This window comes from Acinetobacter sp. AYS6, assembly GCF_025630795.1.
Taxonomy (GTDB): domain Bacteria; phylum Pseudomonadota; class Gammaproteobacteria; order Pseudomonadales; family Moraxellaceae; genus Acinetobacter.
In genome coordinates this window covers 115,343-157,110 of the sequence record NZ_JAOTNV010000012.1, presented here as the reverse complement: position 1 = coordinate 157,110, position 41,768 = coordinate 115,343, and the positions used below count along the sequence as shown (strand labels likewise).

38 protein-coding genes and 1 pseudogene (1 of these 39 cut by a window edge) are annotated in these 41,768 nt (G+C 39.7%); 13 read left to right on the top strand and 26 right to left on the bottom strand.

The annotated features are described in order from the left end of the window. From OD757_RS18270 to OD757_RS18235, 8 genes and pseudogenes are all read right to left on the bottom strand, one after another. A pseudogene (locus OD757_RS18270) lies at positions 1-97 on the bottom strand (hypothetical protein); the annotation flags it as partial. Between the two features lie 81 nt (positions 98-178). Further along, complete coding sequence (locus OD757_RS18265; RefSeq protein WP_263032778.1) at positions 179-1,111, bottom strand: alpha/beta fold hydrolase; 933 nt, start codon at positions 1,109-1,111, stop codon at positions 179-181. 59 nt (positions 1,112-1,170) lie between these two features. Beyond that, on the bottom strand, positions 1,171-2,082 hold the full coding sequence (locus tag OD757_RS18260) for an alpha/beta fold hydrolase (protein ID WP_263032777.1): 912 nt from the start codon (positions 2,080-2,082) through the stop codon (positions 1,171-1,173). Between the two features lie 9 nt (positions 2,083-2,091). Beyond that, entirely contained in the window at positions 2,092-2,865 is a 774-nt protein-coding gene (locus OD757_RS18255; RefSeq protein ID WP_263032776.1) for a substrate-binding domain-containing protein, read from the bottom strand. A gap of 62 nt (positions 2,866-2,927) precedes the next feature. Then, positions 2,928-3,767, bottom strand: coding sequence for an amidohydrolase family protein (locus OD757_RS18250; protein ID WP_263032775.1), 840 nt, complete (start codon positions 3,765-3,767; stop codon positions 2,928-2,930). Between the two features lie 80 nt (positions 3,768-3,847). Then, a complete protein-coding gene (locus OD757_RS18245; protein WP_263032774.1) occupies positions 3,848-4,666 on the bottom strand; it encodes an SDR family NAD(P)-dependent oxidoreductase in 819 nt (272 codons plus the stop codon). 1 nt (position 4,667) lies between these two features. Further along, on the bottom strand, positions 4,668-5,231 hold the full coding sequence (locus OD757_RS18240; RefSeq protein WP_263032773.1) for a carboxymuconolactone decarboxylase family protein: 564 nt from the start codon (positions 5,229-5,231) through the stop codon (positions 4,668-4,670). Between the two features lie 30 nt (positions 5,232-5,261). Next, complete coding sequence (locus OD757_RS18235) at positions 5,262-6,584, bottom strand: cation:dicarboxylate symporter family transporter (RefSeq protein ID WP_263032772.1); 1,323 nt, start codon at positions 6,582-6,584, stop codon at positions 5,262-5,264. Positions 6,585-7,002: 418 nt separating this feature from the next. Here OD757_RS18235 and OD757_RS18230 point away from each other — a divergent pair, with 418 nt between their 5' ends. Then, positions 7,003-7,914: a LysR family transcriptional regulator gene (locus tag OD757_RS18230; RefSeq protein WP_263032771.1), complete on the top strand. Its 912-nt coding sequence runs from the start codon at positions 7,003-7,005 to the stop codon at positions 7,912-7,914. A 65-nt stretch (positions 7,915-7,979) separates the two neighbouring features. On the opposite strand, the gene OD757_RS18225 is transcribed toward OD757_RS18230, so the two are convergent. From OD757_RS18225 to OD757_RS18210, 4 genes are all read right to left on the bottom strand, one after another. Next, on the bottom strand, positions 7,980-8,861 hold the full coding sequence (locus OD757_RS18225; protein ID WP_263032770.1) for an NAD(P)-dependent oxidoreductase: 882 nt from the start codon (positions 8,859-8,861) through the stop codon (positions 7,980-7,982). Further along, positions 8,861-10,237, bottom strand: coding sequence for an MFS transporter (locus tag OD757_RS18220; RefSeq protein WP_263032769.1), 1,377 nt, complete (start codon positions 10,235-10,237; stop codon positions 8,861-8,863). Before OD757_RS18220 ends, OD757_RS18225 begins: the two co-directional genes overlap by 1 nt. Before the next feature lie 33 nt (positions 10,238-10,270). Then, complete coding sequence (gene denD, locus OD757_RS18215) at positions 10,271-11,242, bottom strand: D-erythronate dehydrogenase (protein WP_263032768.1); 972 nt, start codon at positions 11,240-11,242, stop codon at positions 10,271-10,273. Between the two features lie 214 nt (positions 11,243-11,456). Beyond that, positions 11,457-12,392 (bottom strand): LysR family transcriptional regulator, encoded by a 936-nt coding sequence (locus OD757_RS18210; protein ID WP_263032767.1) that lies wholly within the window; start codon positions 12,390-12,392, stop codon positions 11,457-11,459. Positions 12,393-12,503: 111 nt separating this feature from the next. On the opposite strand from OD757_RS18210, the gene OD757_RS18205 reads away from it, so the two are divergent. The 3 genes from OD757_RS18205 to OD757_RS18195 all read left to right on the top strand — a co-directional run bounded on the left by OD757_RS18205 (position 12,504) and on the right by OD757_RS18195 (position 17,148). Beyond that, positions 12,504-13,679: a fumarylacetoacetate hydrolase family protein gene (locus tag OD757_RS18205; RefSeq protein ID WP_263032766.1), complete on the top strand. Its 1,176-nt coding sequence runs from the start codon at positions 12,504-12,506 to the stop codon at positions 13,677-13,679. Positions 13,680-13,766: 87 nt separating this feature from the next. Next, entirely contained in the window at positions 13,767-15,554 is a 1,788-nt protein-coding gene (locus OD757_RS18200; protein ID WP_263032765.1) for an IlvD/Edd family dehydratase, read from the top strand. 16 nt (positions 15,555-15,570) lie between these two features. Then, entirely contained in the window at positions 15,571-17,148 is a 1,578-nt protein-coding gene (locus tag OD757_RS18195; RefSeq protein WP_263032764.1) for an aldehyde dehydrogenase (NADP(+)), read from the top strand. Positions 17,149-17,221: 73 nt separating this feature from the next. On the opposite strand, the gene OD757_RS18190 is transcribed toward OD757_RS18195, so the two are convergent. Continuing rightward, the gene (locus tag OD757_RS18190; protein WP_263032763.1) at positions 17,222-17,842 is read right to left on the bottom strand and encodes a TetR/AcrR family transcriptional regulator; all 621 of its coding nucleotides are present in this window, start codon (positions 17,840-17,842) and stop codon (positions 17,222-17,224) included. A gap of 166 nt (positions 17,843-18,008) precedes the next feature. Here OD757_RS18190 and OD757_RS18185 point away from each other — a divergent pair, with 166 nt between their 5' ends. Next, positions 18,009-19,586, top strand: a complete 1,578-nt coding sequence (locus OD757_RS18185) for an MFS transporter (RefSeq protein ID WP_263032762.1) — start codon at positions 18,009-18,011, stop codon at positions 19,584-19,586. Further along, positions 19,583-20,671, top strand: a complete 1,089-nt coding sequence (locus tag OD757_RS18180; protein WP_263032761.1) for an HlyD family secretion protein — start codon at positions 19,583-19,585, stop codon at positions 20,669-20,671. The genes OD757_RS18185 and OD757_RS18180 overlap by 4 nt, the downstream gene beginning before the upstream one ends. Positions 20,672-20,752: 81 nt before the next feature. On the opposite strand, the gene OD757_RS18175 is transcribed toward OD757_RS18180, so the two are convergent. From OD757_RS18175 to OD757_RS18155, 5 genes are all read right to left on the bottom strand, one after another. Next, positions 20,753-22,096, bottom strand: coding sequence for an MFS transporter (locus OD757_RS18175; RefSeq protein ID WP_263032760.1), 1,344 nt, complete (start codon positions 22,094-22,096; stop codon positions 20,753-20,755). 111 nt (positions 22,097-22,207) lie between these two features. Next, on the bottom strand, positions 22,208-22,909 hold the full coding sequence (locus OD757_RS18170) for a fumarylacetoacetate hydrolase family protein (protein WP_263032759.1): 702 nt from the start codon (positions 22,907-22,909) through the stop codon (positions 22,208-22,210). Between the two features lie 31 nt (positions 22,910-22,940). Next, positions 22,941-23,579 (bottom strand): maleylacetoacetate isomerase, encoded by a 639-nt coding sequence (gene maiA, locus OD757_RS18165; RefSeq protein WP_263032758.1) that lies wholly within the window; start codon positions 23,577-23,579, stop codon positions 22,941-22,943. Continuing rightward, positions 23,576-24,796 (bottom strand): 3-hydroxybenzoate 6-monooxygenase, encoded by a 1,221-nt coding sequence (locus OD757_RS18160; RefSeq protein WP_263032757.1) that lies wholly within the window; start codon positions 24,794-24,796, stop codon positions 23,576-23,578. The genes maiA and OD757_RS18160 overlap by 4 nt, the downstream gene beginning before the upstream one ends. A 27-nt stretch (positions 24,797-24,823) precedes the next feature. Next, the gene (locus OD757_RS18155) at positions 24,824-25,861 is read right to left on the bottom strand and encodes a cupin domain-containing protein (protein WP_263032756.1); all 1,038 of its coding nucleotides are present in this window, start codon (positions 25,859-25,861) and stop codon (positions 24,824-24,826) included. Between the two features lie 154 nt (positions 25,862-26,015). Between OD757_RS18155 and OD757_RS18150 the strand changes: the two genes are divergently transcribed. After that, positions 26,016-26,909: a LysR family transcriptional regulator gene (locus tag OD757_RS18150; protein WP_263032755.1), complete on the top strand. Its 894-nt coding sequence runs from the start codon at positions 26,016-26,018 to the stop codon at positions 26,907-26,909. A gap of 103 nt (positions 26,910-27,012) precedes the next feature. On the opposite strand, the gene OD757_RS18145 is transcribed toward OD757_RS18150, so the two are convergent. From OD757_RS18145 to OD757_RS18135, 3 genes are all read right to left on the bottom strand, one after another. Continuing rightward, on the bottom strand, positions 27,013-28,404 hold the full coding sequence (locus OD757_RS18145) for an amino acid permease (protein WP_263032754.1): 1,392 nt from the start codon (positions 28,402-28,404) through the stop codon (positions 27,013-27,015). A gap of 103 nt (positions 28,405-28,507) precedes the next feature. Next, entirely contained in the window at positions 28,508-30,076 is a 1,569-nt protein-coding gene (locus OD757_RS18140; protein WP_263032753.1) for a CoA-acylating methylmalonate-semialdehyde dehydrogenase, read from the bottom strand. A gap of 106 nt (positions 30,077-30,182) precedes the next feature. Then, positions 30,183-31,565: an aspartate aminotransferase family protein gene (locus OD757_RS18135; protein WP_263032752.1), complete on the bottom strand. Its 1,383-nt coding sequence runs from the start codon at positions 31,563-31,565 to the stop codon at positions 30,183-30,185. Positions 31,566-31,662: 97 nt separating this feature from the next. Between OD757_RS18135 and OD757_RS18130 the strand changes: the two genes are divergently transcribed. Then, entirely contained in the window at positions 31,663-32,580 is a 918-nt protein-coding gene (locus OD757_RS18130) for a LysR family transcriptional regulator (RefSeq protein ID WP_263032751.1), read from the top strand. Here the strand turns inward: OD757_RS18130 and OD757_RS18125 are convergent. From OD757_RS18125 to OD757_RS18115, 3 genes are all read right to left on the bottom strand, one after another. Beyond that, positions 32,577-32,765, bottom strand: coding sequence for a type II toxin-antitoxin system Phd/YefM family antitoxin (locus tag OD757_RS18125; protein WP_263032750.1), 189 nt, complete (start codon positions 32,763-32,765; stop codon positions 32,577-32,579). The two genes, OD757_RS18130 and OD757_RS18125, sit on opposite strands and share 4 nt — an antisense overlap. A 61-nt stretch (positions 32,766-32,826) precedes the next feature. Beyond that, complete coding sequence (locus OD757_RS18120) at positions 32,827-34,095, bottom strand: DcaP family trimeric outer membrane transporter (protein ID WP_263032749.1); 1,269 nt, start codon at positions 34,093-34,095, stop codon at positions 32,827-32,829. A 156-nt stretch (positions 34,096-34,251) separates the two neighbouring features. Next, positions 34,252-34,929 carry an RraA family protein gene (locus OD757_RS18115; RefSeq protein WP_263032748.1) on the bottom strand — a complete coding sequence of 226 codons (678 nt, stop codon included), beginning with the start codon at positions 34,927-34,929 and terminating at the stop codon, positions 34,252-34,254. Between the two features lie 202 nt (positions 34,930-35,131). Here OD757_RS18115 and OD757_RS18110 point away from each other — a divergent pair, with 202 nt between their 5' ends. Together OD757_RS18110 and OD757_RS18105 are read left to right on the top strand one after the other, a co-directional pair. Then, positions 35,132-36,121 carry a hydroxyacid dehydrogenase gene (locus tag OD757_RS18110; protein ID WP_263032747.1) on the top strand — a complete coding sequence of 330 codons (990 nt, stop codon included), beginning with the start codon at positions 35,132-35,134 and terminating at the stop codon, positions 36,119-36,121. 75 nt (positions 36,122-36,196) lie between these two features. After that, positions 36,197-37,516: an MFS transporter gene (locus tag OD757_RS18105; protein WP_009388494.1), complete on the top strand. Its 1,320-nt coding sequence runs from the start codon at positions 36,197-36,199 to the stop codon at positions 37,514-37,516. A gap of 58 nt (positions 37,517-37,574) precedes the next feature. On the opposite strand, the gene OD757_RS18100 is transcribed toward OD757_RS18105, so the two are convergent. Together OD757_RS18100 and OD757_RS18095 are read right to left on the bottom strand one after the other, a co-directional pair. After that, positions 37,575-38,273 (bottom strand): IclR family transcriptional regulator, encoded by a 699-nt coding sequence (locus OD757_RS18100; protein ID WP_009388506.1) that lies wholly within the window; start codon positions 38,271-38,273, stop codon positions 37,575-37,577. 222 nt (positions 38,274-38,495) lie between these two features. Continuing rightward, positions 38,496-39,227: a GntR family transcriptional regulator gene (locus tag OD757_RS18095; protein WP_263032746.1), complete on the bottom strand. Its 732-nt coding sequence runs from the start codon at positions 39,225-39,227 to the stop codon at positions 38,496-38,498. Between the two features lie 111 nt (positions 39,228-39,338). On the opposite strand from OD757_RS18095, the gene OD757_RS18090 reads away from it, so the two are divergent. The 3 genes in view from OD757_RS18090 to OD757_RS18080 are tightly spaced (at most 9 nt apart) and all read left to right on the top strand, a layout consistent with a single transcriptional unit that may run on beyond the window. Continuing rightward, on the top strand, positions 39,339-40,628 hold the full coding sequence (locus tag OD757_RS18090; RefSeq protein ID WP_263032745.1) for an SLC13 family permease: 1,290 nt from the start codon (positions 39,339-39,341) through the stop codon (positions 40,626-40,628). Between the two features lie 7 nt (positions 40,629-40,635). Continuing rightward, entirely contained in the window at positions 40,636-41,448 is an 813-nt protein-coding gene (locus OD757_RS18085; protein WP_263032744.1) for an amidohydrolase family protein, read from the top strand. 9 nt (positions 41,449-41,457) lie between these two features. Then, positions 41,458-41,768, top strand: the 5' end (the start) of a protein-coding gene (locus OD757_RS18080; protein WP_263032743.1) for an MFS transporter. It continues 1,030 nt past the right edge of the window; 311 of the gene's 1,341 nt are visible here — the first part of the coding sequence; its start codon is at positions 41,458-41,460; its stop codon lies beyond the right edge, outside the window.

Below are 41,768 nucleotides of genomic sequence, written 5' to 3'. Positions count from 1 at the left end.
GTTGTCCTGCGGTACCAAAACCACCAATCAGGATGGTCGCGCCATCTTTAATCTGGGATAGAACCTCGCTTAGTGAGGACTTACTTTTGTCAATCATCTTGAATAGTCTCTTAAAACCGTAATGCACAAAATTGTTTAGAATCGAACGCTCAAGAACGCTCGATTCTTTAAGGAACAACTATGATTTTTTCGCGAATTGTTGTTTAGCAAATTTACCAATGGCATCAGCTAAAGCTTTCGGTTGCTCTGGAACTAAGGCATGACCTGCATTTTTAATTTCAACTATCGTCACTCGATCACCTAAAGCACCTTTTAGAACACCTCTTAAAGGTTTAGGCGCGACTGTGTCATATTCTGGTTGAATATCTAAAATTGGTGCTTTACCAGCTGCAAAATAATCATCTACAGGAGTGTTATTACGCGCATAACCTTGTGCATCGTGAGCTTCGTGGTGCCAACCAGTTAGCCATACGCGCGGATCATTCATTGGCGCAAAAAATGCACGTTTTAAATATTCAATACGCTTAGCTTCTGGAAGTTCTTCATTTCCAGCATTATCAATCGCCTCACGAATTTCAGGACCAATTGGTTTACCTTTATATCCCTCTGGTACTTTACCTGCGGAAGCACCTGCTAACACCACACCTTTAACCAAATCTGGACGTTGTGTTGCGACCATACGGGTTGGGAAATTACCCCATGCATGACCGACTACAATTGCAGGTCCAGCTTTAAAATGTTCGATTACTGCTGCAACGTCATTTCCATAATCTTGAATATGTAGTTTTTCCATTGGACCACGGCTTAAACCAATTCCACGAACTTCCGGTCGAATCACTCTAAAACCTTGCTTGACCAAATCTTGCGCAACTACATCATAGTCACGTACAGAACGCCCTAGTGACGACATAATCACAATGGTTGGCCCCTTACCTTGTACATAAGCTTGAATAGAGACATCACCATACTTCACCATCTCATAAGGCACAGTGCTTACCTTAGAGGCAACAGTCGTATGCGTTGCTGGCGAAATATTTGTTTGTTTTGCTTCCGTAACCGTTGCTGTGGCTAATAATATTGCTGTAGTTAAAATAGCTAAGGTTTTGTTCATCTTAATCAACTCCATGTTTTAGATGATTGTGGTTTTAAAAATTAAATAAATATATTCAATTAGTTAGACAAATAAACTTGTTTTGAAAATTTGGCTATCGCATTTGCCATCGCTTCTGGTTGTTCAGGCACCATCGCATGACCTGCATTTTTAATGACCTGCTCAACAACTCGTTCAGGCAAATACTCTTTCATTACATTTTTGACGACGACTGCATCGTACTCTCCTTGTAAATCAAGGATTGGAACCGTTTTTCCACCCGAAAAATACTCATCAATGGGCGTTACAATTCGTGCATGAGCTTCAGCAGCATGGTTTTTTTCATACCAACCGTTTAACCACACATGTGGATCATTCATAGGTGCGAAGAAAGCTTGTTTTAGATATGTGATACGTTGTTCTTGAGGAAGCTTATAATTCCCTGCGTTATCAATTGCATCTCGTAAACGCCCATACGGTTTTTCAGTTGAATCTTTAGGTAACTTACCTGCTGAAGCAGCGGCCATGACAATACCGCGAACCAGATCTGGTCGATCAGCAGCAAGCATACGTGCAGGCTGACTTCCCCATGCATGTCCAACGACTACCACTGGACCAGTTTTTTCAGCATCTAAAACTAAACCAACGTCAGCAGCAAAATCGTGTAGGGTTAAATTCTCTAAAGGCCCTGTACTGCCATTGATGCCTCTAGGTTCAGGGCGTATGACTTTAAAGCCTGATTTTGCAAGATAATCTGAAACAACATCAAAATCTCTAGCACCACGACTTAACGAAGGAAGTAATACAATGACAGGACCCTTCCCTTGTACATAGAACTCAATTGAGACATCACCTTGTTGGATCTGCTTTTTATGAACAGAGAAATTCGAAATTAAATTTGCTTGATCCATATTAGATTCAACCCTATCAAGACTTGAGCAACCCATGAGGCTCAACGATGTCGATAAAATTGCAGTTAAGTATTTCTTCATGGTGTTGCCTCACTTACCAAGTGGTTCCAAACCACTCTTCGTCAAAATACTTTCTGCTTGTTTAGACTTTAAAAATTGTACAAATTGAGCTGCGATTTCAGGATGTTCAGCTTTTTTAGAAATAACGGATGAAAACTTACTAACGTATTGCAAACTTTCAGGTAAAGGTGCGACAAAGGTAATCCCTTTCGTATGTTTAAGCTCACTAATCTGTTGCATTCCGATATCAGCCTGATGTTCTGCTAATACTTCCCCGACCAGTTTTTTACCTGGTACCTCTAGCCCCTTTGTTTGCATTTCCTGTTCAATATTCAATTTTTTAAATAGTGTCGAACGAATATAGACACCACTTGAACCTTGAGAATAGGCAACTTTTTGAGCTGATAATAAGGCTGCCTTTAGGTCTGATTCATTTTTTAACGGTGGCACTTTAGTGCCTTTACTTACTGCCAAACCAATTTTTGAATTTGCCAATTCAGTACGACTAGATAAGTCAAAATTTTGACTTAATTCATTAGATTTAAGTGCATCATCCAAAATAATAGCCAAGTCCATCTTTTCATTGTTTTTAATTCGCATTGGTAATGATTCAGGAGACTTTCCGGCAGAAGGTCCCCATTCGATATGAACCGTATTTCCAGTTAATTTTTCATATATTGGAATAAGACTATCCATCGCACCATGAAAAGAACCAGATGCAATAACATTTAATTGCGCTGCATGTGCTGGCACGACCATAGCAATTGATAAGCCCATTCCTGAGACTAGTTTTTTTAAACTCATTTTTAACTTCCTTTTAAGTGAAGAAGTATTCAGTCAATGAATACTTCATTGGTTTTAAAACATTAATTTTCTCTGAAATATAAATTTCGTGGATTATCGACAAATACGGCTTGTATTAATTCAGGCGTATCGAGTGCTTTTAATGCAAACTTTAAAAGCTCATCATCATTAGGAACCTCACCTTTTACATTTGGGTGAGGCCAATCTGTTCCCCATACCACTCGATTTGGTGCAAGTTTGATTAACTTCTGAACCCAATTCAGTGAAACATCCCAAGTGCTGGCAGGCTGTCCATTCATTGCACGGTCAATTCCGGAAATTTTTAGCCAACGTTTTGGATTCATCATGACTTGTTGCAGCTTGTTAAAAGTATTTTCTGCATCTTGTGAATCAAGCAAATTAGGTCGGGCCATGTGATCAATCACAATATCGACATCTATGTCTTGCCAAGCTTCAATCGCTGGGAAGATATCCTCAATTTTTCCGTGTATCTGAATATGCAGTCCGAGCTTTGCAACTCGCTCAACCAAACCACGTAATGCTTGTGGATCATGGCTTCCAGGTAAATGCCCCATCATGTTGAAGCGAATACCACAAATGCCGCCGTGCTTTAATTCAATCAGCTGTTCATCTGTAATATCGTGATCTACTAGAGCAATCCCTCGATAATTAAAGTTACTTTGTTCAATTGCATCTAAAATGATGAAGTTATCTGAACCATAGGCAACAGCCTGAACAAAAACTCCGTGTTCAATACCTAAACTTTTATGCAACTCAAGCATTTGCTTAAAGGTCGCAGGTTCAGGGTGATAGGCCGCATCTTCTGGTAACGGAAAGCGATCAAAAGGCCCATATATATGAAAATGGCAATCCCATGAACCTTTTGGCAAATTAAATGACATAGTAATTCCTAAACAAATTTCATTAGGTTCAACAAATATTCCGTGTATTCATCCATGGTGGGAGTGATTGGGAACTCTCCTTAATCACAACGTGCAGTCATTCCACCATCGACCACAATTTCTGTTCCGGTAACAAAACGCGCTTCATCACTTGCAAGAAACAGCGCAGCAAAAGCTGTATCACGGCCATCTCCCATAAAGCCTGCGGGAATTCGCTTTAAACGGCTTTCAAGCAATTGATCAACATCACCGCCTGTGCGTTGCCCTGCTAAACGGACCTCAACCATTGGGGTATGCAATTGACCTGGCAATACAGTATTTACGCGTATTCCTTTAGGGGCATATTCGACAGCGGTCACTTTTGATAATTGAATAATCGCGGCTTTACTTGCGGCATAGGCAACTTGCGGAGCACCTGTAAAACGGATTCCAGAAGTTGAAGCCGTATTTACAATCGAACCACCGCCTTGTTGCTCCATATATGGAATGGCATGTTTACAAGTTAAAAAAACACTTTTTAAATTTAGGTCGAGCTGTTTGTTCCAAGCCTCTTCTGATAACGCGACAGCTCCACCAGCGGCAGAACCACCCACGTTATTCACTAAAATATCGACACGACCATATTTCTCTACACAGGCTTCAACCATGGTTTGAACTGATTTACTGTCAGTCACATCACATGCGAAAGGTGTCACTTCACCTTCAAAATTTTGAATACGATTTAAAGTCTCCTGCATCGCATCAATCGAACGATCGACAGCAAAAATTTTTGCCCCGGCTTTTGCAAAAAGTACTGCCGCTGCACGACCATTTCCCCAACCCGGACCAACACAACCTGCACCTGTAATGATTGCAACTTTATCTTTCAAACGTCCTTGAGGATTAATTTCATCAAACATATTAAATTCCTGATTTTGGGTTTGGTAATTCAGGTGTTACGCCTGTTGGAGGTGGAACTTCGAAAACATTAATCGTCATAGAAATCAGAGTGTAATAACCTGCTATCGCGACTAAATCGATTAAGGTATCTGTCCCAAGTAATTGCTCTATTTCTCTATAGGTCTGTTCAGAAACCCTTTTAGTTTCATGAAGCTCATAAATGAACTGATAAATTAATTGTTCATCTTTATGAATAAATGCGGGTTGCTCACCTGATCGAATTGCTTCAATGACATCTGTACTTAGACCTGCTTCAATTGCATAAGGTTTATGAGCAGCCCATTCATATTCAGCGAGCCAGTGTCTACCCATTAGTAAGATGGCTAACTCACTCAAACGCGGCTCTAAACAGCTATCGTATCGACAATATTGACCAAGACTTTGGGCTAAATTAGCTAACTTCGGATGATGTAACCAGATCGCTAAAGGACCTCTTACACCTTTACGTGGACCGCTTGCAATTGCATCGAATACAACTTGTTGTTCAGCAGTTAAATGTTCTGGGTCTATAGCTTTTAAACGCATGTCTATTCTCGATATAAGAAGTTGAGATAATTAATGAGATTTATCTAAAACTTGACTTGACTGATTTGAATCAGAAGCTAGCGGCGTCGCTACCAAAGAATCTTTAGCCCGTAGCAAACTACGCTTAGGTCTTTTACCTGTTTGTTTTTCAAAGGCATCAGCATCGAAAGCATTTTCCCAACGAGCAACCGCATAGACCGCAAGCGTGTTACCAATAATGTTGGTAATTGCCATGATGGTTGCCATAATTCGGTCAACACCAAACAACAGTCCCAAACCACCAAGCGGTAAAGTTTTTACAGACTGTAAAGTCGCCGCCAACTTAATAAAGGCACCTCCAGCAACAGTAGTTCCTCCTTTCGAGGTAAAGCTTAAAATTGCTAATAGAACCAGTTGATCGATTAAGCTCAAAGGCGTGTCAGTTGCTTGTGCAATAAAGCCCACAGCAATTGCCATATATAAAGCTGTGCCATCTAAGTTAAAGCTATAACCTGTAGGCAATACGAACCCGACAACAGCTTCGTCACAACCAGTTTTCTTGAGTTTTTCAATCAGTTTAGGAAAGGCAACTTCACCAGATGCCGTACCGAATACCAAAAGTATTTCGTCACGAATCACTTTTAAAATGGTGAGGAAAGGTAGACCAATAATCCAAGTCACTGTGCCAAGGGCAAATACAATAAAGAAGAAGCAAGCTGCATAGAAAACACCAATTAATTTCATTAAATAAATAAGTGTTTCACCGCCATAACTACCAATCGCCGCTGCCATTGCACCAAAGGCACCGAGCGGCGCAAGCTTCATAATAAAACCGAGCATCTTAAATAAGATGGTTTGTGCTTCATCAATTCCTTTAACAATCACAGAGTCCGGGCCACAGCATAAATTGATAGCCATACCCGCTAAAATTGAAACGACCAGTACCTGTAATACATTTCCAGTCGCAAAAGCATCTACGATGGTATGGGGAATCATATTTAAGAAGAAATCAACCGCGGAAAGCGTTGCTGAACCCTTTGCTGCATCAGGTTCGGCTAGGTCGGTTGCATGCAGACCTAAACCAGGCTGCAACACATTGACAAATACAAAGCCAATCAGCATTGCTACGGTTGTTAATACTTCAAAATAAATAAGCGACTTAACACCCAAACGGCCCAGTTTTTTCATATCTTTAATATGAGTCAAACCATGAACCAAAGTAAGAAAAATCAAAGGAGCTAAAAGCATTTTTAGTAAAGCAATAAATGCTTGACCTAATGGCTTCATTGCCTTTGCCCATTCAGGGGAGACTAAACCCAAAATAATGGCAGCAATAATTGCAATAATTACCTGCACATGTAGTTTTTTTAACATGTCGAATTCCTATATCGAAACTTTAAAATGCTTGTGCTTGAACACATCCCTGCATTTTTTGGCAAACGAATCCCCTATAAACAACATTCATATGTGCTTAGATTTAAATTTAACGGGGAGTTCAATTGTCTAGAGTGTTTAACTCATCGAAAAGCTAGATTTGAAAAGTAATCTGTCATAGAATCATTCCTTAATCATATTTTTCCAAATAAACCTAATCTACTCTATCTATAAGATTAGTTTTAAAAATCATAAATGATATCAATAACTTTTTACCAAAAAATTGACATCATTTTATAAAACGCCACGTAAATAAGAACTTTATCTATTACTTTCCATATAAGTTACATTCCTTACGTCTGAATTCATTGTTATATAATCACCATCTTTATGGAATAGGATTTAGGCACTATCAGATATGAATGAAATTAATATCGCACAAATCGACTTAAATCTTCTAAAGTGTTTTGAAGTGCTATATGAAGAACAAAATGCTTCACGTGCGGCTGAACGTTTGGGAATTACTCAATCTGCTGTCAGTGCTTCTTTACGACGTCTTAGAGACATTTACCAAGATCCACTTTTCCAACGGACTGGTCGAGGTCTTGCACCCACCACTAAAGCTCATGCTTTAAAACCATTAGTCAGCAATGCCTTAAATATTTTTAGAGAAACACTGCTATCTCTACCTGATAATACCAATACCTTACAGCAGCGAATTATTACTCTTGGTATGTCTGATGATTTTGAAATTGCATTTGCACAAGAGATTATCGAGCAAGTTAGATTAAAATTTCCGCATTATAGAATCGTGATTAAACAGACATACATGCATATTATTGCTGAAATGTTAGTAAAACATAATGTTGATATTGGAGTGACTTCTGGTGGAATCTACTATCATTCTTTGTATCGCGAATTAATGGTTTTAGGCGATTATTCTTGTTTAGTAACTCACCCTGAAGATGCTGTTGATCTAACCTTAGAAAAGTTTTTAGGTTTTGAACATCTATTAATTTCTAATACAGCACAGATCGGAATAGTTGACGAACATTTAACAAAATTAAATAAAACCAGACACATATTTGCATCCACTTCTCATTTTGCAGCTATTCCTTGGTTATTAAAAAGAAAAGGAACCGTTTGTACGCTTCCTACCCACGCTGCAAGAAAAATTTCTGAAATTGTACCCTCACTAATTTATACAAACTGTCCAATTTCGATCCCGACCTATCCAATGGTTCTTTCATGTCGAAAAACATCGTTAAAGGACAAAGCAATTTTGGATGTACAGGAAGTCATTAGATCCATTATTAATAACTACAAATAACACTTTTCTTGACCTTTGCCATGACGAATCACAGCTTGGTCAAATTCGCTTTAAAAGTATAGAATTTATAAGCCTTGTAAGTGATTCATTCGCTCCAGCTCTCGAATTAAACCCGAGTGGTCTAACTCACCGTCTCCAGCCGCAAGCATATTCTCAAAGAGTTGACCAACTTGTTCAGCAATAGGTAAATTCAATTCAAGCGATTTGGCATAGCGAATGGCGGTATGAATATCTTTATGCTGGTTTCGAGCAGTGCCTCCTGGTTTAAAATCTCGATTTAACATACGTTCGCCATGCTGCTGTAAAATTGGAGAATCTGCAAAACCGCCTGTTAATGCTTGTTTTAATTTAATAGGATCAGCTCCAGCTTGGCTTGCAAGCAATAATCCCTCGCTCACCGTTGCAATGGTGGTTGCAACGATCATTTGATTTACGAGCTTTGCCAGCATTCCACAGCCAGCACCACCGACTAAAATTGGGCGTCCCATTGCACTTAAAATAGTTTCAGCGTGTGAAAATGTTTTAGCTTCACCACCCACCATAATGGCAAGACTTGCATTTTGAGCACCTTTTTGTCCACCAGAAACTGGGGCATCTAAATATCTAAGTCCTCGTTCTCTGCATTTGTCACTTTGTATTTTTGCAATTTCAACAGGGATCGAGCTCATTACAATAACCGTGCTTTCAGGTTCTAGCTGCGAGATTGCACCCTGCTCTTTAAACAAAATTTCATCACATGTTTTTCCATCGCTGAGCATACAAATCAGGAACTCTACATCTTTTCCGACTTGTTCAAGTTCAGAGCAAACATGAGCACCCGCTTCTTTTAAAATATCAGCTTTAGAGGCAGTTCTATTCCAGACTTTTAGTTGATGACCTTCCTTGAGTAAATTCATAGCCATCGGCATTCCCATAATGCCTGTACCCACAAATCCGATGGTCGCCATTATTTCATCTCCGTCGCTGTTCGAACTTTAAGTGGCTGTTGTTCTACTTTTAAGCTATTCGATTTTAATCTTGCCAATAGAAGCAACCCTAAACCACCCATCGCTACAAAGCCAGCAATCGCAAGGAATGCCACAGTATAGGTGCCTGTGGTCGTATATAAATATCCTGTTAAATACGGACCGGTAAAACCGCTTAAATTACCTACCGAGTTAATTAATCCAATTCCGGCAGCCGCACCAACACCTGTTAGAGTTTGCCCAGGAATGGTCCAGAAAATATTAATTGCGCTAAATACACCAATCGCAAGCAGAATAAAGCCCACAATAATTGCCCAAGGTTGATTCACAATTAAGGCAATCGCAATTGCGGAGGCAGCCATAAGCGCTGCACACGCACCATGTTTATAACGTTCTTGTTTACGGTCAGAACGGCGGCTCCATAACACCATTCCAACGGCCGCAAATGCGTATGGAATTGCGGTAAGTAAACCATTTTGAATCAGGCTAATTTCCATACCAAATGTGTTTCTAAATGACTCTAAAACACTTGGTAAGAAGAAGAACATCGCATTTGAACCAGAGGTAATTCCAAAGTAAACAATTGCCATAATCCACACTAAAGGATTTTTAAACACTTGTTTAATCATTTCCCTTTTTGTTAAAGCTGCTTCCGTAGATTGCTCTTTTTCTCTTTCTTCACGTTCTAATGTTGTCATTAACCATTGACGCTGCTCAGTCGTTAACCACTGGGCTTCTTTCGGGTTATTGGTTAAATATTTTAGACAAACCAGACCTAAAATAATGGATGGAATACCTTCTAAGATATACATTAAACGCCAGCCTTCATAGCCAATGGTATTGCCCCATTGCATGAGACCGACTGAAATTGGCGCTCCAATAATTTGAGCAATAGGTAATCCAAGATAAAACGTTGCAAAAACACGAGCGCGATATTTTGCAGGAAACCACAAAGTTAAATAAAAGATAACACCCGGGAAAAAACCCGCTTCGGCAATTCCGAGTAAAAACCGTAAAACAATAAACTGCGTGCCACTATGAATAAAACCCATAAGTCCAGCAATGATTCCCCAAGTAATCATAATTCGGGCAATCCAGATCCGTGCTCCAAACCGATGAAGTAAAATATTACTGGGTACTTCTGCAATGAAATAACCCAGAAAAAATACACCTGCACCTAAACCAAAAATAGTTTGAGTAATTCCAAGTGCATCATTCATGTGTAGCGCAGCAAAACCAATATTGGTTCTGTCTAGAAATGCCATAATGAATAGAATAATGAGAAACGGGATAATTCGACTCGAAACACGTTTAATTGTCTGCTCTTCGATAGCAGTTACATTTTTGATATCTTCCATAATAACTCTCACATCAACTGGCGATCACTGCCATTAATTTTGGGTATCTTCTATATGTGCCTGAATAACGCTTTCAAAATTCTCATCCGCTTGGAAACCTAAAGACTCGGCATATTCAGCTTTCACCTGAACAGGCCAACTTTGAACAATCCGTTGAATGGTTTTGTCTTCTTGCCATTGCACTAAATCGATTGCTTGTTTGCCTGCAACTTTTTCAAGCGCCTCAAGCATTTGTTTTACGGTAACGGTTAATCCCGGTAGAGGAATAATGCGATTATCTTGCAGTACATCTGAAGAAATTGACGCAGCTTTAATCATCGATTCAACACAACGCCGTGGTGAAGTCACAAAAACCGGTGTATCTGACTGGACTGGACAAACTGCCGTTTCACCTTTTAACGGTTCACGGATGATTGAGCTAAAAAATGTCGATGCCGCTTTATTGGGTTTACCGGGCCGAACCACGATAGTCGGTAGTCTTAAAATACGGCCATCAATAAAGCCTTTTCTTGAGTAATCCGAAACCAGTAATTCTCCTACCGCTTTTTGCATGCCGTACGAAGACTTCGGTGTAACCACTGTCTCATCTGTCACAACTTCTGGTAATTGACCACCAAATACAGCACAGCCACTAGCAAAAATGACTCGCGGCGCGGTTTGTTTCTTTCTTAACTCTTCTAATAAATTTAAGAGTCCATAAAGATTCACATCCATGCCTAAATCAAAATCGGCTTCTGCTGCTGAACTGACTACAGCGGCCAAGTGCCAAACCACATCAACATTTTCTGTAATATTTGCTACCGTGGCTTTATCGGTAATATCACCGACAATGACTTCAATTTTTGGGTCTTGTGGTAAATCTTCACCAGCAAATGCATCAAATAGAATAATTTTATCGATGGGCTCAGGTTTATTGTTATCTAAAGTCAAATTGCCAGTTTTTAAGATCTCTTTGGCAATTTGTTTTCCAATAAAACCTGTTCCACCAGTGATTAGCACATTCATACAGAGGTCCTTTCCTAGTTTTTATTCACTTAAAAACTTTTGTAATTGTCGTGAATTAAACGATAAGGACTCCTTTCAATAATTTCCAATGAATAATTTCTAAATATTGATAACTTTTTAATATCAGTTTTATGTTTATAAATTTACTAAACAAAGTAGGTTTTTCTTTTAATTTTAAAGCCTCAAATCTAATCATAATTTGAGGCTCTGTCGTTTATTTACGTTTCGCATTTTTAAGTAAGATATTTATAAATGCTGCTGCAATATCAGACACTGGTTCATCTTTACGCGTCAAAATTCCATAATCCTGCGCATCTAAAATTAGATCTGTTTCTAAAATCTGTAATTGTCCTTCTTTCACCTGATCAATCACCATGGCTTCCGGTAACATTCCCACCATTGGCGCCCCTTTTAATATCTGTAAAAAGGTTTGCATCGACATGGTATTGACCGTATTTAAAGGTATTTTAACTTTCGCTCGGGCAAATGCACCTTCCATACGCTCTCGTATTGGTGTGCCTTTAGGATAGAGTACCCACGGCCAGTTGAGTAATTCTTCTAAGGTACAGAATTTTTTTTGGGCGCATGGATGGGCACTATTCACAACAATACAAAATGGCTCTGGGCCTAAGGGTTGAAAATCGAAAAACTGACTTTGCGTCACATCGGTAAAACGGCCAATAGCTAAATCTAACGTATGCTCGCTTAACATTTCCATTAAATGGTCACTGGTCTGCTCAACAACATCAATAGAAAGTAGCGGCCATTGTTTCTTAATTTCAATAATTGAGTTCGGAATTACCACAGCAGTTGCTGCAAAAATACCGCCCACCTTTAAAAACCCGTGACCACCTAAACGTAAAATTTCAATGTCTTCGACAAAATGCTTTGCATCATTCAAAACACGCTGCGCATAACGAATCACATGCTCGCCCAAAGCTGTGACTGGCATATTTCGTGGAAGTCTTTCAAAAACCTGAAACCCAAGCAGACTCTCAATTTCTTTTAGCATTTTACTCACGGCAGGCTGACTTAAGTTCATCTGCTCGGCAGCCAAATGCATGTTATTGGTCCTTGCCAAAGTTTCCAACAACACCAAATGTTTGAATTTCAACCAATTATTTAAACTCGCGTAAGTCAAATCTGCCATTTATAAAAAACCTTTTCGATAACTTTTCGTTATTAATAATTAAATTATTACGATTGGTGTTTATTAAATAAGAAACATATCATGATTTCAAATAAAAGAAGGATGCTTTAAATGAACTTTACGTTAAATTCCCAGAACTCATTACCAAACGATGCTACCCAAGGATGTTTAATTGGTCGCGCGTGGATTCCCAACCAGATTTCTGGTCCATCTCCGATTCTTTTAAAAGGCGATCAGGTTTTTGATATTTCTGAAAAGTTTCATACGATTTCTCAGTTGCTTGAAACTTCGGATCCTTTAAAAGCTTTATCTGAAATTGAAGGAAGATTGGTTGGGTCAATTGATGAGTTATTTGCCAATACAGTCGCTGAGCCAGATACAAACAAGGCATATTTTTTAGCCCCTATTGATTTACAAGTGATTAAAGCGGCTGGCGTTACTTTTGCAGCAAGTATGTTAGAGCGTGTGATTGAAGAACAAGCTGGTGGCGATGCGCAAAAAGCTCAATCGATCCGTGAAGTGGTACAAGGGGTAATTGGTGATAATTTAAAAACAATTGAACCTGGTTCTGAAAAAGCACTTCAACTCAAAGAATATTTAATTGAACAAAAAATGTGGTCTCAATATCTTGAAGTGGGTATTGGTACTGACGCTGAAATTTTTACAAAAGCCCCTGTTTTAGCAGCTGTGGGAACCGGTCAAAATATTGGTATTCACCCGAAGTCTGAGTGGAATAATCCGGAACCTGAAGTTGTATTGGTTGCGAATAGCCACGGTAAAATTTTAGGTGCCACTTTAGGTAATGACGTTAATTTACGGGACTTTGAAGGTCGTAGTGCTTTGTTATTAAGTAAAGCAAAAGACAACAATGCTTCGTGTGCAATCGGCCCATTTATTCGCCTTTTTGATCATACTTTTACTTTAAATGACATCCGTGCTTGCGATGTTGAACTAAAAATTGAAGGGACAGATAACTTTGTACTCAATGGCATTAGTTCTATGTCTCAGATTAGCCGTGACCCCGAAGATTTAATTCAACAAACGCTTAATGAAAATCATCAATATCCGGACGGTTTTGTTTTGTTCTTAGGTACTTTATTTGCACCTACTCAAGATCGTGAACAAGCTGGTGCTGGCTTTACCCATAAAGTCGGAGATGTTGTCCGAATTCACTCACCTAAACTCGGCACTCTATACAACACGGTCATGACCAGTGACAAAGCAACGCCGTGGAATTTTGGAATAAATGCATTAATACGTAATTTGAAGCAGCGCGAATTATTATAATTTTCACGTATTATCGATCAGTTGAATTGTAATATTCATCTTGTGAAAAAAATTAAATTTCAAAAAGTATGGTGAAAGGATCTAAAAATGAATGATCAAGATAAACGGATTTTTTTACGTAGCCAAGAATGGTTTGATGATCCTACCCACGCTGACATGACAGCACTCTATGTTGAACGTTATATGAATTATGGATTGACCCGTGCCGAGCTACAGTCGGGTCGTCCAATTATTGGCATTGCACAAACTGGTAGTGATTTAACCCCATGTAACCGTCACCATAAAGAGCTTGCTGAACGGGTTAAAGCAGGTATTCGTGATGCGGGTGGTATTCCCATGGAATTTCCTGTTCACCCGATTGCAGAACAGTCACGTCGCCCTACTGCTGCACTTGACCGTAATTTAGCTTACTTAGGTTTAGTTGAAATATTACATGGCTATCCACTTGATGGTGTGGTGCTAACCACAGGGTGCGATAAAACTACACCGGCCTGTTTAATGGCAGCCGCGACAACAGATTTACCCGCCATTGTTTTATCCGGTGGCCCAATGTTAGACGGTCATTTTAAAGGTGAGTTAATCGGCTCAGGTACGGTGCTTTGGCATGCAAGAAATTCACTTGCCACGGGTGAAATTGACTATGAAGGCTTCATGGAAATGACCACTTCAGCATCGCCTTCGGTCGGACATTGCAACACCATGGGCACTGCACTTTCAATGAATGCTTTGGCAGAAGCTTTAGGTATGTCTTTACCAACCTGTGCAAGTATTCCGGCGCCATATCGTGAACGTGGGCAAATGGCCTATATGACAGGAAAAAGAATTTGTGAAATGGTTTTAGAAGATTTACGACCATCTAAAATCATGAATAAACAATCCTTTGAAAATGCCATTGCAGTAGCTTCTGCTTTAGGCGCATCGAGTAACTGTCCTCCCCACTTAATTGCGATTGCACGTCACATGGGTATTGAGCTGAGCTTAGAAGATTGGCAACGCGTTGGAGAAAAAATTCCACTCATTGTGAACTGTATGCCGGCGGGTAAATATTTGGGTGAAGGTTTTCACCGTGCCGGTGGTGTTCCTGCTGTTCTGCACGAATTACAAAAAGCAGGTGTTTTACATGAAAACTGCGCATCGGTCAGCGGTAAAACAATTGGGGAAATTGCTAAAAATGCAAAAACGTCAAATGCCGATGTCATCTTTCCTTATGAACAACCTCTGAAACATGGCGCTGGTTTTATTGTGCTCAGTGGTAATTTCTTTGACAGTGCCATTATGAAAATGTCGGTTGTGGGTGAAGCATTTAAGAAAACCTATTTATCTGACCCGAATAGTGAAAATAGTTTTGAGGCTAGAGCAATTGTATTTGAAGGTCCAGAAGACTACCACGCAAGAATTAATGACCCTGACTTAGACATTGATGAACGTTGCATTTTAGTGATTCGTGGCGCAGGTACTGTTGGCTATCCAGGCAGTGCAGAAGTTGTAAATATGGCTCCTCCTGCAGGATTAATTAAAAAAGGAATTGACTCGCTACCTTGCTTGGGAGATGGCCGTCAAAGTGGAACCTCTGCTAGCCCTTCTATTTTAAATATGTCGCCGGAAGCCGCTGTAGGTGGCGGTATTGCCTTATTAAAAACCAATGACCGTTTGCGCATTGATTTGAACAATCGTTCGGTCAATGTGCTCATTTCTGACGAAGAGTTAGAAAAACGCCGTCAGGAATGGAAGCCAACAGTCTCTGCCTCTCAAACCCCATGGCAAGAAATGTATCGCAACATGGTGGGCCAATTATCAACTGGCGGTTGTTTAGAGCCTGCAACTTTATATATGCGAGTCGTCAACCAAAATAATCTTCCACGACATTCTCATTAATTTCAGGATATTTACTATGACCATGATTGGACACAACTTTATTGGCGGTTCACGCAGTGCACAAGGTACAAACTTATTAAAGAGTGTAAATGCAACAACTGGTGAAACTTTGCCTTATGAGTTTCACCATGCAACCGAACAGGAAGTGAATCAGGCCTGTGAAGCGGCCAGCCAAGCCTTTAAAACTTACCGTCATACATCACCTGAACAGCGTGCTACCTTTTTAGAAAATATTGCCGATGAACTCGATGCCTTGGGTACAGATTTCCTTGAAATTGTTTCACAGGAAACCGCTTTACCGCTGGCACGTTTGCAAGGCGAACGTGGCCGTACCAGTGGCCAAATGCGCCTGTTTGCCAAAGTGCTGCGCCGTGGTGACTTTTTAGGTGCGCGGATTGATACCGCTTTGCCTGAGCGTCAGCCTTTACCTCGTCCAGATTTGCGCCAGATCAAAATTGGTGTTGGCCCTGTGGCAGTCTTTGGAGCAAGTAACTTTCCACTCGCTTTTTCAACTGCGGGTGGTGACACAGCTTCGGCACTCGCCGCAGGTTGTTCTGTGGTGGTAAAAGCCCATAGTGGACACATGGCTACAGCGGACTTTGTAGCTCAAGCCATTGAACGTGCAGTCGAAAAGTCAGCTATGCCTAAAGGCGTATTTAACATGATTTATGGTAATGGTGTGGGTGAACCACTGGTGAAACACCCTTTAATTCAGGCTGTGGGTTTTACAGGTTCACTCCGAGGTGGTCGTGCTTTATGTGATATGGCGGCAGCCCGTCCACAACCGATTCCGGTATTTGCGGAAATGAGCAGCATTAACCCGATGCTGATGTTGCCAGAAGCCCTGAAAACCCGTGGTGAAAAAATTGCACAGGACTTAGCCGACTCAGTTGTTCTAGGGTGTGGTCAGTTCTGTACCAATCCGGGTTTAATCTTGGGCATTAAATCAGCTGAATTTAGCCAGCTCATTAGTAACCTGACTGAAATTATGGGGGCTAAGCCTGCACAGACTATGCTCAATGCCGGAACCTTAAAAAGTTATACTGCTGGTCTTGAGCATTTAACCGAGCATCAAGGCATTGAACACTTGGCAGGTCAAACCCAACAAGGTAATCGGGCACAACCACAACTGTTTAAAGCCGATGTTGAGCTGTTACTGGCGGGTGACCAGCTTCTGCAAGAAGAAATCTTTGGGCCAACCACAGTGATCATTGAAGTTGAAGATAAAGCCCAACTCATTCAGGCTTTACAAAGCATGAATGGTCAGCTGACTGCGACTTTAATTGCCGATGAAGCAGACTTAACCGAGTTTGCAGATGTGGTTCCCGTGTTAGAAGAAAAAGCCGGTCGATTACTTATAAACGGTTATCCAACGGGTGTGGAAGTGTGTGATGCGATGGTGCACGGCGGACCATATCCGGCGACTTCAGATGCACGAGGTACTTCTGTTGGGACCTTGGCCATTGACCGTTATTTGCGCCCAGTGTGTTACCAAAATTATCCGCAAAGTTTGTTGCCAGAGGCTTTAAAAGACAGCAACCCGTTGCAGATTTTAAGACTGGTGAATGGTGAGATGACTAGAAAAGCGATCTAAAAATAAAAAGAGACCATTAACTGGTCTCTTTTTATTTTTCTGTATTAAGTTATTGTTGGTAAAACAAATAAAATCAACTCTGGCGATAATTTATATTTTTCAAAAATAAATCGACAGCATATTCAACCCAAGCACTAATTTCACTATCTGATATTATGTAATTCGGATGTGTAAGACACTTAAGATGCGCATCACTTCGTAATAACGCTAAAAATATATTTGCAGCTATATCCGAAGAAGAGCTTAATTCTATTTCACCATTTTTAGCTGATTTTTCAAGATAACCCGCAATAATATTTGCAAGCCGTTGTGGCCCAACTTCAAAGAATTTTTCGGATAACTCTGGAAATCTTACTGCTTCTGCAATACAAACCCTAAAAAAAGCCAATCCTGAATGCGACAAGATAAAACAAAGATAGGTTTTCCCCATCTCGGTTAAAGCTGACCGTAAATTTTCCGCTTTTGTCTCAACTAAAATAATTTGCTCTTGCATGTTCGTGCATTGTCGTTCAATGACCGCGGCAAACATCACTTCTTTATTTTTATAGTAGCCATACATGGTGGCTTTTGAAACACCCGCCTCTTTTTGAATCATATCTGTTGTTGTGCCACTAAAACCATGTGTCAGAAAAAACTTTGTTGCTGCATCCAAAATTTTTTGATCTTTTTCATTGGTTTTAGTTGTAACAGACATAGTGACCTTATAAAAAATTGAGCGACTTCATTTGTAGTGTAACTCATCGAAAAGTTCAAAATCGAGAATTGACGGCAATTTAATTAAAGAGTAGAGTACCGATCGGTACAGTACAGTAAATATCTGCTCGGTGCAATAAATTGATGCTTAAGATTTAAGGTAAAAGATGAATACAAAACCACTCATCGGTTTAGCAGGTGCAATATTTGCTGCAATGACTGTTGAATTTAATAACCGAATTACCAGCATTACCTTAGTCGACATTCGTGGCGCGATGGGAATTAGTGTCGACTCTGGTTATTGGGTCAACAGTATTTACGCCAGTGCCATGATTATTGGCATGATCCTGTCCACCAGTTGGGCAGTTATTTTTTCAATGCGCAGAGTCCTGCTTTTTGCGATCGGACTTTGCCTCTTCTCTAGCGTTTTAATTCCTTTTAGTCCAAATATCGAAATATTTTATTTATTGCGTGGCTTACAAGGGCTCGCCAATGGTTTAACCATTCCTTTGCTCATGGCCTGTGCGCTTAGATTTTTAGGACCTGATATTCGGCTATGGGGCCTCGCTTGCTATGCATTAACTGCAACTTTCTTTCCTAATTTAAGTGCAGCGCTGTCTGCCTTTTATTTAGATGTTCTTGGCTGGAAAATGATATTTTTCCAAACCATTCCTTTTTGTGCGCTAAGTGCTGCTCTGGTTTATTTTGGGATTCCCCAAGACCCATTAAATTATTCAAGAATAAGAACTTACGACTGGATAGGTGCCCTTTTAGCGATTATTAGCTTAGCCAGCCTCAGCACCATGTTATTGCACGGCAACCATTTAGACTGGTTCCATTCTCAATTAATTTGTGTATTGGCTTTAATTAGTGCAATTACTTTACCTTGGTTTTTTATACATGAATGGCGTTACCCAACCCCATTAATTAAACCGCAAATGCTCGAAATCCGAAATTTTGCTTATGCTGTTTTTGCTCTCTTTTGCTTTGTCATTATTGGTATGTCCACCAGTACATTACCACTGAATTACCTTAGTGCTGTGCATGGCTATAAACCCACTCAGACCATGTGGATTGGTTTACAAATTGCGGCATTGCAATTTATCTATATCCCAATTGTTGTGAAGCTTTTAAATCAAGCTTGGGTGGATAGCCGCTATGTACACGGGTTTGGCTTACTTCTGGTCATCGCAGGTTGCCTAGGTGCAAGTCAACTTGATACTACATGGAATCAAGATCAGTTTTATTTTTGGCATGCCATCTCATGTTTGGGGCAAACCTGTGTCGTGCTCTCGCTCTTAATGATGGGAACAAACAGTGTTCACCCAACCATGGCAATTTATGCATCACCAATGATTAATACTCCGCGTGCCATTAGCGGTGTACTGGGTGTTTGTATTTTGGATTGGATCAATCGAGTGCGTGGCGAATACCATTCAACCCGGCTGATTGAAAATACAGCCCAACATGTTTTCCAAAATATTCAAGGCCCTGTCATTAACCCACTTACTCCACCTGTGCTCACCGCAAATGGTGCAGATCGTGTTTCAGGTGGTTTATCTGCTCTCAACTCTGCGATTCAAGCGCAACAATCAGTTTTAGTGATTAGCGATCAATATCTCATCTTAGCTGGCCTTACCGCTATTTTATTCATCGTGATGTTGATTTTGCCAGTTCGAACTTATCCGCCACGCATTGCTCTCATTAAGTTAATGAATAGTCATAACTCAGGAAAATCTTTATGAGTACTCTCGAAGCCCAAGATACCACCAACACCGAGCCACCCAAGTTAACAAAGGTGCAATATCTCAAAAAGCATTGGGTTATGGTTATCGCATTTATTATTGTTTTAGCATCCATTTTATGGGTTTTAAAACTTATATTTTTACCCTCCTCAATTGTTGAAACAGACGATGCGCGTGTGGATGTCGAGTACTCAACCATCGCCCCTAAAGTATCTGGCAATATTGAAGAGATTTATATTAAAGATCATCAGACCGTAAAAAAAGGCCAACTTTTAGCGCGGATTGATGCACGCGATTATCAAGCTGCTTTGGCTGAAGCTGAATCTAATTATGCAAAAGCACAAGCTGACGTGAGTGAAGCGATGCTGGCTGTTGAGAGACAACCGACTGTTATTCGAGAAACAGAAGCACAGCTTAGAAAAGTAGAAGCTGGAATTAAACTAACAAAAGATAATACGGCGCGTTATGAGCAGTTGCAGGCACTTGGTGCTGAATCTAGATTGATTACGCAACAGTCAAAAACCACATTGACTGAACAATATGCCGACTTGGACAGCAGTAAAGAAAGAGTGATTGATGCACAGTATCAGCTCAACCAATATAAGATTCAGGTACAAGCCAAACAAGCTGCTCTTAAACAAGCACAAGCGGCACTTGATAAAGCAAAACTGAATTTGAGTTATACAGAAGTTCGTGCACCTATTGATGGCATGATTGGTCAAAAGTCAGCTAACGTAGGTAACTTTGTGAGCGCTGGTAATCCATTAATGGTCGTTGTGCCTTTAGACCAAGTCTATGTAGAAGCAAACTTCCGTGAAATTGAGTTAAAACAAATAAAAATTGGACAACCTGTTAATGTCTATGTAGATGCTTATAACGTTGAGCTAAAAGGCGTGGTAGATAGCTTCTCCCCTTCTACTGGCGCATTTTTCTCTCCGATCTCTGCAACCAATGCGACTGGTAACTTTACCAAGATTGTTCAACGCCTTCCTGTACGCATCAAGCTCATTGAAAATCAAAAAGATGTTAAATTATTGCGTCCTGGTTTATCTGTTTTAGTCTCTATTGATACGACTCAAAAATAGACCGACTAGATTTTGAAGTATGAGAAAAAAGAGACCATTTACGGTCTCTTTTTTAATTTATACAAATTCTAAGCTATAAAATTAGCTCAAAGTGGTCACAACTTGAGGTTGTTCTTTTTTAAGATGCTTAACCATTAACAACGAAACCGCGGCACAAAATGCAGGTATCGCTAAAATGCTTAAAATTTCAAAACTGGAGAGATTTAATGACATTAACCAGCCGCCCATAATTGACCCCACAATCGATCCTGAGCGCCCTACTGCATTGGCCCAACTTACCCCTGTTGCACGGCAATGTGTTGGATAAAAACTAGATGCAAAAGCGTTTGCTCCCACTTGTGATCCACTAATTCCAGCACCTACCCCAAACATGGCAAACATCAATAAAGCTGTATTTGCCTGTTCAATTCCAAACCCTAAACAAATCAGGAAAAAACCACCAAAAACATAAGCCGTACTTAAAATTTTGGTTGCATCCATCTTATCCATCAGTAAGCCCAAGACAATGGCACCAATGGTTCCCCCTATTTGGAAAATTGAAGTCAGCCATGACGCATTGGATAAATTGAAGCCCTCATTGGTCAATAAAGTAGGCATCCAACTTGAAATCATATAAATAATGAGAAGGCTCATAAAAAAGGTAAACCAAATCAAAAAAGTGCCCAAAGCAAAGCCTTTATTAAACAAATCTTTCAAACTTGATTTTTCGACTTCATTAACTGTTGGCACCAAAGTTGGTGTGCTATTTAAATGCGGTGCGATACGGTGAATAATCTTTTCAATTTTCTCGGTGCTCTTCTTTTTAAGTACTAAAAATCGAATAGATTCAGGTAATAAAAAATATAAGAAAGGTACGGTCGCTAAAGGTAATACTCCCCCAATGAGCAAAATACCGTGCCAACCAATATGAGGAAGTAGCTGAGCCGAAAAAATGCCACCAAGAGCGGAACCCACAGTAAAGCCACAGAACATCATGGTCACCAGATTAGAGCGACGAGATGTAGGCGCATATTCAGAGGTTAAAGTAATTGCATTAGGTAAAGCCCCACCTAGACCCAAACCAGTGAGAAATCTCCAAATAATTAAGGTTTGTAAATCTGCTGAAAAAGAGGCAAAAATACTGGCAATTCCAAACATAATTACCGAACCAATCAAAATCGGTTTACGGCCTAATTTATCGGACAGTGGTCCAAAAATGAGTGCGCCTGCCATCAATCCAAATAAGCCAGCGCCAAATAAAGGTGCCAAATCGGTTGCTTGTAATCCCCATTCTGCCTTTAAAGCAGGTGCAATAAATCCAACTGCTGCGGTATCAAATCCATCAATCGCAACAATCAAAAAACACAACCACATGATTAATTTTTGCAAAGACGATAGCGGTATTTCATCAATGAAACTTTGTACGTCTATAGAATTTTGAGACATGAGAGCTCCTTTCGCCAATACATTGGCGTATATGCAATCCTTAGCAAAGGTGCCCAACTGTATTTTTTATTTAGGTTGAGCACCTATTTCAATAAATCAGTTCAATTTGATTTATTTCACATTCACCGTAATGCCAGTCAGTCCAGTAATGTCTGCACGCATAACATCACCTTTTACTACCGCACCTACGCCTTCTGGAGTTCCTGTAAAAATCAAATCACCTGCTTTTAATTCAAATAACGTAGATAAATTGGCAATCGTTTCGGCCACAGACCAAATCAGGTGACTGACATCGCTGTGCTGTTCGGTTTTACCATTTACCGTTAAATGAATATCAGCACTATTGATTTCACCCGTTTGCGTAATCGGATGAATTGGGCCAACTGGTGCAGAAAAATCAAAAGCCTTACCGATTTCCCATGGACGACCTTTTTCACGCATTGCCATCTGTAAGTCACGGCGGGTCATATCTAAACCGACGGCATAGCCATATATATAATTCACTGCATCTTCAACTGAGACATTTTTGGCATCTTTACCAATTGCAACGACCAACTCGATTTCATAATGAAAATTTGAAGTTTCAGATGGATATGGAATATCAACCGCATCTGTATTTACCGGAACAATCGACTCAAGATCATTTGGCTTACAAAAGAAAAATGGTGGTTCACGGTCTGGGTCAAAACCCATTTCACGTGCATGAGCAGCATAGTTACGGCCGACACAATACACACGGCGTACTGGAAATTTATGCTCTGAGCCGTGAATAAATAGACCCGCAGTGGTCATTGGTTCAAAAATAAATGACATGTTAAATTCCTTCTAATAAGTTAATCACGACTCAAAATGCATCGGCCTGCTGTTCAGGTGCTGCTTTTTGAAATGCTTCTAAGGTCATGCAATGTTGGTAAATTTCATTAATGTTTGGATAAGCCGATAAATCGACTTTAAAACGCTCGGCAGAAACTACTTGTGGAACTAAATAGGCATCTGCAATGGTCGGTTGCTTGCCATAGCAGAACTTTTCGCGATTGGAGTCTTGTTCCAAAATATGCTCTAAAGCAGCAAATCCATCCTGAATCCACTTGGCACACCATGTATTGATTTGTGCATCATCCAGCCCTAAGTTCTGGCGTAAATATTCAAGAACACGCTTGTTATTTAAGGGATGAACATCGCATCCAACTAATGCAGCAATCGCACGGACTTTTTCACGACCCAATGCATCTGTAGGCAATAAAGTGGGTTCCGGATATTGTTCTTCTAGCCATTCGATAATGGCTGGACTTTGCAGCAAGTTTCCAGATTCTGTTTCAAGTACTGGTACAAATCCTTGCGGATTTAAAGCTTTAAAAGCAGCTTGATGGTGTTCATTTTTAGCGAGCGAGATATAAGCCGCTTCATAAGCCAAACCCTTTAGGTTCAACACAATGCGGGTTCGATGCGATGTACCGCTACGGAAAAAGCTATAAAGTTTCATGCCACATTCCCTTGATAATTTTTCACTGCATCAAGGCAGTTATTGACATTCCAGCCATATAACCACTCCATTGCATCATAAAAACGTTCAGTAGGACGTCCACGCCACAAATCGTTGCGAACCAAGCGTTGCACACCTTTGGCATGGTAAATTTTGCCCATTTCACGTGAAGACAAAACAATGCGCGCTGTACGTGCCACACGTGCTTTTTGGTAAATATCAAAAGCTTTCAAAATGTCATGGTCGGTAACACGTAACGCTTCACCTAAAGTTACGGCATCTTCCATCGCCATACATGCACCTTGCGCCATATATTGCGTGGTTGGATGTGCTGCATCGCCAAGTAATGTCACACGGCCAAAAGTCCATGTTTCAATCGGTTCACGGTCTGCGGTTGCCCAGCGGCGCCAGCTTTTAGGTAACTCAATCAATTGGCGAGCTTTCGGGCAAATTCCTTGAAAATAAGACAGCACTTCTTCTTTAGAGCCGTCGGTTACGCCCCACTGTTCTTGCTCACGGCTATGGAACGTCACTACAACGTTATATTCCTTTCCGCCGCGCAGTGGATAATGCACAAGGTGACAATTTGGCCCGACCCAAATACTGGCTGCATTCCATTTCAAGTCTTCAGGAAACTCGCTTTCAGGTACTACAGCACGGTAAACCACATGACCTGTAACCAATGCAGGGTCACCCACATAGGTGTCACGCACAACGGATTTAACACCGTCAGCACCGATAAGTGCCTGACCATGATATTGCTTACCATGTTGATCGGTAATCGTTACGCCAGCATCATCTTGGTCAACTTTTTGAATATGACAATTGGTAATGATTTCCAAGTTGCCGTATTTTTTAGCACCTTCGACCAATGAACCATGAATATCGGCACGGTGAATCACCGCATATGGGTTACCAAAACGTTCACGGAATTTTTCATTAGTTGGAATTTTGCCGACCTGATATTCATCAATCGCATCATGCATGACCATATAGTCGGTATAGACCGCTTTACTGCGAGCAATCTCACCAATTCCTAGCGCATCAAAGGCATGAAATGCGTTCGGCCCTAACTGAATGCCCGCACCGATCTCACCAATTTCAGGGGCTTGTTCAAAAACCTGTACCTTAAAGCCTTGTTTTGCCAAAGCAAGTGCAGCTGCAAACCCGCCAATGCCGCCACCAGCAATTAATATCGGTTGTTGAGTATCTGACATGATTTATATCCTTATAAAATATTCTGTTTACTGGCGCTCGCGTACAGAGTACAAACCCAATTTCCGTTGTAGAGGCGCTTCATCTGCAATAAACAAATAACAGGGTTGATCTGAGGTATTGATTAAATCAATATGAGAGAAACATGGCGCACATGCCGTATCTGCTCTATTTAAATTGAAATCTTTCTGATCAATTTTGACTTGAAGCTGACCGTCAATCACATGAAAAATTTGGGCAGTAGAGCGCGGTTGGAGCTGTAACGTTTCATTTGGTCGAAGCATCATTGCCGAGTAACCAATAATATTTTGACAATCATCGCCAGTTTCTGGATTGATGTAAGTCACCTGAACTGGGGCTTGATGGTTTTTATCATCTGCAAGCGCATGCAAAACTTTTTTGGTTTCTTTCCAAGAGTAGCGCATGATCGGATACGAGGCATTTTCACGGGTAAAATGTGCTGTTGGTACAATGCCAGTGCCATAGTGATGGGCATTTCCGGCACTGGTCACTTTTTGGATTTCTCCCGGTTGTACATAAGAAGCTTCTATGTAATAAACCAAAGGTAAGTCCAGTACATCTAACCAAATGACAGGCTCATCGCCATCATGTCCATGTTCATGCCAAAGCCCTGATGGTGTAAGGATTAAATCTCCATGCTCCATCATGCATTTTTGACCTTCAACCGTTGTGTAAGCGCCTTCACCTTCAACAATTAGACGCACTGCATTTGGGGTATGGCGATGCGAGGGTGCCCACTCTTTTGGTAATAAAAGCTGCATGCCCAGATACATAACCGAACTGGCTTTCATATTTTCCAGACCATGTCCGGGATTTGCTAAAACCAACACACGGCGTTCGGCTTTTTCAATCGGTGTTAACTCACCGGCTTCGAGCAATAGAGGTTTAATATTCTGAAAATACCACGCCGTTGCTATCGTCTGCGGCATCGGTTTATGCGGTGGCAATACATTGCGCAAACTTGGCCATAAAGGGACTAAATTTGATTCTTCAAGTTGACCAAGATAATGTTTCGGCAAGTCATCTAGTGTTGCTAACTGTTCCATTGCAGATCCTCTATTTAAGGCCAATTTGTACAAGAATGCTTTGTACTTTTACGGCCGATTCTTCCTTGAACATCAATGTAACAATCGAAAATTGTTGAATCCATGCACAAAAAACAATAGTCTGTATTGATAAAATCAATACAAGGATATTAAAGTGTTTAATCTTGATACTCGGCTTTTACAAATTTTCTTTGAAATTTATAAACATAGCAGTGTGTCTAAAGCTGCTGAACAGCTTGAAATTGGACAGCCGACCTTAAGTATTGCGTTAAATAAATTACGTGAGCATTTTCAGGACCCGCTTTTTGTCCGTATTGAAAATAAAATGCAACCTACTGAGTTATCAAAACAAATATATCCACTCATTGTAGAAATTCTAAACCGACTGAAACTGGTTCAAAACTACAATATTGAATTTGATCCACTGACTTCAAATTATCAATTTAAAATCAGCATGACTGATATTAGTCATTTAGTACTTTTACCAAAGCTAATCAATTATTTGCGGGAGCATGCTCCTAATGTTCGTTTAGAAATTGTACCGATTGATGCCAATACGCCAGTGATGATGTCAAACGGCGATATTGATTTAGCCATTGGTTTTTTACCCCAACTCGAAGCAGGTTTTTATCAGCAAACACTTTTCCAGCAACGTTACATTTGTATTGCCAGTAAAGAACACCCAAGGCTTACAGGCACAACGCTTTCAGACCAAGAATTTCGCCAAGAGCTGCATGTCGATATTTTTGCAACGGGTGGACACTACGTGCTAGAGCATGAGTTACAAAAACTGGGAGTAAATCGAAATATTCTGGTTCGTTTGCCAAGCTATTTAGGTGTGGGTTTAGTTGTGCAAGATACCGATGCCATTGCAACAATTCCTCATTATTTAAGTCAGGTACTTTTAGTCAGAGGTGGCCTAAAAGTCTTAGAACCGCCTTATCATTTTCCAACTTATAGCGTAAAGCAGCATTGGCATGCACGAGTTCATCAAACACCAAGCAACCAATGGTTAAGACGAGTGTGTTTTGAACTTTTTTCTGAATAGAAGATTTAAGTAGATACGATTAAAAAATCTAGTAAAAATAAAAAAGACTTTGCATAGGTGAATAAGATTTCACTACACAAAGCCTTTATAAAATCTTTTTTAATTAATCTAAATTTATGGCAACCGCTCTGGTTGCTTTACGCTTTCGCGTGACGAACAACCCACACACCACCACAAGCGAAGTTACACCTAAAGATAAAGTCGTTTCATAACTATAGGCCGGCGAGAAGAACATATAAGCCAATACACTTAGAATAATAATAATCACAAACCAAGTTAACCATGGAAATAACCACATTTTAAATGGAATTTCCGCTCCAGCTGCTTCTAGTTTATGTCTTAAACGCAATTGTGAGAAAGCAATGACTAAATACACCAGCAAAGCAATTGACCCTGTGCTTGAGAGCAATAAGCTAAACACTTTTCCTGGGAATACATAATTAATAATACAACAAATCAAACCTATAAAAGTTGAAGAGAATACTGCAATTGCGGGAACACCTGCATAATTGACTTTAGTGACTGCTTGAGGTGCTTCATTACGCGTACCCAAACGAAATAACATACGAGAAGATGTATAAATCGCTGCATTCATACAACTTGCAACTGCAATAAACACAACTGTATCAATGATGATTTTAGTCGCCGGAACGTTCAAGCTCATTAAAACGTATTGGAATGTCCCATACTTTTGTAGGTCTGGTGAACGCCAATCAACAAGTGAGACGGCAATAAACATTGAAACCACAAAGAAAAGAATAATACGATACAACACCAGATTGGTTGCACGTCTGATTTTTTGTTTAGGGTTTGATGACTCGGCTGCGGCAATTGATACAATTTCTACGCCAAAAAATGAAAATGCCGTAATTAAGATTGCAGATAAGATTCCGCCCATACCGTGCGGCATAAAACCAGCATTATTATATAAATTGGCAACCCCACTGACATTTTTAGCTAATGGCCAAAAACCTGAAATTGCTAAAACACCAATAATAATGAATCCAATAATGGCAACCACTTTGACTAAGGAAAACCAAAACTCAAACTCACCAAAACTTTTGGTACTAAAAAAGTTAGCTAAGCTTAGAAAGACAATAAAACAAAATGCATAAATAGATACAGAAACGCTTGGAAACCATGAATGTAAAATTTCAGCACCTGCGATGGCTTCTACCGGAATCGCGAGTACCCAAAACCACCAATATAACCAACCTATTGTGAAGCCTGCCCACGGCCCGATCGCTTTACGCGCATAGGTAGAAAATGAACCGGTGTCCGGCTCTAAAACGGCCATCTCACCCAACATTCGCATCACCAGAAAGACCATAATGCTGGTAATTAAGTAAGCAAGAATAACCGCTGGGCCAGCCTTGGCAATTGCAGAAGATGAACCGACAAATAATCCTGCACCAATAACACCGCCAATACTAATCATTGTGATATGGCGATTTGAAAGTCCTTCGCCTAATTTTTTTGTTCTATCATTATTCATATTTCAATCCTTAAAAATATATCCATATAAAAATCTATTACATGTTTGAAAATCCTACGGTAATGAAAAAGGGAAAACTGATGTCTTCCCCTTGTTGCAATAATTAATTTAGAGTTGGCATTGAAAATTGTTTTGCTTCACGGACTTGTGCAGATGGCCAGCGTTGCGTAATGGTTTTACGGCGTGTGTAAAAACGGACACCATCTGGACCATAAGCATGTAAATCACCAAATAACGAACGTTTCCAACCACCAAAACTATGGTAAGCCACAGGTACAGGTAAAGGCACATTAATACCCACCATACCAACTTGAATATGACTACTAAAATAACGTGCGGCTTCCCCATCACGCGTATAGATACAAGTACCATTGCCGTATTCATGATCATTAATGAGTTGCATTGCTTCTTGCATCGAGTCAACACGCATGACTTGTAGTACAGGCCCAAAAATCTCTTGCTGGTAACTGGTCATATTTGGTGTGACTTGATCAATTAAAGTTGGTCCAACAAAGAAGCCTTTTTCATAGCCTGCTGGTTTCGCATCACGGCCATCTACCACAATTTTTGCGCCTTGTTGTTCTGCACTTTGAATATAGGCCTGCACTTTATCTTTATGTGCTTGGGTAATCAGTGGGCCAAAATCATTGCTTGCATCTGCATAGTGACCGAACTTCAATTTTTTCATTTCTTGAGTTAATTTATCAATCACGACATCGGCAACTTCATCGCCAATAGCAACCGCAACTGAAAGTGCCATACAGCGCTCACCTGAAGAACCAAAAGCTGCGCCTAATAATGAAGTGACCACATTATCAATATCGGCGTCGGGCATAATAATCGCGTGGTTTTTTGCACCGCCTAATGCTTGGCAACGTTTACCCGTTGAAGTCGCTGTACGGTAAATATATTCAGCAATTGGAGTGGATCCCACAAAGCTTACAGCTTGAATGCGTGGATGATGCAACAAAGCATCTACCGCTTCTTTGTCACCATTGACCACATTAAACACACCGTCAGGTAAACCTGCTTGTTTTAATAATTCTGCAAGGTATAAAACCACAGAAGGCGCTTTTTCAGAAGGTTTTAAAATAAAGCAGTTACCGCAGACCAACGCCATTGGGAACATCCACAACGCCACCATGGCTGGGAAGTTAAACGGTGTAATACCAGCGACAACACCTAGCGGTTGGAACTCGCTCCATGAGTCGATATCAGGACCAACATTTTTTGAAAACTCCCCTTTTAAAAGCTCTGGTGCACCGCAAGCATATTCAACATTTTCAATGCCACGTTGAAGTTCACCTTGAGCATCATGAGAAATTTTACCGTGCTCTTGCCCAATCAAAGCGCAAATCTTTTCGGCATTTTGTTCTAATAATTGTTTGAACTTGAACATGACACGCGCACGTTTAATGACTGGCGTATCTCGCCATGCAGGAAAAGCTTGTTCGGCGGCTTGAACGGCTTCATTCACTGTTTGCGCATCAGCGATTTCAACTTCTTTACTCATTTCACCCGTTGCAGGATTGTAAACTGGCTGTTTTCTTGCCGATTTAGATACAATACTTCCTTGAATGAAATGCCCTAGCACTTTTTTGGCTTGTTCGCTATGCGTACTATTTTCATTTGAAACTTCGTCATAGCTAAAATTTTCTAGGCCATTTGTCATTGGTGTTACTCCTTACAAATCGGTTTTCAGATCAAACTGTATTTTTCATTTGGATGTTAAAGAGCATCCATTGAATTTATAGATAACCATAAAATGTCTATATGTCTTAATTCACTTGGTGCAGTGCATCGCCTACGGCATTCATTAAGCGATCAATATCTTTTTCAGTGCTGTTGAACATTGGGCCAAACTGAAGCGTGTCGCCTCCGAAGCGTACATAAAATCCCTCTTTCCAGAGTTTCATTCCTAGCTCAAAACCTCGAATGCTGGCATCGCCGTCGCGTGGTGCCAACTGCACTGCCCCAATCAAGCCACAGTTACGAATATCTAAAATATGCGGTGCGCCTTTTAAACCATGCAGCATTTTTTCAAAACTTGGAGCTAACGCCGCCGATTGGGCCAACAGATTTTTCTTTTCTAAAACTTCAAGCGCAGCTAAAGCGGCCGCACAAGCCACCGGATGTGCCGAATAGGTATAGCCGTGAGTAAACTCAATGGCATGTTCCGGTAAGTCTTGCTGCATAAAGGCAGAGTAAATTTCATGGCTTGCTACCACACCACCTAAAGGAATAGCGCCATTAGTCACTTGTTTAGCAAAGTTCAAAATATCTGGTGTTACCCCAAAGTACTCTGCTCCCGTCCACGTTCCTAAACGGCCAAAACCTGTAATCACCTCATCAAAAATTAACAAGATGTCATGCTGATCACAGATCTCTCTTAAACGTTGTAAATAACCCGTTGGTGGCACAATACAACCCGCCGAACCAGAAATAGGCTCTACAATTACGGCGGCAATATTTGAAGCATCGTGTAGTTCAATTAACTTAAGCATTTCATTGGCAAGTTCTACCCCGCCTGTTTCTGCACAGCCTTTGGTAAAAGTTAAATTAGGCTGCAAGGTATGCGGCAAATGGTCTACATCCATAAGCTGACCAAACATTTTACGGTTGCCGCCAATACCGCCTAAGCTTGTTCCGGCAACATTTACCCCGTGATAGCCACGGGCACGGCCAATCAATTTGGTTTTACTTGGTTTACCTTTAATACGCCAATATGCACGCGCCATTTTAATAGCGGTATCTGCCGACTCTGAACCCGAGTTGGTAAAGAAAACGTGTTGTAATTTTTCAGGCATATGCTGAACAATTTTATCTGCCAGTTTGAAAGACAATGGATGACCAAACTGGAAAGCTGGCGAATAGTCCAGTTGACCTAATTGAGCACTCACCGCTTGTTGAATTTCAGGCAAGGTATGACCTGCACCACAAGTCCATAGGCCTGACAGTGAATCGAATATTTCACGGCCAGAATCATCAATTAAGTACGACCCTTTTGCGCCCACAATCATGCGCGGGTCTTTAGCAAAGTTTCGATTTGCAGAAAAAGGCATCCAGTGTGCCTGATAATTTATGTGCATATTATTATTGGTTTGAACCTCGTCCAAAGTATGTTCAGAGTCGCTGAATTTATCCGTATCAAACATAACCATTCCTGTTTATTTTCAAATTATGGTTTGAGTGTACATAGCGTGATAAGTTTGATAAATTCAAATTATCTTGAGTTTAGATTTAAAAAAACAAAACTAAATGAAACCGAAAAAATTAAATCAAGTCACTGATTTTGATATAAAACTTCTCAAAATATTTAAAACAGTTTGCGACTGTCATAGCTTTACGTCTGCTGAAAGTATTCTTGGCATTAGTCGCTCTGCAATTAGTTTGCATATGAGTGATTTAGAAAATCGTTTGGGCATTCGGCTATGTCAACGTGGTCGCGCAGGCTTTGCCCTGACCGATGAAGGACGAGAAATTTTAGAATATATCGAAGTCTTAACCGCATCTATTGAAGACTTCCGTTCTAAAGTCAACCAAATGCATAACCGTTTAAAGGGTGAATTTAATATTGGAATTATTAATAATCTTGTGACGATGCCAAGAGGTTATATTACCAACACCTTGACACAACTTGCCGAGGAACATGCTGAGGTTATTATTAATATCAGTATGAGTACCTTGTCAGATATTGAGTGCCGTGTGCTAGACAACCGTTTGCATGCAGGTGTTATTCCTCTTGTTACGCCTTTGTCTGGCCTAGACTATTTTGATTTATATAGCGAAAGTTCATTTTTATATTGCGGTAAAAACCACCCATTGTTTGGTCAGTGTAGCAAAATGGACTTAGATGAGTTAAAAACATGGCAAGCCGTGCTTCCTAATTATGCGATCACACCAGAAGCAGCCAAGTTGCACCAACTTTTAGACTGTAAAGCGACCGCAAGTGACCGTGAAGGGATTGCATTTCTGATTTTAACAGGAAAATTCTTGGGTTTTTTACCCGATCACTATGCAAAAAAATGGGTTGAAGATGGATTTATGCAAGCTGTCTCAAAGGAAAAAATACATTACAGTACACCTATATGCTTAATTACTCACAAAGGCAAAAACCACAATAATATTTTAAAAACCTTTATGGAAATGCTTGAGAAGCGGATAGATGGGGGTTAAAAATCTTTGTTTTTTAATTTATTAAGCTCAAACATCGCATTTTTATATTCAAGATATGCCTTTTCACTGATTAGAACCACAGCATCTTTCTCTTTTCGTGTAATTTTTACGGCGTAACCTAACAGCACTCTTTTCATGACCTTTGAAAATTGTGATCTTGCATTTGCATAATTAATTTGTTCCACAATATTAGTCCTTTTCAAATAAGAAAAAGCCACTTTGGATATTAAAGTGGCTGTGGTTATATTAAAAATTGTATCGACCTAATAAGTTGATTCGAGATAACTTCCCTTCTAAATCTGAAAAAGTTTCTCTCTTACCATAGGTATATTCAACACCAAGATCGACTTTCTCAACAGGCGTCCAAAATAAATTGACGCTCGCATTGATTAGTCTTTTATTTTGATCAAGGTTATTTTCTGAAAAATTTGAATCTTTATAGACAAGGCTGCCAGCGGATAAAGACGAGCGTAAATTTTCATTCCATTTACGCATATACCCTAACTCAATAGAATCAAATTCACTTAAATACATTCGATTTTGATCAAAGTAGAAAGCATCATTATCTTTTGAATAAAGCATGTAACGGTTATCGCCAGCTATGTGATAGTAATTAAACACAACTGAGTCATTTTCAGAAAGTTTATACTTTGTGCCTAATCCAGCACCCCAAGCAAGTTTAGTTTGCTCTTCATTCGTATCAGAGATCGCTCGATTTTCATGTAACATTCCGTGCAATTGAACCAAAAAATTTGGATTCTTAAATTCATATCGCATGGTTAATGCAGGAAAACGGCTTCCGCCTTCTACATTTTTATTTTCAACATCACCTCCTTCTAAAGCCACCAATAACTTTTGTTTGGCATCAACAACGTGCTGATAACGGATTTGGATATTACGCTGAGTTCCCGTACCCATTGCTCCTGTAAAATCAACCAAACTTGGAGCTGTATCACTATTCACAAAAGGTGAAGTGGTTTGGCCAATTAGCCAGTTTCCTAGTGAAATATAAGCGTGTCTAACCCGAACCGAACCATTACCGTTATCTCCACCACTTCCCATGAAGTCAGCTTCTAGCTTTCCAACTAAATCTCCTTTCGAGGTCGGCTTGACGATATCCACCCCAACACGTGAAGTCGCAGCTGAAACATTTAATGATTTACTTGTTGAGTTTGAATTGTCTAATGGTATTGACCCTGTCTTATTCGCAATTGAACGCGTTGAGCCTTCAAAATCATATGCAGCATCAACACGTATATTTCCATAAAATTTAATTTTAGTTTGGTCAGCCGTAACAGGCTTTTCGGTGTCTGCTGTTTTGTTTTGAATCAAGGCAGGTGCTTTATCCAATCTATTATTCTTATTTAAATTTTGCTGCTCCATCAGATAATCTATTTGCTGTTGTAATTTAATTATTTTTTCATTTAGCGCTGAGTTATCTTCGCTTTCAGCTTTAGCTTGCTGCAATGTAATACTCATTAATAACGATAAATAAATAATCCCTTTATATTTCATGTCCTTTTCCTTTAGACGAAACCATATAGACCAAATTGAAATTTCCTATTTTTCAATTAGTGACTTAATGATTATTGAATTAACTTTTGAGAGGCTAACGAAGCTCAACCATTGACTTCGCTAGTTCCATTCCTGCTCGAATATTTTTGAATGACCTTATTCCGGTAATTCACACCCTTTTTGTTTTAAGCTGTTGATCACCCAGCTACGGTCATTTTCACCTACGGCGATTTGCTCTAATTGCTTTTGTTCAGCGGCATGTTTAGCACTTGCTTTCAGATAAACCTCTTCTACTTCCGCATACGGCACGCTTAAAAGCCCATCTTCATCACCTAAAATTAAGTCTCCAGGTTCAATTACCATTCCATTGATGGCGATAGGAACATTAATTTCCCCAGGGCCATCTTTATACGGCCCTCGATGTGAAATTCCTGCTGCAAAAAGTGGAAAATCTCCTTCTCCAATTACAGCCGCATCACGAATTGCACCATTAATGACGATACCAGCCACACCTTTTTTGATGGCATAAGCAACCATCATTTCCCCAATCAATGCATTGGTTAGGTCTCCACCCGCATCAACCACAATGACATCTCCTGCTTGGGCGATATCAATAGCGTAGTGCAACATCAAGTTGTCGCCTGGGCGCGCCTTAACTGTAATTGCAGGCCCACAGAGATATCCCTCTTTATGCATTGGTCTTAATTGAGCCCCGCCTGAAGTCATTCGGTTCATTGAGTCACTGACATTAGCGACTGGTAGATCTCGATATTGTTCAATCCATTTCTGTTCAATTTTTCTGTCATTTTTCAGCACTCTAAAACCAATTGCCATAACAATTTTCCCTTACATCAGTTTTCTTGTGCAAATTAATATGACAGCATTTTTTTGAAATGTCATTTCATTTTTAATTAAAAATAAATTAAAATTTACTCAAATATTAAATTTAAACTTTACTATTGACTATTTTTTTGAAATGTCGTTTTAATAATGTGAATTAAATAAGGACGTATTTTTCTCAAAATACTTAAATGGAGTGCAAGTCGAAATGAAACGCAAAGTTCTTATCACAGGGCCAACTTTAGCTTCTGATGCATTACTGTATGCTAACTCGCATGATATTCAGTTGATTCCTACTGAACCCTACATGGCAAAAGATGAAATGGAAAAACTCATCCAAGATGAACAACCTGATGCAATCATTGTCCGAACAGGTAAACTTTCTAGAGATATGATTTTTGCTTCTAATAATTTAAAAGTGATTGCAAAACATGGTGTTGGGTTTGACACTATCGATACTCAAGCTGCAGCTGAGCGACAAATTCCTGTCACTATTGCAGTTGGGGCAAATGCTCAATCTGTTGCCGAACATGCTTTTGCGCTTATGTTCAATGTTGCTCGACAAGTCACATGGTTAGACCAACGTATTCGAGATGGTCATTGGGATAAAGCAAGTGCAAATGGTGTGGAGTTATATGGAAAAACGCTGGGCTTAATTGGTTTAGGGGCAATCGGTAGTGTACTTATGAAATTAGTCGCTCCTTTAAACATGAAAGTAAAAGTATATGATCCGTTTCTACAAAATCTGCCAGAACTCGATTATGTAGAGCAAGAACATGACTTTGAAAAACTTATCGAAACCAGCGACATTATCAGTCTACATTGCCCACTTACAGCAGAGAATAGACACTTATTTTCTCATGTCCAATTTGAAAAGATGAAACGCTCAAGCATCTTAATCAATACAGCACGTGGTGAGTTAATTGATCAGGCTGCATTAGTTGATGCACTTAAAAACAATAAAATTGCTGGTGCAGGTTTAGACACCTTTAGTCCAGAACCACCTGAAAAAGATAGTCCATTATGGGAATTACCTAATTTAGTTGTCACTCCTCATATCGGCGCAAACACAACTGATTCACGTAATCGCGTCGGTCTTTTAGCACTCGAACAAATTGTAAGTATTTGGAATGGTCAATCACTAAACCCAAGAGCTATCGCTAACTGGAAGTTACTCAATAGCTAATCATGAAACTCAATTGTTTCTAATCTTTTAGATGCGAGAACAATTAAAATATTGAATATAAAAAAGGATTTTTTTATGTCTACAGAATATTCTCAACCGAGTGCGATAGAACGCGAAACGATGCGCAAGGTAGCGTGGCGGTTACTGCCATTTTTAACGATTTGTTATGTGATTGCGATTATTGACCGTGGCAATATTGGGATGGCTTCATTACAAATGAATGAAGATCTTGGATTAACAGCTACTGCCTTTGGTTTTGCCAGTAGCTTATTTTTCTTTGCATATTTTCTATTTGAAGTACCTAGCAACCTCGCCTTACAAAAATTTGGAGCCAAAGTTTGGATTGCCAGAATTATGGTGACTTGGGGGATAATTTCAGCTGCAACCGCCTTCGTTGAAAACTCTACCTCATTATATATTATGCGCTTTTTGCTAGGTGCAGCTGAAGCAGGCTTTTTCCCTGGTGTAATTTTATATCTAACCTATTGGTTGCCTGCAAACTATAGAGCCAGAATGGTCGCAATATTTATGGTGGCAATTCCGGGTGCAAACTTTATAGGTTCACCATTATCTGGTCTTTTATTATCGCTAGATGGCTGGATGGGCATGCGTGGGTGGCATTGGCTATTTATTTTAGAAGGTATCCCTGCCATTTTATTGGGTATTGCCTGCCTATTTGTACTGACTGATCGACCAGAACAAGCAAAATGGCTCAACAGCGAACAAAAAGCTTGGTTAGTTGAAAGACTACAATTTGAACGCCAACAAAAAACCCCAATTGGTCATATTTCACTATGGCAACTTTTAAAGAATAAATATATTTGGTCTATGATTATTATTTATTCTGGCGCTTCTGCTGCTGGTAGTACGATGAGTGTTTGGGCACCACAATTAATTAAATCGTTCGGTTTAAGCAATTTAGAAATTGGTCTGGTAAATGCAATTCCTTATGGCCTAGCGTCTATTGCAATGATTTTTTGGGGCCGTAGCTCAGATCGTAAAAATGAACGCCGTTGGCATACAGCAATCACACTATTGATGATCTCATTTGGTTTATTAATTGCTTTGTTTACGTCTTCACTCATTGGCACAATCTTGTTACTCAGTATCGTATTAATTGGTGCTTATTCTATGAAAGGTCCTTTCTGGGCTTTAGCATCATCATGGATGTCACCAAGTACAACGGCGGCAGGACTCGCAGCAATTGGTGCATGTGCCAACCTGATTGGTGGCGGGATGATGGTGAATATCTATGGCGCAATCCATGATGCAACCGGAAGCCACGCTATTGCTTTACTTCCACTTGCAGCCTTAAATCTCGTGTCGGCTATTATGGTTTTCGTTATGTCTAGAAAGAAAGCTGTTTTATTTAACCAACCACAAAGTACTTCATAAACAGCATATATAAAAAAGGGGCTAAATCATTAGCCCTTTTTTATTCACACTATTAAAATTAATTACGAATACTCTTACCACCCAAACTTTTGGTCAAGTCATCCGCAATTTTGAAGAAAAAATCACCCACAGATTTTGCAATTTCCGGAGTAAAGCGGCTTGATGGACCTGAAATGAGTAAAGCTCCTACTACCTCATTTTGAGCATCAAACACAGGCAATGCCATTCCAGCTGCATGTGGCTCTGTTATACCATTTGAATAAAAAGGTTCTGTTCTTGATAAAATTTGTTCATGTGTTGATCGCAATGCTTGAGCGCATGCTGCCCCATCCATTGGTCGAACTTCACCCGGCTGAACATGAACACGCAATCGATGGGTAGAGTTTATTCGATATTGGCAAAGACGATATGCCCCATGCTTAACGTAAAAAGAAGCTGTTTCACCAATTTCATCTACAAGTTGCTGTAAACACGGCATGACATGTCTTTCTAGATCTAGAGCATCTTGATAAATTGTATTTAAACGCATGACTTCGCTGGCAAGCGTATATCTACCATCTGAAAGACGGTTAACAAAACCAAAATCTTCTAGCGAAACGATTAAGCGCATGATAGTTGCTTTATTTAATTCTGTTCGTTCAGCGAGTTCTGCTAGGGTTAAAGATTTATCACCTATTCTAAAAGCAGTTAACAAAGTTAAAAGGCGATCAGCCGATGCATTTCCGCTTGTTGCTGGGTGAGGTTTAATTTTAACCATGTTTTTCCTACAATAGCTTGATATCAATTTTAAATGTATTGAATTAGGTTTTTAACTTTACCATTATTGCAAATAAAAAGAGAGAAGCTATAAGGCCTTATTTAACTGTTTTAGTTTCGGTGAAAGCGACTAAAACTAAGCCGTTGATAATATGACTTTACTTGACTCACAACGGCTTATATCAATCAACTACACACAGAAATTATGGCTTAGCAAAAATGATTAGTTAATCGATATTTCATAATGAAAATTATCAGCTAAACCAAATGACTCTCGGTATTCAACCGCAGCACCTTCAAGATTTTTAGCAATACGGCACACTTTCACCAAAGGTTCTTCAGGCTTATTGTCTAAATAGTTATCTTTAATATTTTTCTCAAAAGTTAAGCGTTCTGTTGCAGAAGAAATAAATTGAGCACAGTGCTGATAATAAAAAGGATAAAGTAAATTACCAAACTCAGCGATCGGTATTTCTTCTAAACTTTTAAACAAGCGTTCAGGCAACCAGATTCTTTCGCTTAAAACAACAACTTCTTCATGTTTGCGAACACGCTCGATATAAAGCAACTTTTCGTTACGCTCAAGTCCTAGCTCTGCATTTACCTCTGGGATTGCATTACACACTTCTACTTTTTTGATTTGCCCTTGTGGCTGAATGAAATCACCTTTCTTATTACGTAATCTAAAAAAACGGATAAGTGAGTTTTCAAAATTAGGTTGTTTAAGAAAGGTTCCTTTTCCTTGTTGTTTAACTAATAGGCCATCTTCGACCAGTCCCTCTACAGCTTTTCTTACGGTTCCTACCGATACGCTATACATTTGGGCCAGCTCTAATTCACTAGGAATAGGCTCTTCAACTGTCCACTTTGACTGGATCAGTAATTTTTGGAGTTCCCAGCGAACTTTTTCATATCGGGGCAATTTAAAATTTTTAAATGCAGCTTCATCAAGCATTTGCGGCAAACATTATGAAATCGATTTGACAATATTAGCATAGTTCTATGTAATACAAAAAACCAAACATATATATGTTTAGATGTTTATATATTTATCAAGGAAGATAATATGGCTGCATTGATGCTGATAGCTTTAGCTGTGTCGATAGGCTTAGGTTATAAAACAAAAATTAATATTGGTTTTTTTACGATTGCATTTGCCTATTTGATTGGTTGCTTCGGGATGGGACTTAAACCCTCCGAAGTTATTGAATTATGGCCTGTCAAAATTTTCTTTATTATTTTATCGGTCACTTTGTTTTATAACTTCGCTTTAGCAAATGGCGCTTTAGAAAAGCTTGCCAGCCATCTTTTATATAAATGCCGTAAGTTTCCTCAGTTTTTACCCTTAGCAATTTTTTTCGCAGCAACCATTATTGCAGGCCTAGGTGCTGGTTTTTATACCGTTCTTGCTTTTATGGCACCCATTACGCTACTGCTGTGTAAAAAAACCAATATGAATATGATTATTGGTGGGATGGCTGCAAATTACGGCGCTTTAGCTGGTGCAAATTTCATGACTTCGCAAAGCGGCATTATTTTCCGAAGTTTAATGGAAAATACGGGCATTCGTTCGCAAACAGCTTTTTCATATAGCGGTGCAATTTTTATCTTAACTTTGATTATTCCAATTGTAGTGTTAGGACTTTATATCCTGTCGAATAGAAAAAGTAATTCTATTGTGATTGAAGATCAAAAGCCTGAACCCTTCGACAAAAAACAGAAACAATCAATTTTCCTCATTGTATTAATGATGTCGATTATTTTAATTTTTCCAATCTTGCACCTTATTTTTCCAGATGCAAAAGCCATCAGCTTTTTAAACTCCAAAATTGATATTGCCTTCCTTGCCATTACTTTTTCTCTCATCAGTTTATTGATGAAACTTGCTGATGAGAAAAAGGTGGTTGCACTTGTGCCTTGGGGAACGCTCATCATGATTTGCGGTGTGGGTATGCTCATCGCATTAGGTGTGAAACTTGGCATTATTACGACGCTTTCTGAATGGTTAGCAAACAATGTACCTATCTGGGTCATTCCTGTGTTGCTCTGTCTGATCAGTGCCATTATGTCTGTCTTTTCAAGCACTCTAGGCGTAGTTGCTCCTACCTTATTCCCAATTGTTCCGGCACTTGCAATGACTTCTGGTCTAAACCCAGTACTGCTCTTCATTTGTATTGTGGTGGGTGCCCAATCTACGGCGATTTCCCCTTTCTCTTCTGGTGGTAGCCTCATTATGGCTTCTGCACCAGCAGATATCGATAAAACCAAATTCTTTAATCAACTGTTATTTAAAGCAATTCCCGTAGGAGTCATTGCTGCTGTAATCGCTATCTTGGCTTTAAAATTTGTAATGTGAGATGAAAATGAACTGTATTGATACACATGCCCATGTATTTTCGACTCAGGATCACAGTATCGAAACAGCACGTTATGCGCCTAATTATGAAGCAACCGTGCAAAGTTTTATCTCTCATCTCGATCAGCACAGTTTCACACATGGCATTTTGGTTCAACCCAGCTTTTTGGGAACAAATAACCAAGCAATGTTAAATGCGATTCAGCAATACCCTGACCGTTTAAAAGGGATCGCCGTCGTTCAACCTAGCATAACTTTTGATGAGCTATTGCAACTCAAAGAACAAGGTATCGTCGGCATTCGTTTAAATCTATTCGGTCTTCACCCACCTGCGTTAAATACTCCTGAATGGCAAAAATTTTTACAAAATGTAGAAAGCCTCAACTGGCAAGTTGAATTACACGCACCACCGAAATATCTCGTTCAGATTTTGCCTCAATTAAGTGAATACACCTTCGAAGTTGTAATTGACCATTTTGGGCGAGTTGACCCTATTAAAGGTATTAATGATCCAGATTATCAGAAGTTTTTAAGCTTACTTAACGTAAAACAGCACTGGATTAAAGTATCGGGCTTCTACCGTTTAGGCACGACTCCAAACAACATACATATAGCCCAACAGGCCTATAACATTCTTAAAGAAAAAGGTTTTTTAAACAAACTCGTTTGGGGAAGTGACTGGCCCCACACCCAACATGAATCTTTAATAACTTATGAAGATGCAATTCATGCTTTTAAACAAATTGTTGTTGATGGAAAAGAACAATCTTTAATTTTAAACCAGAACCCTACCGAGCTGTTTGGTTTCTCACGTACATAAGGAGTATGTATGAAAAATGATATATCTATATCGGAAGTAGAAAAGTCGACGATCCGTAAACTTTCTTTTCGTATTCTTCCCTTCCTCATTCTTTGTTATTTCATCGCCTATATTGATCGGGTGAATATTGGATTTGCGGCTTTAACCATGAACCAAGAAATTGGTTTAACCGCAACTGCCTTTGGTTTTGGCGCCACCTTATTCTTTATTGCATACGTCATATTTGAAATTCCAAGTAATATGGCAATGGAAAAGCTAGGTGCACGCATCTGGATTGCCAGAATCATGATTACTTGGGGAATTGTGGGTTGCTGTACAGC

Coding starts and splice junctions, on each gene's coding strand:
- OD757_RS18265 (WP_263032778.1), bottom strand. CDS start 1,111: ATGAACAAAACCTTAGCTATTTTAACTACAGCAATATTATTAGCCACA.
- OD757_RS18260 (WP_263032777.1), bottom strand. CDS start 2,082: ATGAAGAAATACTTAACTGCAATTTTATCGACATCGTTGAGCCTCATG.
- OD757_RS18255 (WP_263032776.1), bottom strand. CDS start 2,865: ATGAGTTTAAAAAAACTAGTCTCAGGAATGGGCTTATCAATTGCTATG.
- OD757_RS18250 (WP_263032775.1), bottom strand. CDS start 3,767: ATGTCATTTAATTTGCCAAAAGGTTCATGGGATTGCCATTTTCATATA.
- OD757_RS18245 (WP_263032774.1), bottom strand. CDS start 4,666: ATGTTTGATGAAATTAATCCTCAAGGACGTTTGAAAGATAAAGTTGCA.
- OD757_RS18240 (WP_263032773.1), bottom strand. CDS start 5,231: ATGCGTTTAAAAGCTATAGACCCAGAACATTTAACTGCTGAACAACAA.
- OD757_RS18235 (WP_263032772.1), bottom strand. CDS start 6,584: ATGTTAAAAAAACTACATGTGCAGGTAATTATTGCAATTATTGCTGCC.
- OD757_RS18230 (WP_263032771.1), top strand. CDS start 7,003: ATGAATGAAATTAATATCGCACAAATCGACTTAAATCTTCTAAAGTGT.
- OD757_RS18225 (WP_263032770.1), bottom strand. CDS start 8,861: ATGGCGACCATCGGATTTGTGGGTACAGGCATTATGGGAATGCCGATG.
- OD757_RS18220 (WP_263032769.1), bottom strand. CDS start 10,237: ATGGAAGATATCAAAAATGTAACTGCTATCGAAGAGCAGACAATTAAA.
- denD (WP_263032768.1), bottom strand. CDS start 11,242: ATGAATGTGCTAATCACTGGTGGAACAGGTTTTATTGGAAAACAAATT.
- OD757_RS18210 (WP_263032767.1), bottom strand. CDS start 12,392: ATGGCAGATTTGACTTACGCGAGTTTAAATAATTGGTTGAAATTCAAA.
- OD757_RS18205 (WP_263032766.1), top strand. CDS start 12,504: ATGAACTTTACGTTAAATTCCCAGAACTCATTACCAAACGATGCTACC.
- OD757_RS18200 (WP_263032765.1), top strand. CDS start 13,767: ATGAATGATCAAGATAAACGGATTTTTTTACGTAGCCAAGAATGGTTT.
- OD757_RS18195 (WP_263032764.1), top strand. CDS start 15,571: ATGACCATGATTGGACACAACTTTATTGGCGGTTCACGCAGTGCACAA.
- OD757_RS18190 (WP_263032763.1), bottom strand. CDS start 17,842: ATGTCTGTTACAACTAAAACCAATGAAAAAGATCAAAAAATTTTGGAT.
- OD757_RS18185 (WP_263032762.1), top strand. CDS start 18,009: ATGAATACAAAACCACTCATCGGTTTAGCAGGTGCAATATTTGCTGCA.
- OD757_RS18180 (WP_263032761.1), top strand. CDS start 19,583: ATGAGTACTCTCGAAGCCCAAGATACCACCAACACCGAGCCACCCAAG.
- OD757_RS18175 (WP_263032760.1), bottom strand. CDS start 22,096: ATGTCTCAAAATTCTATAGACGTACAAAGTTTCATTGATGAAATACCG.
- OD757_RS18170 (WP_263032759.1), bottom strand. CDS start 22,909: ATGTCATTTATTTTTGAACCAATGACCACTGCGGGTCTATTTATTCAC.
- maiA (WP_263032758.1), bottom strand. CDS start 23,579: ATGAAACTTTATAGCTTTTTCCGTAGCGGTACATCGCATCGAACCCGC.
- OD757_RS18160 (WP_263032757.1), bottom strand. CDS start 24,796: ATGTCAGATACTCAACAACCGATATTAATTGCTGGTGGCGGCATTGGC.
- OD757_RS18155 (WP_263032756.1), bottom strand. CDS start 25,861: ATGGAACAGTTAGCAACACTAGATGACTTGCCGAAACATTATCTTGGT.
- OD757_RS18145 (WP_263032754.1), bottom strand. CDS start 28,404: ATGAATAATGATAGAACAAAAAAATTAGGCGAAGGACTTTCAAATCGC.
- OD757_RS18140 (WP_263032753.1), bottom strand. CDS start 30,076: ATGACAAATGGCCTAGAAAATTTTAGCTATGACGAAGTTTCAAATGAA.
- OD757_RS18135 (WP_263032752.1), bottom strand. CDS start 31,565: ATGGTTATGTTTGATACGGATAAATTCAGCGACTCTGAACATACTTTG.
- OD757_RS18130 (WP_263032751.1), top strand. CDS start 31,663: ATGAAACCGAAAAAATTAAATCAAGTCACTGATTTTGATATAAAACTT.
- OD757_RS18120 (WP_263032749.1), bottom strand. CDS start 34,095: ATGAAATATAAAGGGATTATTTATTTATCGTTATTAATGAGTATTACA.
- OD757_RS18115 (WP_263032748.1), bottom strand. CDS start 34,929: ATGGCAATTGGTTTTAGAGTGCTGAAAAATGACAGAAAAATTGAACAG.
- OD757_RS18105 (WP_009388494.1), top strand. CDS start 36,197: ATGTCTACAGAATATTCTCAACCGAGTGCGATAGAACGCGAAACGATG.
- OD757_RS18100 (WP_009388506.1), bottom strand. CDS start 38,273: ATGGTTAAAATTAAACCTCACCCAGCAACAAGCGGAAATGCATCGGCT.
- OD757_RS18095 (WP_263032746.1), bottom strand. CDS start 39,227: ATGCTTGATGAAGCTGCATTTAAAAATTTTAAATTGCCCCGATATGAA.
- OD757_RS18090 (WP_263032745.1), top strand. CDS start 39,339: ATGGCTGCATTGATGCTGATAGCTTTAGCTGTGTCGATAGGCTTAGGT.
- OD757_RS18085 (WP_263032744.1), top strand. CDS start 40,636: ATGAACTGTATTGATACACATGCCCATGTATTTTCGACTCAGGATCAC.